The organism is Thiohalocapsa sp. ML1 (assembly GCF_001469165.1).
GTDB lineage: Bacteria > Pseudomonadota > Gammaproteobacteria > Chromatiales > Chromatiaceae > Thiohalocapsa.
The window spans coordinates 57,672-115,342 of sequence record NZ_JABX01000016.1 but is presented as its reverse complement, the minus strand read 5'-3'; the positions used below and the strand labels follow the sequence as shown (position 1 = coordinate 115,342).

Genomic DNA, 57,671 nt, shown 5'->3' with positions numbered 1-57,671 from the left:
CCGAACAGCCGGCCCAGAAAGCCCTTCTTCGCGTTCGGGTCCAGCGCGTCCACGTCGAAGCCCCGGAGCGTGCCCACCATCTGGCTCAGCGTCGCACCGGCGGCGCCGGTGTCCTTGCTGCGCACGCCCTCCAGCATTTGGTCGGACACCTCGGTCAGTTGCTGCTGGGCGCCGACGCCGAAGTGCATGATGGAGCTTGCGTCCGTCAGGTCCAGCTCCGCCAGCAGCGCCTTGATGTGCTGCTGCTCCGCCGGCGGCGCGTCGGCCAGCGCGACGATGTCCCGGCCGGGCTCGCTCGCGGCGGGCACGGCGAGATCAGCCGATGTCGAAGACCTGTCATTCATTGCTCGCATCCCCGGGGCAGCGTCGTGAAACCGCCGGCAATTGTCCCACAACGCCCGGCCCGAGGCGCCGCCGCAACCGCCGCCGTCGGCGCACGGAGCGATAGACCTCGGCGCGCTCCGGGCGGCTCGGCACCAGCCGCCGTAGCTGGCCGCGGCACGGGCACAAGCAGCGGGCGAAGACCATGAGCCGGACCTGAGCCGGGCCGGCCGCAGCACCGGACAGCCCCGTCGGGAAGCGCCGAGGTTCCCTGTCGCGCGGCGTAGTGCTAGGGTCGGATACCCCACAGACCACCGTCAGGTACGCAGATGCCGCACTCATCGAGCCAGGTTCTGCGCAGTGCCGCAACGGCTTCGCCCGCCGCCCGCCGCCGCACGCACGCCGCGCAGACAGCAGGGTTGTTGGTGTCTGGACTGCTCTCGGCGCTGCTGTCCTTGCTGCCCGCAACGATGGCCACCGCTGCCGGCGACGCAGACTTCGACGACGCCGCAATCGCGCAGATCGACTATCCGGACTGGTTCAAGGACAGCTTTCTCGACCTGCCGGACGACGCCGCGATGGCTGCCGAGGCCGGCAAGCAGGGCTTGTTTCTGTTCTTCAGCACCCAGGGCTGCTCCTACTGCCACCTCTTCATCCAGACGAGCCTGCAGGACCCGGCCATCGCCGCCCGGCTGCAGGCGCATTTCGACACCCTCGGGCTTGAGATCTTCTCGGATGCCGAGCTCGTGGACTTTTCCGGCGAGACCACGCGGGTCAAGACCTTCGCGCTGGCCGAAGGCGTTCAGTTTGCCCCGACCCTGTTGTTCTACGACACCGAAGGCCAAGCGCTGCTCAAGCTCACCGGCTACTACGAGCCGGCGCGCTTCGCCGCCGCGCTGGAGTATCTCATCGGCGGCCACCACGCCGAGATGTCGCTGCGGGACTACCTGGCGCAGCAGGACGCCGCCGAGGCCGGCACCGACACAGGCACTTGGACGCTACCCGCGGACGCGCTGTTCGAGCCGCCGCCGCACATGCTCGCCCGCGACCGGATGCCCGCCGAGCGCCCGCTGCTGGTGCTGTTCGAAGGCAAGGACTGCCCGCGCTGCCCGCGCTTCCATGCCGAGGTGCTCGGCGACGCCGAGCTCCGCGAGCAGCTCGACGGCTTCGATGTGGTGCGCCTCAATGCCGGCGACACCAAGACCCCGGTGCTCACCCCGGCGGGCGAGCGCACCAGCCCCGCGGACTGGTACGCCGCGCTCGGCTTCAGCGAGCTGCCGGCGCTGGTGTTCTTCAGCGAGGACGGCCGCCAGGTCCTCGCCACCGACGCGCTGGTGCTCGCAAGCCGCATGCAGAACAGCATCGGCTTCGTCACCGAGCGCGCCTACGAGCGCGGTTGGACCTACCAGCGCTATGCCCGCACCCAGGCCATCGAGCGCGGGCAGGCCGAGGTCCCCTAATCTCCGCCGCGTCCGACCTCCGCCGGCGCCCGCCACGGCAACCCGAAGGCCGCGGCGACGGCCGGATGCGTCAGCTCCCCGGCCAGCACGTTCGCCGCCGTGCCGAGCACGGGATGCGCCACCGCGGCGGCGATGCCGTCGCGCTCCACCAGCCCCGCCAGCAGCTCCACGTAGGGCTTGGTGGCGTTGGTGAGCGCGAACGTCGCCGTGCGCGGCACCGCGCCCGGCATGTTCGCGACGCAGTAGTGCACGACGCCGTCCACCACATAGGTCGGCTCCGCGTGCGTCGTCGGGCGGCTGGTCTCGAAGCAGCCGCCCTGGTCGATGGCCACGTCCACCAGCACCGGGCCGTCGTCGTGCATCAGGCCTAAGTCCGTACGGCGGAGCAGCGTCGGCGCGCGAGCGCCGTTCACGAGCACGGCGCCGATGACGAGATCCGCCGTCGGCAGCCGGTCGCGGATCGCGTGCGCGCTGCTCGCCAGCGTCGTGACATTCGCCGGCAGGATGTCCGCGAGGTGGCGCAGTCGCTCCAGGTCGATGTCGAGCACCACGACGTTCGCCCCGAGCCCGGCCGCCATACGCGCCGCCTCCGTGCCGACGCTGCCGCCGCCGAGCACCAGCACGTTGGCGGGTGCCACGCCCGGCACACCGCCGAGCAGCACGCCGCGCCCGCCCACCTGCGCGCCCAGGTGCCAGGCCCCCGCCTGCACCGCAAGGCGGCCCGCCACCTCGCTCATCGGCGCCAGCAGCGGCAGCCGGCCCTGCACCGTCAACGTCTCGTAGGCAAAGCAATGCGCGCCGCTCGCCAGCAGCGCATCGGTGAGACCCCGGCTCGCGGCGAGATGCAAATAAGTGAACAGCACCTGCCCCGGGCGCAGCAGCGGATACTCCGCCGGCAGCGGCTCCTTCACCTTCACGATCAGCCCCGCCGTGCCCCACACCGCCTCGGCAGCCTCGACCAGCTCCGCCCCCGCGTCCGCAAACCCCGCATCCGCGATGCCGGCGCCGAGCCCCGCCCCCGCCTGCACCAGCACCCGATGCCCCGCCGCGACCAGGTCATGCACCAGCGCCGGCACCGCGGCGACGCGCCGCTCCTGCGCCTTGATCTCAGTGGGGAAGCCGATGATCATCGTGGTCTCCTGCGAGCGGATTGGCGGGTCAGCGAGAATGCGGACGATACACCGCCGAGCGCGGCGCAACTGAACGGCTATGCCGAGGCCCTGCGGGCCTTGGCCGAGGCGGACTGAGCCCATGCACATGCCAACGCCGATCCAGCTTCCGGCCGAGTCCGCCGCTCTGCCGCGGGCCATTCCGCCGACCGCCGCGTGGGGCAAGGCGGTGCCTTTATCGCTGCATCGCGACGATTTCGCCAGGCTGCGGCGGCTGCTGGCCCGCCCCGGCCGGTTCGCGCTGGTCATCGCGCAATGCGGGGTCGCCGGCTATCGCGACGCCTTGATCGATGCCGCGTCTGCCGCCGCGTCCACGGAGCCGCCGGCGCGCTGGCAGCTCGCCGACCGGCCCGACCCGGACGCCGTGCCGGGGCAGCTCGCCGAGCATGCCGCCGGCGCCGGCGCCCTGCACCTGCTCGGCCTCGACCGCTGGCCCGGCGAAGATCTGCATCGGCTCTGGCGGAATCTCAACGTGCGGCGCGAGCGACTCGCCGCCGAGCTGCGGCTGCCGGTGGTGCTCTGGCTCGACGAGGCGCAGATTCGGCAGCTCGCGGACCAAGCGCCCGACCTTTGGACCTGGCGCGCGGCAGTGCTGGATTTCACCCCTCCGGGCACAACGGGCGGCGAGGCCATCTGGTCCGAGCCCGACGAGCCGACGCTGCTCGACCGGGAGCACGCCCGCGAGCGCCTGCGCCAGCTCGATGCCTACCTCGCCCGCCAGCCGGACGCCGAGGCCGAGCCGGACCTGCTGCTGGAGGCCGCGAACCGCCTAGCCGCGCTCGGCGAGGCGGCTGCCGCGCGCCGGCGCGCGGAGCAGGCCTTGCGCGGCTTCCGCGCCCGGGGCAACGGCGGCGGCGCCGCGCTGGCGCTGATGGAGCTGGCCCGGGCGCGTCGCACAAATGGCCGGGTGGACGAGGCCGCGGCGCTGCTGCGTGAGGCGCTGAGCGCCGCGGAGAGCGCTTTTGGCCATGACCATCCCACGACCGCGCAAGCATTGGCGGATCTTGCGCAAGCACTTGAAGAAACCGGATATCTCGCCGAGGCCGAGCCACTGCTGCGGCGCGCGCTGGCCATCGACGAGCGCGTTTTCGGTCCGCGGCATCCGCGCGTCGCTCGGCACCTTGATCAGCTTGCCCGGGTTCTGCACGTCGCCGGGCGGATTGCCGAATCACTGGCCGCCCTGGACCGGGCCGTAGCGATACTCGTCGCCGCAGCACGTGAATCGGACGACGTCAGTCTGAAACAGCAGATGGCGGGGATTTATTCCAACCGCGGCCTTGCCCACGCTGACATCGGCGCGCTGGACGTCGCCATCACCGACTACGACGCGGCCATCAAACTCGGCGAGACACTGTGCAGCGCCCTCGGCGCCCACTGGCCGCCGGCAATGCAGAACGCCCTGGCCACGGTCTACTCCAACCGCGGCAATGCCCACGCCGACCGCGGCGCGCTGGACGCCGCTACCGCCGACTACGACGCCGCCATCAGGCTCGGCGAGACGTTGCGCACCGCCCTCGGCGCCCAGTGGCCGCAGGAGATGCAGAACGACCTGGCAGGCATCTACACCAACCGCGGCGCTGCCCACGCCGACCGCGGGGCGCCGGACGCCGCCATCGCCGACTACGACGCCGCCATCACGCTCCGCGAGACGCTGCGCACCGCCCTCGGCGCGCAGTGGCCGCCGGCGATGCAAAACGACCTAGGCGCCGTCTACTCCAACCGCGGCCTTGCCTACGCCGACCGAGGCGCGCTAGACGCCGCCATCGCCGACTACGACGCCGCCATCGGGCTCGGCGAGGCGCTGCTCACCACCCTCGGCGCGCAGTGGCCGCCGGCGATGCAGCATCACTTGGCTGTGGCATACATGAACCGGGGCATCGCGCACGGCAACGCCGGCCGCCACGATGACGCGCTGGCGGACTTCGAGCACGCCGTCGCCATCTCACGCTCCCTGGTGGCCGCCCATCCGGACATACCCGCCTGGCGCGACACGCTGGCGCGGGCACAGCAGAACCTCGCCCAAGCGCGCCGGCTCGCCGCGGGCGACGCGGGCGAGTGAGCCGGGCGCAGCTCGCCACCGCGCCTATGGTGTCGGCATCCCGCCCCGGTCTCCCGCCCTTGCCCAATCGCCCCGGCATGCTTTAATCGCGCAACAGCGCCCCGCTCCGAGACCGCCATGCCCAGGCTTGCCGAGATCGCCCACGTCAGCGCCGACGACTACCTCGCCGGCGAGGACCGAGCCGGTGTGAAGCACGAGTATGTGGACGGATTGGTCTATGCGATGGCGGGCGCCGATGAGGCGCACGTGACCGTAGCCGGCAACGTCTTTGCGCTGCTGCGCGCCCACCTGCGCGGCGGCCCCTGCCGGGTCTACATCGCGGACATGAAACTCTGCGTGCAGCAAGCCAACGTCTATTTTTACCCCGATGTCTTCGTGACCTGCGACGCGGCGGATGCCGAACGGCGACAGGCCAAGGAGGCCGCTCGGGTGGTCATCGAGGTGCTGTCCGACAGCACGGAGGGCTTCGACCGCGGCGAGAAGTTCGAGCACTACCGGCTGCTGCCGACGCTCGCGGAGTACGTGCTCATCGACCCGCGGCGACGCTCGGTGGAGGTCTTCTCGCGCCAGGAGGACGGCTGGCTGCTGCGGCCGGCGCCGGCAGACGGCGCGCTGGTCATCGCATCGCTGGACTTCTCCTGCAGCATGGAGGCGGTCTACGAGGACGTGGTGCCGGAGTCCGAGCCGGCAACCGGGGCGGCGCGCTGAGCGCCCGCGGCGCTGGCGATCGACTTGGGCAGGACGCCTGCGCGGACAACGCAGAACCATCACTGCCGACAGCCGACCCAGCACAGACGCCCATGCCGCGCGGCCCGCTCCTCGTCCTCGCCTCCGGCATCTTCGCGCTGGTGCTCACCATGGGCGTGGCGCGCTTCGCCTACACGCCCATGCTGGCCTACATGCAGGCGCAGACCGGCATGGGCGACGCGCTCGCGGGCTGGCTCGCGGGCTGGAATTATCTGGGCTATCTCACCGGCGTGCTGCTGGTGACGCAGCTCAAGAACCTGCTGCTGAAGGACCGGCTGTATCGCATCGGCCTCGTGCTGGCGGTGCTGACCACGGGCATGATGGCGCTCGGCGAGTCGCCGCTCTTGTGGGGGGCGAGCCGCTATCTGGCCGGGCTCAGCTCCGCCGCCGGGCTCATGCTCGGCTCCGGGCTGATCCTGAACTGGCTCCTGCGCCACGGCCATCGCGCCGAGCTGGGGCTGCACTTCAGCGGGCTCGGGCTCGGCATCGTGCTCGGGGCGCTCTTGGTGGAGCTGGCCGCGCCGGTGCTGGACTGGCAGCAGCAATGGTGGCTGCTCACCGCCGCCGGCGCGCTGCTCATCCTGCCCGCCTGGCGCTGGCTGCCGCGGCCGGACGTCGGGCCGCCGCTCGCACCGCACCACGCCGACCCCGCCAACGAGCCCGCGCCGCTCTGGCTCTGGCTGCTGCAAGGGGCGTATCTGTGCGCCGGCTTCGGCTACGCCATCAACGCCACCTTCACGGTGCTGATTACCGAGCAGCAGCCCGCGCTCGCCGGGCAAGGCGGCCTGATGTGGCTCCTGGTCGGGCTCGCGGCGGCGCCGGCGCCCATCCTGTGGGATCGTATCGCGCGCCGCCTGGGCTACCCGCGGGCGCTGGCCATTGCCTACCTGATGCAGATCGTCGGCATCCTGCTGCCGGTGCTGAGCGGCTCGCTGACGGCCGCCATCGCCAGCTCGCTCTTGTTCGGCGTCACCTTTATCGGCATCGTGTCGCTGGTGCTGACCATGGTCGGGCTGCGCTGGCCGGCGCATCCGGCGCAGATCATGGCCCGGCTCACGCTCGGCTACGGCGTCGCGCAGATCATCGCGCCGGTGGTGGCCGGCGAGCTCGCCGAGCGCACCGGCACCTTCGACGCCGCGCTGGTCATGGTCGCCGCGATCATGGCGGTCGGCCTCCTCTGCCTGCTCGCGATGGGCGCGGTGCGTGCCGAGCGCGCGCGCGCCTGACCGCGCCCGCCCGACGGGGTACACTCAGCGCTGGATTTCGACGCAGCCGCGCGGCGGCCACAACGCCCATGGACAACACAGCACCCCCGCAGACCCCCTTCGTCGGCCGCCAGGCCGAGCTTGCAACCCTGCAACAGGCCTGGGACCGGGCCGCCGCCGGCGCGCCGCAATTCCTGGTCTGGACCGCCGACACCGGCTTGGGCAAGACCCGGCTGGTGCAGGCCTTCTATGCATGGCTGAGCACCCAGCGCGACGCCCGGGAGCCGGAGGGCTATTGGCCGGACCAGCTCACCCGCGAGGGTCGCACCCTGCTGGTGAACCCGGAGCTGGCCGGATTCGGGCGGCTCGCGGCGGACCCGCCGCCGAGGGCGCCCTGGCTGTGGTGGGGCATCGGGTTCGGCAATGCCGCCTACGACAAGGGCCGCCGCAGCAGCGAGTGCGGGCTGACCGCCCAACTCGGCGACCTGGAGCCGCATCTGCGCGCCCTCGAGCGCCGTCTGGCGCATCTGCGCGAGACCCGCGGCATGGGCCTGCCGCTGGCCGACAGCCTGCTCGGGCTCGGCGCCGCCGTCGGTGAGCTGCTGGCGCTGACTGTCGTGCCCGGCGGCGCCCTGCTCGCCAAGGCCCCGGCGCTGCTCGACCTCGGTCAGCGGGCGCTCAGCGCCAACCGCGTCGACACGCCCTTCCGCGGCTTTACCGAGGAACGCGCGGCACTTCAGGACGACGCCGTCGCACGGCTGCTGACGCTGTTCCGGCTGGTGCTGAGCCGCGGCATGCCCGCTGCCGACGGCACCCAGCACCCCATCCCCTGCGCGCTGATCCTCGACGACGCCCAATGGGCGGACCTGGACACGCTGCGCTTCGTCGAGGCCCTCTACCGCGACGCGCTCCGCCACGGCTGGCCGCTCTTGGTGCTCTGCACCCACTGGCAGCAGGAATGGAACACCCAGCTCGCCGAGGCCCGCACCCCCAACCCCGGCACCGAGCCGCGCTCCATCGCCGACGTCTGCGAGCGCCTCGCCGCCGGCCGCGGGTACGGCGGTGCCGGCTGCTGCCAGGTGCAGCGGCTCGCCCCGCTGCCGGACCCGGACCTGCGCCCGGTGATCGCCGCCGCGCTGCCCGGTGTCACCGATGCCCAGGCCGCGGCGCTGCTTGCGCGCGTCGGCGGCAACCCCGGCTTTCTGGTGGACCTGATCGGCTATGCGCTCACCGAGCCGGCCCTGTTCGCCACCGGCGACCCCAGCGGCCCGCTCACCGCCGACGGCTTTGCCGACCTGCAACAGACCGCCGAGCTGGACCACCAGGACCTGATCCGCAAGCGCTTCCGCGAGCTGACGCCCGAACTGAAACAGACGCTCGCGCTCGCGAGTTACCAGGGCGCGCGCTTTCTGGATGACCTGCTGCTCGCGGCCGCCGCGGGCATCGACCCTGCCCCCTGCAACCAGGAGACGCTGGACCGGGCCGAGCACCCCCACGCCATCATCGAGCGCACCCCGGCGTCTGCCGACCCCGCCGCCGCCTACATGGCCAGCGAGTTCCGCCAGCGCGCCTGGTACGAGGTCGCCCACCGGCAGCTCGACAAGCCCCAGCACCGCGGCCACCAGCGCGCCTTCGCCGACCGCTTGCGCCGGGTGCTCACCGACTGGCGCGCGGCCGGCCGGCTCGAAGCCCTGGCCCCGCGCGACCGCGCCCTGGCCCTGAACCTGCTCGCCGCCGAGCTGGAGCGAGTGCTCGCCGCCCCCCCCGACGACACCCCGGCGCGCGCCCTGCTCGGCGCCGTGCTCGCCGACCTGGTGCAACTGCACCAGGCCGCCGGCGAGCCGCGCCAGGCCGCCGCGGCCGCCGGGCAACTGGCGCGGTGGATGCCGCCCGACGGCTGGCCGGCGGACTGGGTGGACCTGAACGCACAGTTCTCGGCCGCCGTCGCAGCGGCGGAGTTCAGCGCCGCCCAGGACGCGCTGACCCTCTACGGCTCCGTCATCGCCGGCTTCGAGGCCGCCGGCTATCGCACCGGGCCACCGGCGCGGCAGAACGACCTGGCAACGGTCTACTCCAACCGCGGCATTGCCCACCGGGGCCGCGGCGCGCCGGACGCCGCCATCGCCGACTACGACGCGGCTATCGGGTTCATGGAGACGCTGCGCACCGCCCTCGGCGCCCAGTGGGCGCCGGCGATGCAGAACGACCTGGCAACGGTCTACTCCAACCGCGGCATTGCCCACGCCGACCACGGCGCGCCGGACGCCGCCATCGCCGACTTCGACGCCGCCATCGCGCTCCGCGAGGCGCTGCGCACCGCCCTCGGCGCCCAGTGGGCGCCGGCGATGCAGAACGACCTGGCAACGGTCTACTCCAACCGCGGCATTGCCCACGCCGACCACGGCGCGCCGGACGCCGCCATCGCCGACTTCGACGCGGCCATCGGGCTCCGCGAGGCGCTGCGCAACGCCCTCGGCGCCCAGTGGGCGCCGGCGATGCAGAACGACCTGGCAGCGGTCTACACCAACCGCGGCAATGCCCACGCCGGCCGCGGCGCGCCGGACGCCGCCATCGCCGACTACGACGCCGCCATCAAGCTCCGCGAGGCGCTGCGCACCGCCCTCGGCGCCCAGTGGCCGCCGGCAATGCAGAACGACCTGGCAACGGCCTACTCCAACCGCGGCATTGCCCACGCCGGCCGCGGCGCGTCGGACGCTGCCATCGCCGACTACGACGCCGCCATCGCGCTCCGCGAGACGCTGCGCACCGCCCTCGGCGCGCAGTGGCCGCCGGCGATGCAGAACGCCCTGGCAACGGTCTACTCCAACCGCGGCGCTGCCCACGCCGACCGCGGCGCGCCGGACGCCGCCATCGCCGACTACGACGCCGCCATCGGGTTCATGGAGACGCTGCGCACCGCCCTCGGCGCGCAGTGGCCGCCGGCGATGCAGAACGACTTAGGCCGCGTCTACACCAACCGCGGCAATGCCCACGCCGGCCGCGGCGCGCCGGACGCCGCCATCGCCGACTACGACGCCGCCATCGGATTCATGGAGACGCTGCGCACCGCCCTCGGCGCGCAGTGGCCGCCGGGGATGCAGAACGACCTGGCAACGGTCTACTCCAACCGCGGCGCTGCCCACGTCGACCGCGGCGCGCTGGACGCCGCCATCGCCGACTACGACGCGGCCATCGGGCTCGGCGAGGCGCTGCGCACCGCCCTCGGCGCGCAGTGGCCGCCGGCGATGCAGAACGACCTGGCGTCGGTTTGCTTCAACCGAGGTCTCGCGCACGGCAACGCCGGCCGGCACGATGCCGCGGCGGCTGACTTCGAGCGCGCCGTCGCCATCGCACGCCCCGTGGTGGCCGCCCATCCGGACATCCCGGCCTGGCGCGACACGCTGGCGCGGGCGGAGCAGAACCTCGCCCTCGCGCGCCGGCTCGCGGCGGGCGATGTGGGCGAGCCGGGTTCGGGTGGATGACTCGCGACACCGCGGGAGCGGTGTCACGAGCGCAACGCCGACCAAGCCGTCGTGGACCTGGATAAACCGCGGGGCGACTGCCTGAATCCGGCCCACCCTCGCGGGCGCCACAAGGCGCGCGTGTTCGCCGCCGCGGTCGGCGTCTCGGTCCCATCAGGGCACGGGAGGCGGCTTGGATGCGGACGGTATTCGAGGGGGCTGCGCGGGAGCAACCCGCGGTAGCCGGGCGCGCCGACGGGCACGGTCGGCGCTATCACTTAGACTTGGCACGTAGACTTGAACATCATCGGGCCGAGGGGCGCGGCGCAGGTCCGTACCCCCGTGGATCATGCGTACCGGCGAGACGGTGCCTCGGCTCACAAGGCCCGCAGCGGCGGGTTTCAAACGCGCCCCGGTTCGATCCCACCTCATCCCATCGTAGAGTACCGACATGAATGCAGCGACCATCACCAGTGCAGGTCAGGTCACAATTCCTCAGGAGATCCGCCAACAACTCGGGATACGGGCGGGCAGCCAGGTCGAGTTCATGGTTGTTGCGGACCATGTGGAAATGCGCGTCGTCGCCCCGCCTGCCAAGGTCGTCGGCAGTGGGTTCGGGCTGCTCAAGTCGTCGCGCACCGCGGTTCCGACGGACCTAGATGTCGCCTCCCTGTTCCGCGCTGGGCACGATGAATGATTGGCCTCGATACGAACATCCTCGCCCGCTATTACATCGACGACGACGCGGACGCCGAGGCCGGTAAACAAAGGGCCGTCGCGCAACAACTGATCGACAGCGGTGCCTTGCTCGCGGTATGCAAAACAGTATTGCTCGAGCTCGAATGGGTCATGCGCGGCTATTACGGTTTCGAACGCGCCGAAGTCGCGCTGGTCTATCGCCACCTGCTCGCTATGGAGACGGTCGAGATCGAGGATCGCGTCGCGGTCGAGCGGGCACTCGGGCACTACATCGCTGGTCTCGACTTCGCAGATGCGCTGCACCATGCGAGCTACCATGACTGCGAATCCATGGCGACCTAGGATCAAGCTCGACGAGAATCTACCCGCGGCGTTGCTGTCCGCCCTGTCGGCGCTCGGCCACGAGGCAGACACGGTGCAGCGGGAGGGACTGACAGGCCACCCTGACCCGGAGGTCTGGCTCGCGGCATAGCGCGAGGGACGGTTCTTCATCACCCAGGACCTCGACCTCTCCGACTTGCGCCGCTACCAGCCCGGCACCCACGCCGGCCTGATGCTCGTCCGGTTGAGCAAGCCCGGTCGTCTTGCCCTGACAGGTCGCATTGTGCAGGTGCTCGGCTCTGCGGATCCCAACGACTGGTCCGGCTGCTTCGTCGTGGTGACCGACGTCAAACTGCGCGTACATCGGGCCGCCAGGTCGTGACTCGCGACACCGCTCCGCGGTGTCGCGCATCTGGCGGCGCTCCGCGCCGCGGTGCCGGGGGGACCGGCGCGGCGGGTGCGACCCGGTGCGCGGGGCGCGGAGCGCCCTGCCATGCGTGACACCGCGGGAGCGGTGTCACGAGCGCAACAGGGTCACCGGTCGTCGTCCCCCGCCTGGTCCCAGGCATCGCGCTCGCGTTCCAGCGCGGCGTCGATGTCTGCCTTGGAGCGCGCGGGATGGGCGCCGCCCCCGGCGGGCCTGTCGAGCCAGTCCCAGGCGCTTGGACCGGATGGCGCCGAGCCGCCGGCGAGCCGCTCGTAGGCTTCGACGCTCATCACCACGTAGCGGACCCGGTTCTGCTTGACGACCTGCACGGGGCCGTCGCGCAGCAGCTCGTCCACCGCCGAGATGCCGCGGCGCTTGATCTCCTGGGCGGGTATCGAGTTCATCGTGATCGACCGTACAACGGTACTGAAAAAGATACCGCAAGCGTAGCACGGGCGCCGGTTAACCCAGCCCCCGCGGGCCCTGCGACATCCTGACGGAATCCTCCACGGTGCGCCGTTGACGGCGGTCTGGCGCGCACCCGTGCGCGTTGGACCGCACTGGCCCGCACCCGAAAAAGGCTGATTTCCAAGCTGCTCCCAGGGCCCGGCCCGGCGAGACCCACACCGACCCGACGGTACCGTGATGCGCGGCCATCAGGTGCAGGCCCAGCGCATCGGCCAGGACGACCTCTCGGAGCTCGCCTATCCACACAGGGTAGGCCCGCTTCGGTCTGCCCACACGCCGATGTTGCCCAGGCGAACGGCAACGGCGTCGCGCCAGAGAACACGATGAACGCAAAGACCCTGCTGATCGGCCGGGATGCCGCGGACTGGAAGGTGATCTCGCCGCTGATCGATGCCGGTGAGATGCCGAATCTCGCGGGCCTGGTCGAGCAAGGGGTCATGGGCAATCTGGCGACCCTGTATCCGATGCTCTCGCCGATGCTCTGGACCAGCATCGCCACGGCCAAGCGTGCCCATAAGCACGGCATTCATGGCTTCTCGGAGCCCGATCCGGCCTCCGGCGGGGCGCGGCCCATTACCAACCTGGGCCGCAAGACCAAGGCGATGTGACTCGCGACACCGCTCCGCGGTGTCGCGCATCCGGCGGCGCTCCGCGCCGCGGTGCCGGGGGGACCGGCGCGGCGGGTGCGGCCCGGTGCTCGGGGCGCGGAGCGCCCGGCCATGCGTGACACCGCGGGAGCGGTGTCACGAGCGCAAGCCATGGCGACCTTCGACGATCGCAGATTCGCGCGCCGGGCGGGCAAGCTGGGGCTGCAACCAACCGTTCGGCTTGCGCGATAACCGCAGTGCGTAGTCCAATGCTCGCCCCTGCTGCTACGCCGGCAAACGCCTGGAGTCAATTCGATGTCCGAGTCCACCGACCACCGACCACCGACCACCGACCCCTATGCCGGCGAACGCTACGACCCGACGCTGGCACATTGCACGACCCTGTCCCTGCATTTCAACGGCACAACGCTTGAGATGCGCGGCGGATCGGCGACTTTCACCTATTCGGCGGTATCGGGGCGTCCGGATGCACACGGGCACTTCGATTACAGCGCCGCACGACAGCGCTTGTCGGGCGCAGGTCCGATTCCGGAGGGCGGGTACTGGATTCGACCGGATGAGCTGTGGGAGAACGCGTGGTATAGGCGCGCATCGACCGCCGGCTGGGGAAACTACCGCATCACGATCCACCCATTTACCACCACCGCGACCTTCGGCCGTGGCGGCTTCTTCATTCACGGCGGGACTACCCGCGGCAGCGCCGGATGCATCGACTTGACCTCGGACATGGACCGTTTTGCCGCGGACCTGGTCCGCGAGGCCGGCACCCGTGCCTGCCAGATACACGTCACGGTTGACTATCCGTGAACAAGCGATTCTTGACACGGGCGCTGCTCGGGCTCGGCCTGGCCATCCTGGCCGCCGCGGCCTACGTCAACTACATCAATCTGGCAGAGGCCTTCGGAGCGGGGCCGCCGCATTACGGGCGGACGACAAACATGGACAAATGGGCCGATCCGATCCCGTTCCTGCTCGCAGTCGATGCCGCCGCCGTCGCCGTCCTGGTCGTGCTCGGCGCGCTGCTTCGGCGGCTCCGGCGGGGTTGAGGCAGGTTGCTGCGCGCCGCAAGGGCGCTGCCGATGGTTTGCGGCAGGCTGGAAGCCTGCCCCACGACTTGCCCCCGCTCGCCGCGTGCCCGTAGCATCCACGCTGCCGGCGCACCTGTGCCTGCGCCGTGATGACCAAAAGCCCAGCCCCGGAGCGCCACCATGGACGACCAAACCCCCGCCGACCTGCCCGCCGCGCCAGTCGCAACAGAGCCCGAGCCAGACGACTTCCGCGCGGACCCCGCCGCGGTGGCCGCGTTCATCGCCCGCTGGGGCGAGGCGAGCGGCAGCGAGCGCGCCAACTATCAGTTGTTCCTCACCGAGCTCTGCGCGCTGCTCGACCTGCCGCAGCCCGAGCCCGCCCGCGCCGACAACGCCGAGAACGCCTACTGCTTCGAGCGCCGCGTGGTGTTTCAGCACGGCGACGGCACCCAGAGCTTCGGCTACATCGACCTGTACCGGCGCGCCTGCTGCGTGCTGGAGGCCAAGCAATCCGGCCTCGGCCTCGACACCACCGGCTGGGACAAGGCCATGCTCCGCGCCCACGGCCAGGCCGTGCAGTATGTCCGCGCGCTGCCGCCGGAGGAGGGCCGCCCGCCGTTCGTGGTCGTGGTCGATGTGGGCCGCAGCATCGAGCTCTACAGCGAATGGAGCCGCACCGGCGGCGCCTACATCCCGTTTCCGGACCCGCGCTCCCACCGCATCAAGCTCGCCGACCTCGCCGACCCGGTCATCCAGCGCCGGCTGCGCGCGGTCTGGCTCGACCCGCTATCGCTCGACCCCACCCGCCGCGCCGCCCGCGTCACCCGCGACATCGCCGCCCGGCTCGCGCGGCTCGCCGTGTCGCTGGAGGCCGCCGGCCACCCGCCGGAGCTCGCCGCCGCCTTCCTGATCCGCTGCCTGTTCACGCTCTTTGCCGAGGACATCGGGCTCCTGCCGGAGGCCGCCTTCACGGACCTGCTGCGCTCCGTGCAGGACAACCCGGCGCAGTTCGTGCCGCTGGTCGAGCACCTGTGGCGCGACATGGACCGGGGCACCGCCTTCAACGTGCTGCTGCGCGCGCCCATCCCGCGCTTCAACGGCCGGCTGTTTGCCGACGCCGTCGCGCTGCCGCTGGACCGTGCCCAGCTTGCGCTGCTCATCGACGCCGGCGACGCCAACTGGCGCCACGTCGAGCCCGCCATCTTCGGCACCCTGCTGGAGCGCGCGCTCGACCCGCGCGAGCGCCACAAGCTCGGTGCCCACTACACGCCGCGCGCCTACGTGGAGCGCCTGGTGCTGCCCACCGTCATCGAGCCGCTGCGCGAGGACTGGACCGCCGTGCAGGGCGCCGCGCTGACGCTGCACGAGCAGGGCAAGGGCGGCGAGGCGCAGAAGCTCGTCGCCGGCTTTCAGGTGCGCCTCGCCGGCGTGCGCGTGCTCGACCCCGCCTGCGGCTCCGGCAACTTTCTGTACGTGACGCTGGAGCACCTGAAACGGCTCGAAGGCGAGGTCATCGACACGCTGGAGCAGCTCGGCCAGCGCCAACTGCTCATCGACATGGAAGGCGTCAGCGTGGACCCGCACCAATTGCTCGGCCTGGAATTGAACCCGCGCGCCGCGACCATTGCGGAGATGGTGCTCTGGATCGGCTACCTGCAATGGCACTTCCGCACCCGCGGACGGGTCAACCCGCCCGAGCCCATCATCCGGGACTTCCGCAACATCGAATGCCGCGACGCCGTGCTCGCCTACGACCGCATGGAATGGGTGACGGACGAGCACGGCCGCCCCATCACCCGCTGGGACGGCCGCACCACCAAGCCGCACCCCGTCACCGGCGAGCCCGTGCCCGACGAGACCGCGCAAGTGCCGCTGGAGCGCTACGTCAATCCGCGCCGCGCGGAATGGCCCGAGGCGGAGTTTGTGGTGGGGAATCCGCCGTTTATTGGCACGAAGCGGATGAAGCAAGCGCTCGGCGAGGGCTATGTCGACGCGCTGCGCGGCACATGGACCGAGGTCCCCGAGTCAGCCGATTACGTCATGTACTGGTGGGAGATGGCTGCCAATCTCGCCAGACAGGGCAAGATCGAACGCTTCGGCTTCATTACAACAAACAGCCTTCGGCAGACCTTCAATCGCCGGGTGTTGGAGCGGCATCTGACGGGTAAGCCCGCGCTGTCCATTATCTTCGCGATCCCAGATCACCCCTGGGTCGATTCTTCTGACGGCGCCGCGGTTCGAATCGCTATGACCGTAGCTGTCAAGGTCGCGCGCGAAGGATGCATTCAGCGAGTGGTAGAGGAGCGCCCAGCACAAGGCGAGGGGGTTGAGGTTGAGCTTTCGACAAGATATGGAACCATCAACGCTGACTTGAGCGCCGGCCCGAACGTGCATCAAGCATTGGCGTTACGGTCCAATCTTAGCCTTGCCGGTATGGGCGTGGCTTTGCATGGTGCTGGCTTTATCGTCACCGCAGAGCAAGCTTCCGAGCTAAGAACGCAAGGACCCGGAGTAATCCGCGGCTACCTCGGAGGGAGAGACTTGCTTCAGGCATGCCGGGAGCGATATCTCATCGACTTCAGCGGCCTCACTGAGACCCAGGCGCGAGAAGCCAATCCTGCTGCATTCCAGCGCGTATTGGACTACGTAAAGCCGGAACGGGACGCAAATCGACGGGAGTCCATTCGGCGACTTTGGTGGAGGTTTGGCTGGGAAAGGCCGGTGCTTCGGCAAGCTCTTGCTGGCTTGCCACGATATATAGCCACACCCGAGACGGCAAGGCACCGCGTGTTCCAGTTCGTGTCGATAGCAATACTTTGCGATCACAAGATTGTCTGCGTTGCGACAGATGACGCTTATTTCCTTGGCTTACTAAGCAGCAAGTGCCATGTCGCTTGGGCTATGTCTACTGGTGGTTGGCTTGGCGTCGGCAACGATTCCGTATACAACAAGACGAGATGCTTCGACTCTTTCCCCTTCCCCGACCCGCCCGAGCCATTGAAGGCCCGCATCCGGGAGTTGGGCGAAGCGCTGGACGCCCATCGCAAGGCCCGCCAGGCGCTGCACCCGGGGCTGACCATGACCGGCATGTACAACGTGCTGGAGAAGCTCCGCCGCGGCGAGCCGCTGACGGCCAAGGACCGCGTGATCCACGAGCAAGGCCTCGTCTCCGTGCTGCGCCAGCTCCACGACGACCTCGACGCCGCCGTGCTCGCGGCCTACGGCTGGTCCGACCTCGCTGGTCCTCGTGGGGCCGGCTTCCAGCCGGCCAGCAACAGCCCCGCCTGCGAAGCTGAGGCCGGCCCCGCAAGTGTCGCCGGGTCTCAGCCGACCGCCGGCAGCCCCGCCTCCCCGCCGCCCGCCGCCGAGCCCGGCCTCGCCGGCGCCGACGTGGCGGAAGAGCTGCTCCGCCGCCTGGTGGCGCTGAACGCCGAGCGCGCCGCCGAGGAGCGCCGCGGCCTGGTGCGCTGGCTGCGCCCGGAGTTTCAGAACCCCGGCGGCAGCGCCGTGCAGGCCACCGCCGAGCTCGCCGGCGCGAGCCCCGCCGCGGCCCCGAGCGGCCCGCGCCCGGACTGGCCCCGCACCCTGCCGGAGCAGATCGCCGCGCTGCGCGCCGCGCTCGCCGCGAGCCCCGGACCGGCCGGCACCGACGAGCTCGCCCGCGGCTTCAACCGCGCCCCCAAGGCCAAGGTCGCGGAGCTGCTCGCCGTCCTCGCCGGCTTGGGCCATGCCCGCGCCCTCGACGACGGCCGCTGGAGCGGGGGCTGACTGCGGGAGGCGAGGTCCCAGACCGACCGGGCCGCGGAGCGATTTCTGGCGCAATCACGTTGTCGCCGCGGTTGGACCGAGGGCCGAGGGCCAAGGGCCAAGGAGGGCTCCCTCGGCCCTCGGCCCTCGGCCCTTCTTTTCTCCCTCACCCATGCTCCAGCGGCAGCGAAGTCAACACCGGCGTGTCGGCGGCGGCGGGGTCGAAGGCGAGCGCCAGCATGCGCTCGGCAACGAAGGCGGTGGAGCTGAAGGCGTCGCTGGCCTTGAGGTCCAGGAACTTCTGCACCCGCGGGAATTGCTCCGGGGAGCACTGGCGGATCAGCGCCTGCATGTCCGTGTCGATGATGCCGGGGGCGACGGCATGCACGCGGAGCCCGGTGCCGGTCTCTTCCAGCGCAATGGACTCGCTCATCCGATCCACGGCCGCCTTGCCGGCGCAGTAGGCGGACCAGCCGGCGTAGGCGTTGCGCGCGGCACCGGAGCTGATGTTGAGCAGCACGCCGGCGCCGCCGCGCTCGCGCACATGGCGGATGAAGACCTGGCTGCCGTGGAAGACGCCGAGCACGTTCACCTCGATGTGCCGCGCAAACTCGGCCGGGTCGTTGTCCCGCAGCGGCCCGATGGGCGCGAGCAGGCCGGCGTTGTTGATCCACAGGTCCACACGCCCGAAGCGCTCCACGGCGGCGGCACAGAAGCGCGCCATGGCCCGCGCGTCGGTGACATCGGCGGACGCGTTCAGGACCTCCGCGGCATCGCCCGCCAGCGCCGGACGCTGCCGGGCGCAGGCCGCGACCTTGACGCCGCGCGCGAGAAAAGCCTCTGCAAGCCCGGCCCCCAGGCCGCGGCTCGCGCCGGTGATGACGGCGACTTTGCCGGTGACATTGAGCATCTTGATGACCTCCATAGAACTGACAGCAGAACTGACATCGTGGTGGATCGCCCGCGCGTGATCGCCGGGCCGGGCCACAACGGCCGGCGCCGGCCTTCTGCCGAACCGGACCACGCTGGCTCCCCTCGGCCTCCGGCCGGTGCTAACATCAAGCCCGTGCCCAGAGCGGAGGCCTTTCCGCCATGACCTATTCCGATCCAACAACGGCAGCACTCGCCCGGCGCGCAGCAGCATGCACGATCCCGAGCGCTTTCCAACCCGACAAGTATCAACCGCCCGGCGCCGCAACCGGCGCGGCCCGCTTGCCGCCGTCCTGCTCGTCGCACTCTCGGGCTGGGGCACCGCGGCCATGAGCTTGGGCCCGCCGCCAACGGACGCGACCCGCTTCGCCGCCGCCCGCGCGCGGCTGGTGGACAGCATCGAGCGCGACGTGGTGCTCACCAGCGGCTTCCTCGGTTTCGACCGCCTGGACCCCGCCGTGCTCCGCGCCATGCGCAGCGTGCCGCGGGAGGAGTTCGTGCCGCGCCAGCTCTGGCCCCAAGCTTACGCGGACAGCCCGCTGCCCATCGGCCAGGGCCAGACCATCTCGCAGCCCTATATCGTCGCGGTCATGAGTCAGCTCGCGGGCGTGCAGGCGGGCGATCGCGTCTACGAGCTCGGCACCGGCTCAGGCTATCAAGCCGCGGTGCTCGGTGCGATGGGGGTGGAGGTCTACAGCGTCGAGATCGTGCCGGAGCTCGCGGCCCGCGCCGCCGAGACCCTGGCCCGGCTCGGCTACGACAACGTACACGTACGTGCCGGCGACGGCTATCTGGGCTGGCCCGACGCCGCGCCCTTCGACGCGGTGGTGGTCACGGCCGCGCATCCGAAGATCCCGCAGCCGCTCATCGACCAGCTCGCAGCGGGCGGGCGGCTGGTCATGCCCGTGGGCGAGACTTACGCGGAGCAGCAGCTCACGGTGCTGACCAAGCAGCCGGACGGGACGCTCGCGCGCGCGGCGCTCTTGCCCGTGCGCTTTGTCCCCGTGACGGGCGACGGCGCCCGCGACGACGCGGGGCCGTAGCCGATGGCGGCGGCCAACGGCGGCAGCAACGCCGCACGGGACACCCGCCGCGCTGACCGGATTAGCGCCTACCTGCAGAGCCCGCGCCCCTTGGTGCTCACCTGCGGCGTGCAGCATTACGGCTGGGGCGACCATGCCTTTATTCCGGCACTGCTCGGCCAGCCGGCACCGGCGGACAGGCCGCATGCCGAGCTCTGGATCGGCGCCCACCATGAGCTGCCGGCGACGGCGGAGCTGGACGGTGTGCCGGTGCCGCTCGACCGGCTCATCGCCGCGGCCCCGGCGGCGCTGCTCGGCGCCGAGGCGGCGGCCCGCTTCGGCGGCGAGCTGCCGTTTCTGTTCAAGGTGCTGTCGGCGGCGACGCCGCTGTCGATCCAGGCGCATCCGAATCGCACCCAGGCGGAGCAGGGCTTCGCCGACGAAGACCGCCGCGGTATTGCACCGACGGACCCCCGGCGCAACTACCGCGACCGCAACCACAAGCCCGAGCTGCTGCTGGCGCTGACGGAGTTCCATGCGTTGCGCGGTTTCCGACCGCTGGCCGAGATCGCCGCGGAGCTGGCGCATTACCCCGCGCTGCGCGCCTTCGCGGACACCCTGGACGACACCCCCGCCGGGCTGCGCCGGGCCTACGGCGAGCTGATGCGCCTGCCGCAGCCGGACATCGACGCGCTGCTTGCGCCCGTGATCGCGACCAGCCGCAGGCGCGCCGACGACCCCGCGGACCCGGGCCAGGCGCGCTGCCGCTGGCTGCTCGACGCCGACCGGCGCTTCTCGGCCGACGGCCACCACGACCGCGGCCTGCTCGCGTTTCTGCTGCTGAATCTGCTGCATCTGCGCCCGGGGGAGGCGATCTTCTTGCCCGCCGGGGAGCTGCACAGCTACCTCGCCGGGGCCGGGCTGGAGCTGATGGCGAGCTCCAACAACGTGCTCCGCGGCGGACTCACGACGAAGCACATCGATGTGGATGCCCTGCTCGCCGTGCTGCAGGTGGACCCGCGGGCGCCGGCCGTCTGCGCGCCGAGCCCGGTGCCGGATGCGCCCGGGCTCACGGTCTACGCGCCGCCGGTCAGCGAGTTTGCGTTGCATCGGCTGCGCCTGGCGGCCGGCGGCGCGCAGGTACTGCGCCCGACGGCGATCGTGCTGGGGCTGGTGCTGCAGGGCGATGCGATGATCGCCGCCGGCGATGCGGAGCTGCGGCTCGGCAGAGGCAGCAGCTTCCTGTTGCCCGCGGGGCGAGCGGCCCGGCTCGGCGCGGATGGCGGAGCGGACCTGGCGCTCGCGACCGTTGCGGCCGCACCCGGCGGCGAGGGCAGGTGCGCGGCACGGCCGTGGCATCCCTGAGGTGACGGCGAGCACGGGAGCGCACCTGCATCTACGCGGCCGTGCCCGGCGGGAAACGCCGAATACTGCGGCGTTTCCTTAAAACAGCTCGTCCATCACGCGCGGAGCACTGCGTCGCGGGGCACTGCGAGCCGCGCTCCGGGGCGCGCTGCGGGAGCCGACGGCGCGCCGCGGGCCGCTGGCGGCCCGCGAGCCCCCGCCACCGGAGGCGGCCGCGAACTTGACCGGCTCCGGCCCCAGCGTCATCAGCTCGTACTCGCTGCGAATGTACTCCACCAGGCCGCCGCCGCCGCTGGCGACACCGGTGGCGGCGTTGATGCGCACGGCGACCATGCCCTCCGGGCGCTTGATCTGGGCGATGGGCTCGTCCTTCATGGCGTCGGCCATGAAGTCCACCCACATGCCGAGCGCCGCGGTGCCGCCCCACTCGCCGATGCCGAGCGGCCGGTTGTCGTCCATGCCCAGCCAGGCGATGGTCACGAGCGCGGGTGAGTAGCCGGCGAACCAGGAATCGCGGGACTCATTCGTCGTGCCGGTCTTGCCGGCGAGGTCGGAGCGGCCAAGCCGCCGCGCGCGCGTGGCGGTGCCGACCGTGATCACGTCTTTCAGCATCGAGTCCATGTTGTAGGCGATGCGCGGGTCCAGCACCTGCTGCGCAAGGGGGCCGTCCGCCTCATCCAAACCGAGGACCTCGGCCTCGCCCTTGCGGGGCTCCAGCCAACAACTGGCGCAGGCGCGCGGTGGTGCGGCCTCGAACAGCAGGTTGCCGGCGGCGTCCTCGATACGCTGCACCACGTAGGGCTCGATCTTGTAGCCGCCGTTGGCGAACACGGCATAGCCGGCGGCGAGCTGCAGGGGCGTCGAGCTGCCGCCGCCGAGCGCGAGGCCGTAGTTGCGCGGGTTATCTTCCATCGAATAGCCGAAGCGCTGCAGGAAGTCCCGCGTGTAATCGATGCCCATCCGATCGAGGAGATTGACGATGGCCAGGTTCCTGGACTTGGCCAGCGCCACGCGCATGCGAATGGTGCCCATGTACCTGCCGTCGGCGTTCTTGGGTTTCCAGCGGCCGAAACTCTTCTGCGTGTCGCTGACCAGGCTCGCCGGCGTGTAGCCCTTGGCCAGCGCCGCGGCGTAGACGAAGGGCTTGAACGTGGAGCCGGGCTGGCGGCGGGCGTCGGTGACGCGGTTGAATTTCGACCAGTCGAACTCGTAGCCGCCGGAGACGGACCGGATGGCACCGTCCATCGGCGCAATCGCCACCAACGCGCCGCCGACGGTGGGCACTTGGGTCAGGATCCAGGTGCCTCTGTCGTTCTTGCGCAGGCGAATCACATCGCCGGCCGGAATGACGCGGTCCACCCTGCCCTGCCGCGGCCCCTTGGCGTTCTCGTTGACGTAGCGGCGCATGTGGTTGACCTGCCACAGCTTGAGCTCCAAGGTCTCGCCGCCGCCCAGGTAGACCTTGGCGGAGGACGCGCCGGACTCGGTGACGACACCGACGGGCCGCTCCGGCACCTCCGGACGCCCCGCGAGGTACTCGTCCAGCGCTTCCGTCGTCATCTCGGCGACGCCCTCAAGCTGGTCCTCCGGGCCGTGGTAGCCGTGGCGGGCGTTGTAGGCATCCAGCGCGCGGCGCAGCGATCGGTCGGACTCGGTCTGCAGGTCATCGTCGATGGTGGTGGTGACCTTGAGGCCGAGCTTGTAGGCCTCCTGCTCGCCGAAGCGCTCGACGACGGCCTGCCGGGCCATCTCGGCGGCGTAGCCGGCTTCGAGCTCGATGGGTGCCGTGTAGGCCGTGGCCGTAACCGGCGAGACCCAGGCCATGCTGTGGTCCACCTCGTCGATGTAGCCGAGCTGGAGCATGCGGTCCAGGATCCAGTCGCGGCGCTCGCGGGCGCGCTCCGGGTCCGCCAGCGGGTTGTTTGCGGACGGCGCCTTCGGCAGGCCCGCCAGCATGGCCATCTCGGCCAGGGTGAGCTGATCCAGCGTCTTGCTGTAGTAGAACTCGGCGGCGGCGGAGATGCCGTAGGCGCGATTGCCGAAGAAGATCTTGTTGAGATACAGCTCCAGGATGTCGTCCTTCGCGAGCGTGGTCTCCATGCGCATGGCGAGCAGGATCTCGGTCAGCTTGCGCTTGACCGTCTTCTCGGGTGTCAGGAAGAAGTTGCGCGCCACCTGCATGGTGATGGTACTGCCGCCCTGCGTAGCCTCACCGGCCTGGGCCACGGCGTACGCGGCGCGGGCGAGGCCGATGGCGTCGATGCCGGCGTGATCGTAGAAGCGGCTGTCCTCGGCGGCGATGAAGGCCTTGACCAAGTCCGGCGGGATGTCCTCGAAAGCCACGGCGCGGCGACGCTGGACGCCGTACTCCGCCATCAACGAGCCGGCGGCGCTGTAAATGCGCAGCGGTTCTTCGTAGCTGAGCTCCTGCAGCGCATCCACCGAGGGCAGCTCCTCATGGATGCTGAGGAGCAGCACCGACGCACCGATGGCGCCGATCAGCGCCGCATCCAGCGGCAACGCCAGCGGCGCGGCGACGATACGCGAGAAGGTGTGCAGGATGCCGGAGAAGGCCCCCTCGCGGCGGCCCTTGCGCCCCTTGCGCGCGCGAGTGCGGCGCTTTGGCCTTGCCAGCCGGCCGCCGGACGGCGGCCTGCCACCGCGGCGCGGCTCGTCGGCAGCGCCTGCGGCCGCGGTATCGACAGTGGCCGGATCGGCGGCGGCGGCGGCTTGGTTGCCCGGGGCGTCCGGATGGCTCGGTGCGGCCGGAGGATTGTCTGGTGTTTGCAAGGCTTTTCACCGCTCTGCTGTGCCTGAGGTGCGGCATAACAGCGACTTGCCGCGCATTCGTCTGACAAATTCTACACCGCCCGGTGCGCTTCACCTATCGTCGGACACACCAGACGCGCAGCGGTCCGACAGGCGTCATCGATACAGTGCGGCGCGCCGCGCGCACGAGGCGCCGGCAAGGAATCCAGTCTACCTTCGGTTACACTCGCCACGCGGCAAGTGATGTTGGAGCAGCAAGACGTTGGCAGAGACGGCACAGGCTACCCCCGGCACGGGTGGTACCCGAGAACGGTTGCTGGAGGCGGCATTGGAGGTCTTTGCCGAGCACGGCTACGAGGCGGCGACGATCCGCGAGATCTGCAGTCGCGCCGGCGCCAACGTGGCCGCGGTGCACTACCACTTCGGCGACAAGCGCAAGCTCTACGAGGCGATCTACGGCACGCTGTTCGAGACGCTGCGCGAGCGCCGCACGGCCTTCCTGCCGGCGGACGCGCCGGCGGCAGAACGGCTTCGGGTCTACATCCGCGCGCTGTTCGAGGAGATCTTCTGCGGCGTCGGCGACGCCAGCCGCCAGGTGCAGCTCAGCACCATTTACCTCTCCGAAATGGCCCGCCCGAGCGAGGTGCTGGACCGCATCGTAACCGAGCACCTGGAGCCCGACGCCCGCGAGCTCTACAGCATCGTCGGCGAGCTCCTGGGCTGCCCGCCGCGCGATCCGCGCACCATCGACTGTGCCGCGAGCGTTGTCGGACAAATCCTGTACTACCACCACGCCGGGCCCATCGTCACGCGCCTGCACCCCGAGCGCCCGCCGGTGCCGGAGCGGCTCGACGCGCTGGTGGAGCATGTGTGGCTTTTTGCGCTCAGCGGAATACAGGGGCTAGGGGCTAGGGGCTAGGGTCGCGACACCAGTGCATCGCGCGCTGTCGCCGTGTTGACCTGGAGGTCAACACTCCAGTCCGCTCAGCCCGCCGCGACCGCTTCCGGCAGCTCGGACGGTGCCTCGCCGCGCTCGCGCAGGGCCTCGAATGGGTCCGACCCGTTGCGCTGGCGCCCGGCGTCGGCGAGACGGCTCAGATAGTCCTGCCACAGGGGCTGCCAGGCGCGCCCGAGCTTGTAGAGATAACCCCAGTCGTACAGGCCGGACTTGTGGCCGTCGTCAAAGACGATCTTCACCGCGTAGCTGCCCACCTGCTGCAGGTCGCGGATGTTCACAAACTCCTTGCCCACCTGCAGCTTGGCGTGCTCCGGCGAATGGCCGCGGACCTCGGCCGATGGCGAGTACACGCGCAGATATTCGCACGGCAGCCGAAAGCGCGCGCCGTCGTCGTAGGTGATCTCCAGCACGCGGGTCTTCTGGTGCAGGTTGAGCTCAATGGGCAGCGGGTGATTGGCCATGGGCGTGTAGCGGCGGTGCCGAGGGTGAGGCGGATCGTTGGGCGGAAGTTGCGGCCGGCGGTGGCGGCTTCCAATCGCGCAGTCCCGTGTCGCCCGGGACGTCGACACGCCGGCCGCTCACCAGTCCTCCGCCACCCCGCTCATCTCCGGCCAGCCGCAGGCGTGGCGCTCGACGAGGCCGAGCATCATCTCTAGGTGGCGCGGGTCGTCATTGAGGCAGGGGATGTAGTGATAGTCCTCGCCACCCGCCTCGGTGAAATACTCGCGGTTCTCGACGTCGATCTCTTCCAGCGTCTCCAGGCAATCGGCGGAGAAGCCCGGCGCGATCACATGCACGCGCTTCACGCCGTCGGCACCCCAGAGCTTTAGGGTCTCATCCGTGTAGGGCTGCAGCCATTCGTCGCGCCCCACGCGAGACTGGAAGGACACGAGCCAGCGGTCCTCCGCCAGCCCGAGCTGCTGCACCACCATGCGCGCGGTCTTGTGGCAGTGACAGTGGTAAGGGTCGCCGGCCATGAAGTAGCGCTTGGGGATGCCGTGGAACGAGAACAGCAGCCGCTCAGGCTCGCCGTGCTCGGCCCAGTAGGCCTGGATGCTGTGCGCAACGGCATCGATGTAGTTGGCATCGTCGTGGTACTGGTTGATAAAGCGCAGCTCCGGCAGCCAGCGCCAGGTGCTGAGCTCATCCGTGACCGCATCGAACACCGACGCCGTGGTGGTGCCGGAATACTGCGGATACAGCGGCAGCACCAGGAGCCGCCGGACGTTGGCCTCCTTGAGCTTGTTCAGCGCTTCCGGCACGGACGGGTTGCCGTAGCGCATGCCGAGCTCGACATGCACGCCCTTGCCGAAACGCGCTTCGAGCAGTGCCCGCAGCCCGGTGGCCTGGCGCTGGGCCACGTCGAGCAACGGCGAGCCGCGCTCGGTCCAGACGGACTGGTAGGCACGCGCGGAACGGCTCGGGCGCACGCGCAGGATGACGCCGTGCAGCACCAGCCACCACACGGGGCGCGGCAGCTCGACCACGCGCGGGTCGTTCAGGAACTCCGACAGGTAACGCCGCACCGCCGACGAGGTCGGGGCATCCGGCGTTCCAAGGTTCAGCATCAGCACGCCCAAGCGTTCCGGCGTGCCGTGCTCGAATCCGGGCACATTCTTGTATCGCATCGTAAAGCGGTCGCCAGGTTTATCCCTGCGTTCCGTAATGGTAATGGAGGGCTCGGCCATTTCCGGCCGGATGGCATGACGCCCGACAGGCGGCAAGTCGCGGGGGAATCACCCCGGTTGGTCGATAGGTCGGGGCGGAGTCGGCGCAGACAACGGCTCGACGGCACTGCGAAGCCGCGCTTAGTCACAGCCCGCCCAAACGGGCGGGCGCCGTCGTTGCGTTCCCGCAACGGTGCGTCGGATTGGCGGAGCGAATGTGCCGGGCTGCGCGGCAGCCGAATCAGCCCGGCGGCGCCGCGGTCACTCGCGGATCTCGGCCCGCAGTTGCGCGCAGAGCGCGCGGAAGCGCTCCGGGTCCGCCTGGCCAAACACCGGGTCCAATGCGGTCGGCGCCGCGGCGCCCAGGTCTTGCCACTCCGCGGCGCTCAGCAGCTCGGCGGCGAGGGGGAAGGCCTCTTGGTCTTCCAGGCGCATGTGCTCGCGCAGCGTCGCCACCAGCTCGCGGCCCTGCTGCTCCACCTCGTCGCGCGGCAGCACCTCTTCGTGCACGATGCCCTCGATCGATTCCCTGAAGCGGCGATTCAGCGCCGACAGCGCCTCGTGCTGGAGCATCAGCCGGCGCAGCACGTCATGGCCCTGCCCCGGCTGCGCCAGCAGACGCTCGAAGATCAGGTTCTCGCTCGGGTGATGGACCTGGTCGGCGTAGTCGATCATGTACTCCAGGAGCTCGCACATCAGCGCGTAGTCCGGCTCAGCGCCATCGCTGAAGTGGTCCAGCATGCCTTCCAGCAGCACCAGCAGTTGCGTGAGGCGACGATGGTCCTCGGCGAGTCGTTCCAGCAGGGCGTTCATCAGGCTGCCTCCCGGGATGCGGTCTCGATGGGGATGGGAAGTGCGGTTGCCGCAGCATATGCGCCACGGCAGCGGCGGGGATATCCCGACGATATGACAGCAACGGGGGCGAAGCAAACCGAGCAGGCGCCGACACCGGGTGCGGCGCCGGCCCGCGCCGCGATCAGCCGCAATCCTCGGGCGGCGGCGTCGGCGCCCGCGGCGCGGTCGGCGGCGTTGCTGCGCGCGCCGCCGCGCGCTCGCGGCGGCGGCGCAGCAGCCAGGCCCACACCAGGCCGCGGGGCGGGCTCTCGCCGTGCAGCACGTAGGTGAGCGCGTAGGCGTTCTGCAGCGTCCAGCGCATGCTGAACTGCGCCGACGGGCGCCCGCAGAACAGGAGCAGGTCGCCGTCGCGGAGCCGGTCGTTCGGGTCCGGCAGCAGCGTGCGGCTGTGCTCGCGCTTGCGCAGCAGCGCCATGGCCGGCAACCGGCAGCCGCGGTCGCGCGGATCCCGCAGCAGGTCGCCAAGCCGCGGCAGCGGCTCGTCGGGCCGCAGCCGAAACAGCGCATAGGCGTCGCGGGCGTCGATGCGCACCTGCCAGACCTCCGGCGCCTGGTCGTGCACCAGCGCGGCGAGGCGGTCGATGAGCTCGCAGGCCCAGGCGTCGTCCTCCAGGCGGGCAGCATTGAGAAACTCGGTCAGCAGCGGCGTCGCGAGCAGCATGCGGATGCGATCGGCGACGATCAGGCTCGGATGCATCAGGATGTCGGCGTTGACGACATCGAACAGCTCCCGGTTCATGAGCTGATTCTCGCGCACCACCATGAACAGCCCCGGGTTCAGCGTCTTGGCGGTCATGACGATGCTCAGATTGTTCGCATCGTTGTCGGTGCCGGCAATGAGCCCGACGGCGCGATGGATGTCGGCCTGCTCCAACGTATCCGCCTCCGTACCCGGCCCCTCCACCAGCGGGCAGTCCGGCCGTCCGGTGCGCTCGGGGCGCGACTCGATGACCACCAGCTCGATGTCCTGCTCCCGCAAGTGCCGGTACAACGCCTTGCCGAAGCGCCCGTAGCCGCACAGCACCCAGAGCCCGTGCGCCGGCGGATAGGTCGGCTCGCGCAACCGCGAGCCGCGCTGCTCGCCGAGCCACTCGGACAAGCGCGTCAAGCACGGCGACCGCAGCGCGGTGGCGAAGGAGAGGGCAAAGGTATCAAAGGGGTCGTAGATGTGATCGGTGCCAAAGGAGGCCATGTTGGCCTCCACCGCGTGCGAGTCCGCTCGGCAGATGACCGTCGCACTCGGCTGCAACAGCTTGGACGCAAGCGCCACCCTGAGGTTGACCTCGTTGTCGGACGTGAGCGCCAGCACGCCGCGGCAGTTGGGCCGGCGCAGCCCTGCCAGCAGCAGGCTGTCGGGCCGACGCACGTCCGCCCGCAGCGCCGGCACGTACTCGCGCAGATTCTCGAGCTTGAGCTGGTTGATGCGATCGGGGTTGTTGTCCAACACCACCGCGCGCTGGCCGCGGTCGGTCAAGGCGCGCACCAGGCCGCTGCCCGTCTGGCCATAGCCGCAGATGAGATAGAAGGGCTCGCGCACGGCGCCGACACGCCGGCTGAAACGGCTCTCTTCCATGGCCCGCTGCAGGGTCTTGTCCTGCAACAGCGCGATCAGCGAGCCGATGGAGTAGATCCAGACAATGACCGTCGCATAGATGCAGAAGGTCACCCAGATGCGCTGTGCGCCCGTCAGCGCATAGGGGATCTCGCCATAGCCGATGGTGGTGGCCGTGTAGCTGATGAAGTAGAAGGCATCGAAGAAGCTCAGATGAACCACGTTGCCCGCTTCATCCTGCCCCGGAATGACCACGAGCCCGATGGTCGCGATGCTGTAGGTCACGAGCAGCGCCAACAGCGGCGTGCGCATCCGCCGGAAGATCAGGAAGAAGGTGCTGTCCATCGCGGCCGGCGCGGGCGAGGGTCGCAGGGTTCTCGGGTCGGGGCCGGCGCCGCGTCAGCGCCGCAGCAGCACCGTCTCGATGACGAGCAGCACCACCGAGACGACGTTCGCCACCAGCGCACCGGCAGCCAGGGACACGACGCTCGACAGCGTGCCGGCGGTGAAGCCGGCTTGCGTGCCATGCGCAGCAATGGTCCAGAGCAGCGCACCACCGAGCAGTTGCAACATCGCCACCAGGCTCGTGGCCAGCAGCACGGCGCCCATCTGCGTACGGTCGCCGAGCTTCAGGATGGTCGCGATGCCGTTGACGACGACGACCGACGCGAACTCCCACACGTGGTGATGATCAGGGTTATCGATCTCGCCATAGACGAAGCCGACGTTCAGCGTCAGCGCCAGCAGGATGAAGAAGCCGAAGACGACCTTTTCCGGATTCACGGCGGCACTCCAGGACGACGGGACAGACGGTGAGCGGCGGGTCAGAGCCCGCCGACGCCTCGGCAGCAGCCGCAAATGTAAAGCTGCGTCACGCTGCGGCAGCCGGCGCCTGCCGGCCGGCGCATAATCCCCACTGCGGCCGGGCGATGCAACCGTCGGTGTCGGCGAGTCGCCGCGATTTCACTCAACCAGGGAGCGCTGTCCGAATGAGCCAACCGCACGAGTCCACCTATCCGCCGCTACCGCCGGCGCTCGACGCACCGCTCGCCGAGCTGCACACAGCCCGCGCCGGGCGCCTCGCCTACTACGCCGACGAGGACGGCGATGGCCGCCCGCTGCTCTTGGTGCACAGCGTCAACGCAGCACCGAGCAGCTTCGAGGTCAAGCCCATCTTCGAGCGCTGGCGCGGCGCGCGGCCGGTCTACAGCCTGGACCTGCCGGGCTTTGGCCAGTCCGAGCGCGGCGCGCGCGCCTACACGCCGGAGCTGTATGCGGACGCCATCGTCGCCATGCTGGAGCAGGTCATCGGCGCGCCGGCGGATGTGCTGGCGCTGTCGCTCGGTGCCGAGTTTGCCGCCCGCGCCGCGCTCGCCGCGCCGCGCAGCATCGCCTCGCTGGCGCTGATCTCGCCCACCGGCTTCAGCGCCCGCGGCACGCCGGGCCCGGGCTTCTCGCGGGTCGCGCGGCCGGTGCTAACCATGCCGCTGTGGTCGCAGGGGCTGTTCGGCCTGCTCACGTCGCGGCCGAGCATCCGCTACTACCTGAACAAGTCCTTCGTCGGCGCGGCGCCGCAGGAGCTGGTGGACTACGCCTACGCCACCGCCCACCAGCCGGGCGCCCGCCATGCGCCGCTCACCTTCCTCTCCATGCAGCTCTTCACGCGTGAGGCCGAAGAACGGCTCTACGGGCGGCTCACCGAGAGCCCCGTGCTCGCCATCGCCGACCGCGACCCTTACATCGGCTTCGAGCAGTTGCCCGAGTTCGCCGCGAGCCGGCCCAACTGGCGCTTCGAGACCCTCGCCCCCCACCGCGGCATGCCGCACTGGGAGCGCCCGGAGGCCACCTTCGCGCTGCTGGAGGGGTTTTGGAACGGCGACTGACCGCGCCCGCCGACGGATGGGTACGCCGACCTAAGTCGGCGCCCGGGTACGCCGACTTCAGTCGGCCGCAGGCGGCGCAGCAGAAGCGGCATGGCCAAGGTGTCTTTCTTTTCGTGCCCGGGCGAGACGATCTCGCAGACCCAGTCGGGGGGGCAAATCGATGATCCCTTGCGGCAGCCGCGGCAAGCGTTCACGGCGCCAGCCGGCGAGATCGTGTGGGGGGCACTCGTGTGCCTCGTAAGCGACGCTCACGTCGGTCGCTATCAACCAGCCGCCCGGCCCCGCGCCTCGCGTGTAGGCGTGCAGCTCGCCCCGCGTGTTGCCTTGCGCCACGGCGTGTGACAGCCGCGTCATCGGCCGCCGCACGATCTCCCCGCCGACCAGCTCGACATCCTCGTCCGGCGACGCCGCCAAGTCATACAGGGTTTTGAGCTTCGAGGCTTCTACCACGACCTGCGCGTATAGGCTTCGACGGCCCACATCATCCCGCAACCGCCGCGGCGGCCCAACACCCCGCCACGGCCCGCACCCGCTGTCTCGTCCGGTGGATCGGCCGACGAGCTGAAATAGCCGAGCATCCCGGCCGCCAACCTGATAATGTGCGCCGCGAGGATAAGCTGAAGCGGCACAAAAGCCGCCCGGCACATGGCATCTGCCCTTTTCGACGAGACCGCCCGGCCTGACGCGCTATCGCCTAGCGGCATAACGTGGTCCAGCGCCCCGCCCGCTCCCCCCGAGATTCGTAGCATCCTGTCTCCTCGCGCCGCCCCCGGTGCAACGTTGTCCGAACCGGACCGAGCATCACCTGCGGCCCCCCGCGCCTGCGTCGGCGCTGCCTTAAGGGCTTTGCCCGCAAGCGGCGCGCAGGTTCGGACACCCAAAGCACCACCCCTGACATCCGCGAGACATTTTCCATGAACATTTACGTTGGCAACCTTCCCTACACCGTCACCGACAACGACCTGCGCGACGCCTTCTCGCAGTACGGCAGCGTTGACGCGGTGAACCTGATCACCGACAAGTTCAGCGGCCAGTCCAAAGGCTTCGGCTTCGTCGAAATGGCCAACAACTCCGAGGCGGACGCCGCCATCAAGGGCTTGAACGGGAGCGACTTCAAGGGCCGCAACATCACCGTGAACCAGGCCAAGCCGAAGAGCGACCGCCCGGCGCGCGGCGCCGGCGGCCCGCGCCGCTGGTAAGCCAGCGCGGCTGACGCCGCGCACGGGTGCGGCGGCTTTCAGCCGGCCGCAGCCCGGTTACGCCGACCGAGGTCGGCCGCATCCGGCGCGGGCTCGACCCGCGCCGACTGCGTTGCAGCCTCCGTAATCCGCCTCCGCTTCTTGCCGCGACGATCAAGCCCATCTTGGGCAGGCTTGCGAGGACGCAAGCCCGCACCGGAACCCCGCCGTTGCCGAAACTGCCCATCCTCGACCCCTTTCGATTCTCCCTGCTCGTCTTCGCCTGGGCCTGTTGCCTCGCCGCCGCCGCAGCCAATGCCGCAGAGCTTGAGAGCATCCCGGGTGTGCGCCTCATCCCGACGGAGTGGGCCGATGGCGACAGCTTCGAGGTCCAATTCCCAAGCGGCGCAAAGCACACGATCCGGCTGTACGGCGCCGACGCCTTCGAGCTCAACGTCACCGACCGCGCCGACGCCCGCCGGCTGCAACAGCAGCGCCGCTACTTCGGCATTACGTACTACAGCGAGCAGGTGCCGGAATCCATCGCGCTCGCCAAGACTCTCGGTGCCGAGGCCAAGGCCGCCGTCGGCGAGCTGCTCGCCGAGCCCTTCACCGTGCACACCGCCTTCGCCGACGGCGGCGGCGACGGCCGCTACCGGCGCATCTACGGCTTTATCAGCCTCGCCGACGGCCGCGATCTCGCCACCGTGCTGGTGGAGCGCGGCCTCGCCCGCGCCTTCGGCGTGTATCGCGGCACGCCGGAGGGCTTGAACCGCGACGACTACCGCGAGCAGCTCAAAGACGCGGAGCTCCGCGCCGCCGCCCAGCGCAAAGGCGCCTGGGCCTACACGGACTGGGACGAGATCGGCGAGCAGCGCCGCCAGCAACGCCTGGAGGATCGCGAATTCGACCTCGCCACCGGCCGGTCCGCCCCCGCCGGCCCGCTCGACATCAACACTGCCGCCCGCGACGACCTCATGCGCATCCCCGGCATCGGCGAGCACTACGCCAACGCCATTATCGAGCACCGCCCCTACGCAAACGTCGAAGAGTTGCTGCGCGTGCCCGGCATCGGCGAGAAGCGGCTCGCGCGGCTGCGGGATTGGGTCAGTGTGGAGCGCTGAGGGCGCCGAGGCGGCGAGGCGGCGAGGCGGCGAGGCGGCGAGGCGCCGAGGCGGCGAGGCGGCATGCCGCAGCCGGCGCCAGGGTTCCTTGCTGTCTCCATCGAGCGTACCGGTCATTTCTGAACCGGCACTACACCGCCTCCGCCGCCTCCGCCGCACCGGCCTGCATCGTGTCGGCGACGAGGGTGTAGACCTCCACCCAGGCACCTTTCACCTCGGGCGTGAACTCATCGCCCAGCCCCTGCGCCAGGGTCCACAGCAACGCGTCGGCGACCTTGTCGTAATCGGCGCTGCCGACGCCGTAGCGCGCGTGGCGGGCGCCCATGTCCTTCACCGGCTGCACGATCACCTCCAGGTTGGTAAGCGCATTGACGGCGGTGTCTAGCATGGTCATCAGCTTGCGGCCCTGCTCCTGCATATCGCCTTTGAACAGCGGCTTCACCTCCGGATAGATCTCGAACAGCCGGCCGTAAAAGAGCTCGGCGGCCTGCTCGGCAATGGGCAGCACTTTGGCCCAGGAGCGCTGGACATGGGTTACGGTATCGGGGGACATGCACGCTTCCTCGGTTCTGGACGCGCCGGGCGTCGCCTGGGTCGGTGTCGTCTTGCGTTGAGCCGGCCGGCGCCAGGGCCCGACAAGGCCGGTCTGGCGCCGCACGACGGTCGGCCTGTAGTCTAAGGCGCGTCGAACCGCTTCGGCAGCGCGAGCGCCCCTGCTCGTCGTAGGTGAATGCACCGGGCCGAACAACGGAACAGGCGCGCAGGGGAATGCCGCTCGCCCCGGAACATGCCCAAGCGTCGGCCGCCGACGCTGCACGCCGCCCCGTCGGCACCACCGCCCTGCCCTCGCCGCTCCTGGAGCCCCAATGTCGATGCGCGTGATGCTCGTGGATCCCCGCCCCACCCGGCGCGCGGTGCTGGGGCCGACGCTCGCTGCCGAGGGCTTCGACATCGTCGCCTGCGTGGCACCAGACGACGACCTGCTCCAGGCCGTCGCGCGCTTCGCGCCGGACGTGGTGCTCATCGACATCGACTCGCCAAGCCGCGACACCTTCGAGAGCCTGCGCAGCGTGCAGGCCCGCCAGCCCCGGCCGATGGTCATGTTCACGCAGGACGACGCCGGCGAGAGCATCCGCCAGGCCATCGAGGCCGGTGTCACGGCCTATGTCGTCGATGGGCTCGAGAATCGGCGCGTGCGGCCCATCGTCGAGACGGCCATGGCCCGCTTCCGCCAATACCGGGCGCTGGAGCAGGAGCTTGCCGAGACGCGGACCAAGCTCGCCGAGCGCAAGCTCATCGAGCGCGCCAAGGGCCTCATCATGCAGCAGCAAGGCGTGAGCGAGGCCGAGGCCTACCAGGCCATGCGCAAGCTCGCGATGCGCCGCAACAAGAAGCTCGCGGAGATCGCGGACAGCGTCATCGCCGCGGCCGAGCTGATGCAGGGCTGATGCGCGCTGGGCGGGACAGGATTCCCACACCAACAGCATTTTATTGAGCACTGATGGTGCAGCCAGGGGCCGGCTGCACGGGTTTTGCGCAGACACGCCGCGCGTGCCCGGCGTCCCTGGCAGCCGGCCGGTGTCGCTACATCGGCTGTGACGTCATTTAGCAACAATCACTTGGCATGCCCAGGGCAGCACGGCGCGGCCGCCGGCGCTCAAGCTGGCACGTGCCCTGCAACGACAATGCTCAAAGACCGGCGCACCAAGGCCCAATGGCGGGCAGACCCAAAGGCGGGTTCGAGCGCAGGTCACGGGGAGTCGCTCCCCGGCGAGCGTCAATCGAGCAGCAACAGCATCGGCACGGCCATGGCGGCCGGCCAACGGACAAAGGCGTCCATCGAGCCCCGCGCGAGCGGGGTCGCGGTGGACGCCTTTTTTGTTGGTCGCGCCAGCCGACAACCGAGCCATCCCTACCCAAACGCAAGGCAGTCCCGATCCATGTCCCAGCCATCGACACCCAGCCATCCGAGCCGCCGCGGCTTCCTCAAGCGCGCGCTCCTCGCCGTCGCCGTCGCTGCCGGGCCGCTCTCGGCGCCCGCCGCCTTCGCCGAGGCGCTCGGCGAGCCCGAAAAGGAAGACCTCAAGCTCGGCTTCATCAAGCTTACGGACATGGCGCCGCTCGCCATCGCCTACGAGAAGGGCTACTTCGAGGACGAGGGCCTGTACGTGACGCTGGAGGCGCAGGCGAACTGGAAGGTGTTGCTCGATCGCGTCATCGACGGCCAGCTCGACGGCGCGCACATGCTCGCGGGCCAGCCGCTCGCCGCCACCATCGGCTTCGGCACCAAGGCGCACGTGATCACGCCCTTGTCCATGGACCTGAACGGCAACGGCGTTACCGTCTCGAACGCCGTGTGGGAGCAGATGAAGCCGCACATCCCAACGCGCGACGACGGACGCCCCGAGCACCCCATCAGCGCCGAGCACCTGCAACCCGTCGTCGAGGCCTACAAGGCCGAGGGCAAGCCATTCAGGATGGGCATGGTCTTCCCGGTGTCCACGCACAACTACGAGCTCCGCTACTGGCTCGCCGCGGGCGGCCTGCACCCCGGCTACTACGCCCCGCACAAGGGCGACATCGACGGGCAGATCGACGCCGAGGTGTTTCTGTCCGTGACGCCGCCGCCGCAGATGCCGGCGACGCTGGAGGCCGGGACCATCGACGGCTACTGCGTCGGCGAGCCCTGGAATCAGCAGGCGGTGTTCAAGGGCATCGGCGTGCCCGTCATCACCGACTACGAGATCTGGCAGAACAACCCTGAGAAGGTCTTCGGCATCACGGCCGAATTCGCAGAAGCCAACCCGAACACGACGGTGCGCATTGTCAAGGCCATGATCCGCGCGGCCAAGTGGCTGGATGAGAACGACAACGCCAACCGCAAGGAGGCCGTCGAGATCCTGAGCCGGCCGAATTACGTCGGCGCCGATGCCGAGGTCATCGCCAACTCCATGACCGGCACCTTCGAATACGAGAAGGGCGATAAGCGCGAGGTGCCGGACTTCAACGTCTTCTTTCGCTACCACGCGACCTATCCGTATTACTCCGACGCCATCTGGTATCTGACCCAGATGCGCCGCTGGGGCCAGATCGCCGAGCCGAAGCCCGACGACTGGTACATGGACACGGCGCAGCAGGTGTACCGCCCGGACATCTACCAAAAGGCCGCTGCGGCGCTCATCGCCGATGGCGTGATGCAGGCCTCGGACTTCCCGGACTTCGCCACCGAGACCGGCTTCAAGGGCAAGCAGTCCGGCTTCATCGACGGCGTCGCCTACGACGGCGCCAAGCCGAATGCCTACCTGGAGCAGTTCGAGATCGGGCTCAAGGGCGATAAGGTGCTTTGACGCCTCCTGGGTACGCCGACTTCAGTCGGCCTCCCCCTGGGTACGCCGACTTCAGTCGGCCTCCCCCTGGGTACGCCGACTTCAGTCGGCCTCCCCCTGGGTACGCCGACTTCAGTCGGCCTCCCCCTGGGTACGCCGACTTCAGTCGGCCTCCCCAGGGGTACGCCGACTTCAGTCGGCCTCCCCCTGGGTACGCCGACTTCAGTCGGCCCTTGGAGACTGAGCACTTCAGCCCGCAGTCGCCGCAGGGAGGGCACGGCACAGCGTACCCACCCGCAGCCAATCATTACGCAATCGATACCCGACCATGGCCGCCACCAACCTCACCACAAAGACCTTCGCGCTGCCCTGGCTCGCCCGGGCGCTCGATTGGCTGTCCGGCAGCGGTATCGATCGCATCGCCGGCGGCCTGGCCCATGCGCTGCTGCTGCCATTGCTCGGCATCGGCATCTTCCTGCTGCTCTGGTCCGCCGGCGCCGCACAGGTGCAGACGAGCCTCGGCCAGCTCCCCGGACCGGCGCAGGTCTGGGAGCAGGGTCAGCGCCTGTGGGCGGAGCATCGGGCCGAGCGCGGGCGCGAGGCCGCCTTCTCCGAGCGCCTCGACGAGCGCTACGAGAAGGCCGTCGCCGCCGGCCGCAGCGCGGAAGATCTGGCCAAGATCCGTGCCCGTCGCTACACGGGCAACCCGACCTTTGTGGATCAGATCTGGACCAGCCTGATCACCGTGGCGACAGGCTTTTTGCTCGCCTCCATCATTGCCATTCCGATCGGCATTGTCTGCGGTATGAATGCCGCGTTCTATGCCGCCATGAACCCGCTCATTCAGATCTTCAAGCCGGTGTCGCCACTGGCTTGGCTGCCGCTCGTGACCCTCATCGTCAGCGCCCTGTACGTGACCGACGACCCGCTCGTGTCCAAGTCCTTCCTCACCTCGGCCATCACCGTGACGCTGTGCTGCCTGTGGCCCACCATCATCAATACCACGGTCGGCGTCGCAACGGTGGACAAGGACCTGATGAACGTGAGCCGGGTGCTGCGCCTGGGCTGGTTTAAGCAGACGGTCAAGATCATCCTGCCGTCGGCGATGCCGATGATCTTCACCGGGATGCGCTTAAGCTTAGGCATCGGCTGGATGGTGCTCATTGCCGCCGAGATGCTGGCGCAGAACCCAGGACTCGGCAAGTTCGTCTGGGACGAGTTCCAGAACGGCAGCTCCAATTCGCTGGCGCGAATCATGGTCGCCGTGCTCGTCATCGGCTTCATCGGCTTCCTGCTCGACCGCGGTATGCTGATGCTCCAGCGCCGGTTCTCGTGGGACAAAGACGCTATCTTGCGGTGAAGAAGGGGCTAAGAGCTAGGGGCTAGGAGCTAGGGGCTAGGAGTCAGGGTCATCGGATGGGCAAGCGGAACTTGAGCGCGCCGTGCCGATTATGTGCCATCTCATTATTCGTTATTCATTATTCGTTATTCGCTGCTCGTGACTCGATATGCAAAGCTTTCTCAAGATCGACCACGTCGGAATCACCTTCGACACCCCCAAGGGCAAGCTTGAGATCCTGAAAGACATCAAGCTCGACATCGCCCAGGGCGAGGTCGTGTCGCTCATCGGTCATTCCGGCTGCGGCAAGTCCACGGTGCTGAACATCGTCGCGGGGCTGCTGCGGGCGAGCGAGGGCGGCGTGCTGCTGGAGGAGCGCGAGGTGACCGAGCCAGGTCCGGACCGGGCGGTGGTCTTCCAGCAGCACTCGCTGCTGCCCTGGCTCACCGTCTACGACAACGTGCGCCTCGCCGTGGATCAGGTGTTCGGCCGGACCAAGACGCGCAAGGAGCGCGACGAGTGGACCCGGCACAACCTGGCCCTGGTGCACATGGAGCACGCGCTGGAGCGCCGCCCGCACGAGATCTCGGGCGGCATGAAGCAGCGCGTCGGCATCGCCCGGGCGTTGGCCATGGAGCCCAAGGTGCTGTTGATGGACGAGCCCTTCGGCGCGCTCGACTCGCTGACCCGCACGCACATGCAGGACTCGCTGATGGAGATCCAGGCGCGGCTGAACAACACCGTCGTCCTGATCACGCACGACGTGGACGAGGCCGTGCTGCTGTCCGACCGCATCGTGATGATGACCAACGGCCCGTCCGCCACCATCGGCCAGGTGCTGGACGTGGACCTGCTGCGCCCCCGCGACCGCCTCGCGCTGGCCGAGGAGCCGACCTATCACCACTACCGGGCCGAGGTCGTGAAGTTTCTGCACGAGCGCCACGACAAGCCCCGCCTCGTCAGCAGCAATCCGCCGCAGCAGGAGCCCCGCGCCCTCCCGCTCGCCGCCAACGGCTAGCCCGCCGCTTCAAGCCCCAGATTCCAAGCTTCAAACTTCACTCTTCACTCTTCACTCTTCACTCTTCACTCTTCACTCTTCACTCTTCACTCTTCACTCTTCAAATTTCAAACTTCAAACTTCAAACTTCAAACGTTTCATGAACCTCATCCCCAATTGGCTCCGCCGCAGCGCCCACGCCAGCGGCAGCGACGGCCTGGAGAAGACCAAGCTCACGCTCGGCTTCATCCCGCTCACGGACTGCGCGCCGCTGGTGGTGGCGAAGGAGCGCGGCTACTTCGCGCAGGCCGGGCTGGATGTGGAATTGTCCAAGGAGACCTCCTGGGCCAACGTCCGGGACAAGGTCAGCATCGGCATCCTGGACGGCGCGCACATGCTCGCCCCCATGCCGCTGGCGGCGAGCTTGGGCCTGGGCCCCAACGGCAAGCCGACGGTGACGGCCTTGTCGCTGGACCTGAACGGCAACGCCATCACCGTCTCGCAGCCGCTCTACGAGCGCATGCACGAGCTCGACGCCGGTGCGCTGACCCACCGCCCCTTCTCGGCGCAGGCGCTCGGCCGGGTCATCGCCGAGCGCCGCGAGCAGCGCGGCAAGCCGCTCACCTTCGCGGTGGTCTATCCGCTGTCCACGCATGCCTATGAGCTTCGCTACTGGCTCGGCGCCGCCGGCATCGACCCGGATCGCGACCTGAGCCTGGTGGTGGTGCCGCCGCCGCAGATGGTCACGCAACTGCGCGCCGGCAACATCGACGGCTTCTGCGTCGGCGAGCCCTGGAGCTCCGTCGCCGTCGCCGAAGGCCTCGGGCGCGTGCTCATCACCAGTCACGAGCTCTGGAACAACAGCCCCGAGAAGGTCTTCGGCGTCAACCTGGAATGGGCCGAGCAGTACCCGAGAACCCATCGCGCGCTACTGACGGCGCTATTGGAAGCCGCCCGCTGGACCGACGCGCACGAGAACCGCCCCGCCGTCGCCGAGCTCATCGCACAGGCCCGCTACGTGAACGCGCCGGTGGAGATCGTGCGCCAGTCCATGACCGGCACCTTCCGATACGCGCCCGACGAGCCGCCGGTGGCGATGCCGGACTTCAACGTCTTCTTCCGCTTCGCGGCGAGCTTCCCGTGGCGCTCCCATGCGTTGTGGTTCCTGACCCAGATGCTTCGTTGGGGCCAGATTGACCGGCCCATCGACCTCGCCGCGACGGCCGCGGCCTGCTACCGGCCGGACATCTACCGCGACGCCGCGGAAGGGCTCGGGCTCGCGGTGCCGAGCATCGACGACAAGCCCGAGGGCCGCCACGCCCGCGGCTGGATGCTGAGCGAGGCCACCAGCCCCATCGCCATGGGACCGGATCGCTTCTTCGACGGCCGGCTGTTCGACCCGACGGACCCGGTGGGTTACCTCGCCGGCTTCGACGTGCACCAGCGCAGCGTGGCGCTGGACGCGCTGGCGGCGGCCAACCGCGGGCCGACAGGCAGCCCCGCATGCACCACCGCCACCTGAGCAGCGCAACCGCGACGCCGACGCGACGCTCGACCAACGCAACACACCGACCCGACACGAGGCCGTTAGGACAATGCAGAAAGAGAAGCTGGTGCTAATCGGCAACGGCATGGCCGGCATGCGCACCATCGAGGAGCTGCTGAGGCTGGAGCCGGCGCTCTACGACATCACCGTGTTCGGCGCCGAGCCGCATCCGAACTACAACCGCATCCTGCTCTCGCCCGTGCTCTCGGGCGAGAAGACCATCGACGAGATCATGCTCAACACCCGCGCGTGGTACGACGAGCACGGCATCACGCTGCACACGGGCGACCCGGTGACGGACATCGACCGCAAGCGCCGCATCGTCAAGAGCCGGAGCGGGCGCGAGCTGCCCTACGACCGGCTGTTGCTCGCCACCGGCTCCTATCCCTTCATGGTGCCGGTGCCGGGGGTGGACCTACCGGGCGTGATGGGCTATCGCGACATCGCCGACGTGGACGCCATGATCGCCGCCGCCCGCGCGCACCAGCAGGCGGTAGTCATCGGCGGCGGTCTGCTCGGGCTGGAGGCCGCCTACGGGCTGCAGCAGCAGGGCATGGACGTGACCGTCGTGCACCTGCTGGACACGTTAATGGAGCGCCAGCTCGACAAGCCCGCCGCGGCGCTGCTGCAGGCATCCCTGGAAAGCCGCGGGCTCCGGTTCCTGATGCAGGCGCAGACCGCCGCCATCGAAGGCACCGACCGCGTCGAGCGCGTGCGCTTCAAGGACGGCTCCGCAGTCCCGGCGGACCTGGTCGTCATGGCCGTCGGCATCCGCCCGAACATCGCGCTCGCACAGGCCGCCGGGCTCTACTGCGAGCGCGGCATCGTCGTCGACGACACCATGCTCACCTATGATCCGCGCATCTACGCCATCGGCGAGTGCGTGCAGCACCGCGGGCAGTGTTACGGGCTCGTGGCCCCATTGTTCGAGCAGGCCAAGGTCTGCGCCAATCACTTGGCCCGGCTCGGCTACGGTCGCTACCAGGGCTCGGTCACCAGCACCAAGCTCAAGGTCACCGGCATCGACCTGTTCTCTGCCGGCAACTACCAGGGCGGCGAGGGCTGCGAGGAGATCCTGTTTCAGGACCCGGGCGCCGGCGTCTACAAGAAGCTCGTGATCCGCGACAACAAGCTCGACGGCGCCGTGCTCTACGGCGACACCATCGATGGGGCCTGGTTCTTCCAGCTCATGCGCCAGGGCACGGACATCTCGGGCCTGCGCGAGAACCTGCTGTTCGGCCAGGCGCACTTAGGCGACGCCGGCCACGGCGGCCAGACCCAGGCCGCGGCCATGAGCGACGACATGCAGGTCTGCGACTGCAACGGCGTCTGCAAGGGCGAGATCGTGCGCGCCATCACATCCAAGGGGCTCTTTACGCTGGACGACGTGAAGCTGCACACCAAGGCGGCGGCCTCCTGCGGCTCCTGCACCGGGCTGGTGGAGCAGCTCCTCGCCAGCACGCTCGGCAGCGACTATTCCGCCCCGGAGGCCAAGCCGCTCTGCAAGTGCACCGACTACACGCACGATCAGGTGCGCGCGGCCATCCGCGAGCAGCATCTCACCAGCATCGGTGCCGTGCTCCAGGCGCTCGACTGGCGCGAGCCCGACGGCTGCCACGTCTGCCGTCCCGCGCTCAACTATTACCTGCTCTCCGCCTGGCCCAACGAGACCCGGGACGACGGCCAGAGCCGCTTCATCAACGAGCGCGCGCACGCCAACATCCAGAAGGACGGCACCTACTCGGTGATCCCGCGCATCTTCGGCGGCGAGACCTCGCCGCAGCAACTGCGCGCCATCGCCGACGCCGCCGACAAGTACCAGGTGCGCACCGTGAAGATCACCGGCGGACAGCGCATCGACCTGTTGGGCCTGACCAAGGAGCAGTTGCCGCACATCTGGAAGGATCTCACCGACGCCGGCTTCGTCTCCGGCCACGCCTACGGCAAGGCGCTGCGCACCGTGAAGACCTGCGTCGGCTCCGAGTGGTGCCGCTTCGGCGTGCAGAACTCGACCAAGATGGGCATTGAGCTCGAAGAGCTGACCTGGGGCTCCTGGACCCCGCACAAGTTCAAGATGGCCGTGTCCGGCTGCCCGCGCAACTGCGCCGAGGCCACCATCAAGGACTTCGGCGTTGTCGCCATCGAGTCCGGCTGGGAGCTGCACGTCGGCGGCAACGGCGGCGTCAAGGTGCGCGCGACCGACGTGCTCTGCCGTGTCGAGACGCCGGAGCAGGTCAAGGAGTACTGCGGCGCCTTCATGCAGGTCTACCGCGAGGAGGCGCGCTATCTGGAGCGCACCGCGCCCTGGGTGGAGCGGGTCGGCATCGCCTACGTGAAAAAACGCGTGGTCGAGGACGAGGTCGGCCGCAAGGCGCTCTACAAGCGCTTCCTGGAGTCGCAGAAGCTCGCGCAGGTGGACCCCTGGAAGGAGCGCGCCACCGGCGCCGAGGCGCACGAGTTCACATCGCTGAGGCAAGTGAATGCCTAGCGCCGCGCCAGCAACGGACCAACCACAATGAGTCACACGACATGAGCGCCGTCATGCCCGAACCAACCTGGGTCGCGCTTGGCCCCATCGATTCCATCCCGCGCCTGGGCGCCCGGGTGCTGAGGCGCGACGGCGGCGATATCGCCATATTCCGCACCACCGACGATCAGGTCTTTGCGCTGTTGAACCGCTGCCCGCACAAGGGCGGGCCGTTGTCTGAGGGTATCGTCTACGGTCGCACCGTCGCCTGCCCGCTGCACAACTGGTGCCTGGACCTCGCCACCGGCCAGGCCAAGGCGCCGGACGAGGGCTGTGCCCCGAGCTTCCCGGTGCGCGTCGAGGACGGCCACGTGCTGGTGTCGCTGACGCCGGGGGCCGACTGACCCGGTGGGCTGGGTTGCGGCAAGGAACGCAGCGAGGCCGCGCCTCAGACGGACCAGAGCGTACAAAGGGCCGAGGGCCAAGGGCCGAGGCGGGCTCCTTCGCCCTTGGTCCTGGCTCGTTGGTCCTTGGCTCTTGGCCCTTGGCCCTTCGCCACAAACTCTGAATATGCCTAAGCCAACCAAAACAACCTGCCCCTACTGCGGCGTCGGCTGTGGTCTGCTGGTGACGCCGGGCGCCGACGGCGAGGCCGCCGCGGTGGCCGGCGACCCGGAGCACCCCGCCAACCTCGGCCGGCTCTGCTCGAAGGGTGCGGCGCTCGGCGAGACGCTCGCCACCGACGGCCGCCTGCTCCATCCGCACATCGCCGGCGAGCGCGTGAGCTGGGACACGGCGCTCGACCACGTCGCCGGCGGCTTCGCGCGCGTCATCGCGGAGCACGGCCCCGACGCCGTCGCCTTCTACGTCTCGGGCCAACTCCTCACCGAGGACTACTACGTCGCCAACAAGCTGATGAAGGGCTTCATCGGCAGCGCCAACATCGACACCAACTCGCGCCTGTGCATGGCCTCCAGCGTCGCCGGCTACAAGCGCGCCTTCGGCACCGACACCGTCCCTTGTGACTACGCGGACCTGGAGCAGGCGGAGCTGATCCTGCTGGTCGGCTCCAACACCGCCTGGTGCCACCCGGTGCTCTACCAGCGCATCAAGCAGGCGAAGCTCGCACATCCCAAGCGCAAGGTGATTGTCATCGACCCCCGGCGCACCGCCACCTGCGAGATCGCGGACCTGCACCTGGCGCTCGCCCCCGGCACGGACACGCTGCTGTTCAACGGCCTGCTCCATTGGCTGAGGCGCGAGGACGCGGTGGACTGGGGCTTTCTGGAGCAGCACACGGAGGGCTTCGCCGCCGCCTTCAACGCCGCGCGGGCGTCCGCGGGCTCGGTGCCCATCGTCGCCGCCGGCTGCGGGCTGCCGGAGGATCAGGTCGCCGAGCTGTTCCGGCTGTTCGCCAAGACCGAGCGCGTCGTGACCCTTTACAGCCAGGGCGTCAACCAGTGGTCCTTCGGCACCGACAAGGTCAACGCCATCATCAATTGCCACCTCGCCACCGGGCGCCTCGGCCGGCCCGGCATGGGGCCGTTCTCCATCACCGGCCAGCCCAACGCCATGGGCGGTCGCGAGGTCGGCGGACTCGCAAACCAGCTCGCGGCGCACATGGACTTTGTGCCGGCAGACATCGATCGGGTCGGACGCTTCTGGCGTGCCGCGCGCATGGCCACAGCGCCCGGCCTCAAGGCCGTAGACATGCTGCGAGCCGTCGAGGACGGCCGCATCAAGGCCATCTGGATCATGGCGACGAACCCGGCCGTCAGCATGCCGGACGCGGACCGGGTGCGCGCGGCATTGCGGGGCTGCGATCTCGTCGTCTGCTCTGACCTGTTCGCCGACACGGACACGGCACGCTGTGCCGACGTGCTGCTGCCCGCCGCCGGCTGGGGCGAGCAGGACGGCACCGTGACCAACTCCGAGCGGTGCATCTCGCGCCAGCGCGCCTTTCTGCCCGCGCCCGGCGAGGCACGCCCGGACTGGTGGGTCATCACCGAGGTCGCGCGGCGCTTAGGTCTCGCCGACGCCTTTCCGTACCAGAGCGCCGCGGATGTGTTCCGCGAGCACGCGGCGCTGTCCGCCTTCGAGAACGCAGGCAGCCGGGACTTCGACATCGGCGCACTGGCCGCGCTCGGCGATGCCGACTACGACCGGCTCGCGCCGACGCAGTGGCCCTGCCCCGCACCCGGCGCCGGCCCGGAGCGACCCGCGCGCCTGTTCGCCGACGCCCGCTTCTACACGCCGAGCGGCAAGGCGCGACTGCTGCCCATCGAGCCGCGCCCGCCGGCGAGCGCACCGGATGCTGCCTATCCGCTCGCGCTCAACACCGGGCGCATCCGCGACCAATGGCACACCATGACCCGCACCGGGCTCACGCCGCGGCTCGCGGGTCACATCGCCGAGCCCTTCGTGCAGGTGCATCCGGTGGACGCGGCCACGCACGGTCTCGGCGCCGGTGCGATCGCCGAGCTCCAGAGCCGTTGGGGCCGGATGCTGGCGCGCGTGCACGTGGACGCGGACCAGCGCCCCGGCGCTGTGTTCGTGCCGATGCACTGGAGCGACATGCTGGCCCGGGATGCCCGCGTCGGCGCGCTGGTGAACCCCGCGCTGGACCCGATATCCGGCCAGCCCGAATTCAAGCACACGCCGGTGCGGGTGCGGCCTTGGCGCGCCGCCTGGCACGGCTTCGTGCTGAGCCGGCGGCGGCTGGACCTGCCGGAGCCGGACTACTGCGTCGCCATCCGCGGCGACGGCCATTGGCGGCAGGAGATCGCCGGTGCCGGCCGGATCGACGATTGGGCCGCCTGGGCGCGCTGGTTCCTGGGCGCGGACGGCGACTGGCTCGACTTCGCCGACCCCGCCCACGGGCGCTATCGCGGCGCCCGGCTCAGCGACGGCCGGCTCGATGCCTGTCTCTTCGTGTCGCCGACGCCGGACCTGCCCCGCAGCAGTTGGCTGGCCACGCTGTTCCAGGCGGACGCGCTCGACGCCGCCGACCGCATCAGCCTCCTCGCCGGGCGCCCGCCGCGCGGCCAGCCCGACGCCGGCGAGACCGTCTGCGCCTGCTTCAACGTCGGCGAGCAGCGCATCATCGAAGCCATCCGGAGCGCCGGGGTCACCAGCGTGGAGGCGATCGGCGCCCTGCTCCAGGCCGGCACCAATTGCGGCTCCTGTATCCCCGAGCTGGGCCGGCTGCTGGCGGCGAACCGGCGCGGGGACTGAGCTGCGAGAGGCAACTCGGGCACCGCAATCGGCCCGAGCAATCGCTCGGTACCGTGCCCTTCCGCTCCGTCGAAACTGCACCACCCGCGCCAGCGGGAGCGCATCTCGATCGCGCCGGGCAACGGCCAAGGCGCATGCACGCGTCGCCGCGATCGGTGGCGATGGTCGGTGGCGATGCTCCGCCCGCGCTGCCGGCGGCGAATGCCCCACTGCCGGTGCAAAGACACCAGCCGTGGCATCGCCGGCGCCATCGCAGCGGCCCTGCGGACCGCGTCGGCGGCCCGGCCCAATCGGGCTGACCGTCATCGGCCTGGCCTGCCTGGGTCCCGCGCCGTTGCTCGCGCAGGACGTCTACGACGACGATGCGGTCGAGGAGCGGGCGGAAGAGCTGGAGGACGCGCGCGAGGTCCTCGCCGAGGCGGCCCAGGTCGTCCGACAAATGAACGCCGAAGCCGAGATGCGGCGGTTGCTGGACCGCGCGCGCGGTGTTCATCGTGCCCGACTACGCCCGCGCCTCGCTGATCGCCGGCGCTGCGGGCGGTGAGGGCGTGCTCGTCGCGCGCACGGCCGACGGCTGGTCCGGGCCTGGGCCGGGGGAATCGCGCGCCGCCGGTGGGGATGACCACCGGTCTTGGTGGCCGACCTCGGTCAGGCGAGCGCCGCCTGGCGGCCCGCGGCCGGGGCGCCGCGGGGCCGCTTCGGTCGGAGCCGTTTGTGCAGTTCATTGACGATGATGGCAGTGGCGGCGACGGCCGCGGCCCAGAGCCAAGTGTTCAGGTCCAGTCCGGTGAGGCCAAGCAATTGCTGCATCCAGGGCAGGTAGATGGCCGTGACATGCACCCCCAGGGAGGCCAGCACGCCCAGGAACAGCACCTTGTTCGAGAACAGGCTCTTGCGGAACACCGATACGTCTTCGCTGCGGCAATTGAAGACGTGCACCATCTGGAACAGCACCATGGTGGTCAGCGCGGCGGTGCGGGCTAGGGCCAGGTTGTCGTCGCTGCCGGGGGTGAAGGTGCGGAAGTCGAACCCCCATTGCCACAGAAACACCCCTAGAGAGCCGGCCGCGAGCCAGATGCCCACCAGCACCAGACGCTCGATCAGGGTCCGGTCGAGCACGCCTTCGTTCGGCGGGCGCGGCGGGCGCCGAAACAGGGCCTTCTCGCCGGGCTCGAACGCGAGGGCGACATCGGCGATGCCGTTGGTCACCACGTTGAGCCACAGGATCTGGGCCGGGAGCAGCGGCAGCGGCCAGTCGAGACCGAGCGCGGTCAGGATCATGATCACGATGGCCGCGCCGGTGGAAAGCAAAAAGAAGGTGGCCATGCGCACGTTGCGAAACGCCGTCCGGCCCTCTTCCACGGCGTGATACACGCTCGCGAAGTTGTTGTCGGTGACGACCATGTCGCTGGCCTCCTTGGCGACATCCGTGCCGGCACCCATGGCGGCGCCGATGTGTGCGGCCTTGAGCGCCGGGGCATCGTTCACGCCGTCGCCGGTGACCGCGACGATCTCGTTGTTGGCCTTCAGCCGCTCGACGAGCCGGGTCTTCTGGATGGGCTCCACACGAGCAAACACGTTGACACGCCCGAGCGCCTCGTCCAGCTCTTCGTCGGACCAATCCTCGATGTCCGCGCCGGTATGGACCTCCGGTAGGCGGCCGTTCGCCTGCTCCTGCGCCTGCTCCGATGACGAACGCTCCGCGCCGGACCGGCCCGCTCGGCCGTCGGCGCCCGCCATCTCCAGGACGACGCGCACCTCCCGCTCCTTGGGCATGCGGGTCTGGACGCTGATCAGCTCCCCGGGGGCGGGCGTCCAGCCGTTCGGGAACGCGCCCACGTCGAGCCGCACCCGAATCTCGGCACTGCCGCGCCGGCGGTCCCGGTCGCGGTCCCGGGCCGGCTCCTGCTCGACAGTGTGCGCGCTGTCGCGCTCGACAGGCCGATCGATGTGCACCTGGCGCGCGATGGCCGCGGCCGTGCGGGCGTGGTCGCCGGTCACCATGATCGCCCTGATGCCGGCCCGGTGGCAGTCGTCCACCGCTTGTGCGGCGGAGGCGCGGGGCGGATCGAGCATGCCCTGGAAGCCCGCAAAGACGAATCGGCGCGCCGGCTGGTCGCGCTTGACGGCGTCCACCGCGTCGTCGCCTTCGCCCATGGCCATCGCCAGCACCCGTAGACCCCGGCCGGCCAGCGCCTCATTCGCCGCGCGCAGCTTGTCGCGATCGAGCGGCGCCTCCTCGCCGTCGGCGCCCCGCAGCGCATGGCACATGTCCAGCACCGCCTCGGGCGCGCCCTTGATGGCCACCAGCGGGGCGCCGAGCACGTCGTCCCGCCGCGGCCGGCCGTCGCGAGGCTCGTGGATGGTCGCCGCGTGGATGGTCGCCATGAATCGCCGCTCGGTCTGGAACGGGATCTCGTCCGTGCGCCGCCAGCGCGCGCGCAGCGCGCTGGGGTCCAGCCCCGCCTTGTAGGCGGCGTACAGAAGTGCGACCTCCATAGGGTCGCCCTGGCTCGCCTCCCGGTCCCGATCGCCGTCGTTGCCCGCGTCCCCGGACCGCTGCCGCTTGCCGCGCTCGCTTGGCTCGCCTAATTGCGCATCGTTGCAGAGCACGCCGACCAGCAGGGTCTCGAACAGCGCGCGCTGCGCCTGTACGTCGACGGCGCTGCCGTCCAGCTCGACCTTGCCTTCCCGCGCCCGCACCTTGCCGCGCAGGGCGTAGTCGTTGCCGCCCGCATAGAGGCTCCGCACGGTCATGCGGTTCTCGGTCAGGGTGCCGGTCTTGTCCGAGATGATGGTGGTGCACGCGCCCAGCGTGTCCACGGCTGGCAGGCGGCGGATGACCGCATGCCGCTGCGCCATGCGCCGCACGCCGATGGCCAGCGCGACGGTGACGACGATCGGCAGCCCCTCCGGCACGGCCGCCACGGCCAGCGCGATCCCGAGCAACAGCATGCTCGTCCAGTCGTGCCCCATCAGCAGGCCAACACCAAAGGCGATGGCGGCGACGACGAGGATGCCCCAGGTGATCCAGATGGAGAGCTGGCGGATGCGCCGCTCCAGCGGGGTCTGCGTCTGCTCGGTCGCTTCGATCTGCTCGGCTATTCGGCCAATGGCGGTGTCCTGACCGGTCGCGACCACCAGCCCGGTGGCGCGGCCCGAGGTGACCGCCGTGCCCATGAAGGCCATGTTCTGCTGCTCGGCCAGGCCCAGGTCCGCGCCCGCCTCGCGCAGCGGCCGTGCGCTCTTGTGCACCGGGACCGATTCCCCGGTCAGGGCGGCCTCGTTGGCCTGCAGACCCTGCACGTCGATGAGGCGCAGATCCGCCGGCACCACCCCACCCTGGCCGATACGCACGACGTCCCCGGGTACCAGCGTCGTGGCGTCGATCTCGCGCGGCCGGCCATCGCGAATCACCGTGGCCTTCGGGGCCACCATCTTCATCAGCTCCTCAACGGCGTGCTCGGCGTGATACTCCTGGAAGAAGCCGATGGTCGCATTGATAACCAGGACGGCCCCGATGACGATCGCGTCCGCCCAGCGTTGCTCGCCCGTGATCAGACCGATGGCGAGGGTGGCCGCCAACGCCGCCAGCAGAACGTAGATCAGCGGGCTCGTGAACTGGTGCAGCAACACCGCCCAAGCGCTCACCTCGCGACGCTCGCCGACCTGGTTGTCCCCGAATGCTTCCAGCCGCCGGCGGGCGGAGGCATCGGAGATGCCGTCGCGGCCGCTGTGCAGGGCGCACAGTGCGTCCTCGGCCGCGAGCTCGTGCCAGGCATCGTCCTCCCGGGGCTCCCCGCTGGAGGCCTCGCCGTAATCGTCCGCGCGATGATCGTTAGGGCGAGTCTGAGCGGTCTCTTTCATGCATCGATCCTATTGCGTCAGGGTGAACCGGCCTGCTGCGTGGCGCCGAGCACCGTCGACAGCGCGCCGACGTTGCGCGGCCGCGCGAACACGTAGTCGCGCTCCTGCACCTGGGTATGGCAGTCGAAGCAGTCCCGGGCCGGATCGATGTCGAACGCCTCGCCATCGTCGTTCTCTCCCCGAGGTGGCGGCTCGCCGGCCACGACGCCGCATCGAGTCGGTGTGAGGCACCAGGCGCGGGCGCCCTCAGTGCGGCATGGATACCGGACCGGATTCAGGAGGCGTGCCAGATGGGCGGCGCTGCGCGACGCCAGCGGTTTGCACTGCCGTGCGTGGGGCAGGGCTGAGGGCAGGGCCGAGGGCCGAGGAGAACAGGCTCATGTGAGGCCCGCTTCAAACTTCAAACTTCAAACTTCAAACTTCAAACTTCAAACTTCCAGTTGGGGCGTTTGCCCAACCCGAGCGGTGCACTTCCACCGCGCAGGGGCTGCTGCCGGCGCGGCGCCCGCGCGGATCGGAAGCCCGCACCCCGGACCGGGGTTGACAATGCCCGCGTTTTGGTTAGGATTCCTATCTATGAACTTCGATCAGATGTCAGAACCGCTGGATCGCCGGTTGGCCGACGGGCTCACCCGACTGGCCGCCGTCGCCCGGCAGCTCGATTGGCAGGCGGCGGCGGCCGCTGGTCTGTCACCGACTCAAGCTGACATCCTGCGGTTCATCGCCAATCGCCCAGACGGCGCCCGGCTCACCGCTGCGGCAGCCCATGTCGGTGTGCGCAAGGCCACGGCCAGCGATGCGGTGGCGGCCCTAGAGCGGAAGACACTGGTGTGCAAGTACGCCGATGCCGCGGACGCTCGCGCAGTTGCCCTGAAGGCGACGCCCGACGGAAATCGAGCAGCGCAGGCGTGGCCCAGCAGTTTCGCGCCGATCGTCGCCGGCCTCTCGCCGGCCGAGCAGGAGTCGCTGCTCCGAATGGTGATCAAGATGATCCGGCACCTGCAGCAGCGCCACCTGATCGCGCCGCAACGCACCTGCGTGACCTGTCGGCATTTCCGCGAGAACGTCGCCCCGGGCACGAGCACTCCGCATTTCTGCGCGTTCGTCGGCGCGCCCATGGCCGAGCGACACCTGCGAGTCGACTGCGCGGAGCACGCATCGGCCGCCTAATGGCGGCTTGAACCGCCCCATTCCTTGTGATCGGGGCTTCTTTTGTCCTACATAGTTAGGAGTCCTTACGTGAAATCGTCTGCCACTGACCATGCCGGTTGCCAGATCTGCGTTGCGGCCGAACAGCCGCCCGCCAACGCCATCGATCCGGCACCCGTCCACCGCGAGGTCGTACACCCGGCCGCGTCAGCCTCCGCCATAGATTGCTTGGGGGCGCAGAATCTCTGCAGATGAGTCAAGTTTCGCGGCGACACGGCGCGCTTGCGGGCAAAAGGGCCGAGGGCCAAGGGAGCCCCCCCGCGGCCCTCGGCCCTTGGCCCTTGGTTCACCTGCGGCGACGACCGGGGCGCACAAGCAAGCGCTTCGTGCCGCGGTCGGTCTGAGGCTTTGCCTCCTCTGTTAACGGCACATCGCCGTTCCACCTCAACATCGGCGCTGCGATCGCCGATCTGAAATCGGAGAGCAACTGATGAACGCGAAGATCCTGACCCTAATCGGTGTCACCTTGCCCACCGTTGCGCTCGCCGCGGAGCCCGAGGTCCCTTATCCGGCAGACTACCGGGACTGGCATCATGTGAAGAGCATGGTGATCGAGGAAGGGCACCCACTGTATGGCGATTTCGGCGGCATTCATCACATCTATGCCAACGACAAGGCGTTGGCGGGCTATCGCGGCACGCAATTCCCGGACGGCGCCGTCATCATCTTTGATCTGCTCGCAGCCGAGCATGACGAGAACGCCGTCACGGAAGGCGCGCGCAAGGTGGTGGGCGTGATGCATAAAGACAGCACGAAGTTCGCCGCAACCGGTGGTTGGGGTTTCGAAGGCTTTGGCGGCGGCGATCCGAACAAGCGGGTCGTGGGTGACAATGCTGCGTCAGCCTGTTTTGCCTGCCATCAGCCGCAACGAGAACAGGACTACGTCTTCAGCCAACTGCGTGACTAAGGCACGCACCATTACGGTCAACCGCATGACGGTCAACCGCATGACGGGCAACCGGACGAGGGCGCCCAGGCCGGCGCCGCTGCACTGGTCGCCGTGGGCCCCGATGGATCGTCGCGACCCTCCTAGGCAATGAACGGCATCAGCGGACGCAGCCTTGCCGGGCGGGCCGCCGACGCGGCGGACCGGGATCGCCGGCTTTCCAGCCGGCTCGCCGCCGACGCGGCTCGATGCCGCGTCGGCGGCGTTCGGGCCGATCAGAGAGCACATGCGCGCTCGTCCGGCCGGCCGCGCGGCATGGGCAACCGCCCGGCTCCCGCGCCGCAGATCGCGCGCCGGGGGCATCGAGCCCCCGGCACGCGAAGCCGGCTGAAAGCCGGCGCTCCCAGTCGGCGCCGGCGCGGTGTCGAGCCCGCTTGTCGGGCATAGATCAGTTTGAGAATTTGCAGATGAGTCAAGTGTACGACGACACCTGGGGGAAGGGCCGTGCGGGCCGCGGGCCGAGGGCCGAGAGAGCCATCCTCGGCCCTCGGCCCTACAGCCGCCGCGCTCCGTAGCAGCCCCCGCGCGCTGGTTGGAGTGATGATCAAGGCCGCCCGCGTCCGTCATCAGGATGTCATCGGATGAGGCTAGTCTTACGCCGCTTGAGCGCGCCTGCTCAAGCGCGGTTTGCAACTCCTCTGCAAGGGTCAAACACCATGCGCGCGTCATTCACCTCGACGGCTATGCTAGCCCTCGGCCTCGCCCTGTTGCTCCCGGTCAGCACGCCCATTGATGCACGGGAGCTTCGCATTACCGGCGCCGGGGCCAGCTTTCCGTTCCCGATCTACTCCGCCTGGTTCCGGCACTACAACCGTGCCACACGCGGCGTGCGTATCGACTATCAGTCGGTCGGCAGCGGCGCCGGGGTGCGCAACCTGATCAACCGGACCGTGGACTTCGCGGCCAGCGACGCCGCCACCACCGATGAGGAGGTCGCGCAGGTCAACGGCGGCGTGGTCGTGCTGCCGATGACCGCGGGCGAGATCGTACTGGCCTACAACCTGAGTGGCGTCGATGCGCTGCGCCTGCCGCGGGACGTGTATCCGGCGATCTTCTCCGGCGACATCACCCGCTGGAATGATCCGCGCATCGCGGCCGCGAATCCGGGCGTCGAGTTGCCGGACCGGCAGATCACCGTCGTGCGCCGCTCCGACAGCTCCGGCACGACCTTCGTCTTCACCCAGCACCTGTCCGCCATCAACGAGGCCTTCCGGGAGCGCATCGGCACCGGCACCAGCGTGAGCTGGCCCGCGCTGGCCAATTTCGTCGGCGCGCCGCGCAACGACGGCGTCACCGCGCAGGTGAGCAGCACCCCGGGCGCCATCGGCTACATGGAGTATTTCTTCGCCAGCCGGACCAACACGCCGGTGGCCCTGCTGGAGAACGCCGCCGGCAACTTCGTCAAGCCGGATGAGAAGTCCGGCCAGGCCGCGCTGGCAAGCGCCGACTTCTCCGGCGAGGACCTGCGCATCTGGGTGACCGACCCGTCCGACCCCGCCGCTTATCCCATCACCACGCTGACCTGGATGCTGTTCTTCCGCGAGCACGGCAACGCCGACATCGCCGCCGCGCTGCGCGACTTCGTGACCTGGGCGATCGGCGAGGAAGCCCAGGCCATGGCGACGGAGCTCAACTTCGTGCCGCTGCCCGAGGTCGTCGTCAAGCGCGTGCTGGAGCAGATACCGGCCATTCAATAGCCGGCTCGCCGCCGGCGCGGCGGACCGGGATCGCCGGCTTTCCAGCCGGCTCGCCGCCAGCGCGGCTCGATGCCGCGTCGGCGGCGTTCGGGCCGATCAGAGAGCACATGCGCGCTCGTCCGGCCGGCCGCGCGGCATGGGCAACCGCCCGGCTCCCGCGCCGCAGATCGCGCGCCGGGGGCATCGAGCCCCCGGCACGCGAAGCCGGCTGAAAGCCGGCGCTCCCAGTCGGCGCCGGCGCGGTCTCGAGCCCGCTTGTCGGGCATACCTCAGTTTGAGAGTTTGCAGATGAGTCAAGAGTCGGAAAACAGGGACAGACCACATTTCTCTGCTAAGCTTTCCGCCACCTCCGGAAAACAGGGACAGACCACATTTCTCTGCTAAGCTTTCCGCCACCTCAGCGCTTGCTCTCGCCCTGCCCTGGTGCCCAGACGCGCCCGCATTGTCGGCGCCGGCTATCCCATGCATGTGATCCGGAAAACAGGGACAGACCACATTTCTCTGCTAGTCGGAAAACAGGGACACGGAAAACAGACACGGAAAACAGCACGGAAAACAGGGACAGACCACATTTCTCTGCTAAGCTTTCCGCCACCTCAGCGCTTGCTCTCGCCCTGCCCTGGTGCCCAGACGCGCCCGCATTGTCGGCGCCGGCTATCCCATGCATGTGATCCTGCGCGGGATCGATCGCACTGCGGTGTTCTTCGAAGATGATGATCGGCGGTTCGCCTTGGCCGACACCCAACGTGGCGCCTGATTATTAACATGCCTCAGCCACGACCAGCAGCCGGTGTGGCATGGGTGGCGTACGGACGGCGGCCCCGGCGAGACGCGGGAGCATGGCGGCGAGGTCGAAACGGCGGTTGAAGCGGTAGCAGAACTCGCCGAGGCAGCGTGGCAGGTGCTGGCCGCCGGCGTGATGATAGGTGCCGCGCATGGCGTTCTTGACGTTGCCGAGCACGGTGTTGAGCCAGTGGAGCTCCGGCAACGCCATGCTGCGGTGTCCGCCGCCGATCACCACCGGCTGGTGCTCGAAGCCGGCGCTGGCGAAGCCGCGAAAGCAGGCGAGCCCGTCGCCGAGGACGATCGCATCGGGGTCGAAGTGGGGCTTGGCGAAGCGCTCGGCCTCCGCCTTGCGGAAACCGGCTACTTTGCCCAGGCGCAGCGCGATCGGGTGGCCCTCGTCGTTGCAGGCCAAGGCGGCGATGAAGGGCACTTTGTTCGGCGAGCCGCGCCCCGGCGTGTCGTCGTGGCGCTCGCCGCCCCAGTAGGCATCGTCGACCTCGATCACACCGCACAGTTGCCGGCTGTCGTCCCGCTCCTTCATGACTTGCAGCAGCTTGTGCTTGACTCGCCACGCAGTGAGAGACGACACGCCGAGATGGCGCTTGAGCTCAAGCGCGGCGATGCCGTTCTTCTGCTGGGCGAGGAAGAGCATGGCCAGAAACCAGGTCGTCGGTGCCGAAACGGCTGCGCTGGCCCGTTTGAGATCAGGGGGAGCGCGAGCCGCAGGCCCTCAGCGCCGTCCTGCGAATCCTCCTGCGCGTCATCAAGACCCATCTGCGCCGCAGCAGTCGCGCCAGCGCACATGCCCGCTTCGGGGCGGTGAGCTTCATCCACCGCTTCGGTGCGTCCCTCAACCGCCATGTGCATGACCACTGCTGTGTCATCGACGGGGGCTTCGACGTGCTTGACTGTAGTGAGCCGGTTGGGCCTGGTCAACGCGGTGAAGGCCGGCGTGCGACGCGGTGCGGGACCGTTGAAAACTCCGGGTTGCCCTCCGCGGACAGTGCCTTGTAAAGACCCCTCGCGGGTCAGCCCGGTAGCGCGCGCGAGTTGGCTCATGCCACGCGCGCGGGCGCTCACGCCCAGCGCATCGCGGACCAGGGGCGGGGCGCCCACTTCGAGTACCGCATCAAGATACGCAGGGATGTCCGCTCCGATCTCTGAGAATTTGGTTGGTGAGTGCCGACGGGTTTGTGCCTCCGGCAGGCAACAATCCGTGTCGCGCCATGGCGAGCGGCACGGGGACTCCCCGGTATCCAAGGCCGTATCGAGCCTGACCGTGTGGATACTGAGATCGAGAACGCGCGGCAACCAGGGAGATCCGAGTACCGGTCCGCGGGAAGCGGGCACCCGCGAACAAGTGTAAGAGCGAGGACACGGGCGGCGGGGCTTGGAAGTCGGAGCCATCCCGCACTGAGCATCAGCGCCGTCAGCAGCGCGCCGAGCAGCGGGTCGCGCCGGGCGAGAGCACGTCCGGCAGCACTGCGGCCGGGCCGCTTGGCTATCGATTCGTCATGCAAGGTTGCTAGACTCGGGCCGGCTAGCGGCCGTCGGCCGCGAGCATGTCTCCCCACCGAGCCCGCAGCGAAACCCATGCCTCAGCCAATACCGGAAGCCTGTCAAGACCCCGCGACCGCACCGGACCCGGCGGGCGCATCACAACCCGACGACCGCCTCGCGGTGGACATCGCGCTGCAAGGCGGCGGCGCCCACGGCGCCTTTGCCTGGGGCGTGCTGGAGCGGCTACTGGAGGAGCAGCACCTGCGCATCGACGGCATCTCCGGCACCTCCGCCGGGGCCATGAACGCGGCGGTGTTCGCGAGCGGCATGGCCGTGGGCGGCGCCGACGGGGCGCGGCAGGCGCTCACGGACTTCTGGCGGCGGGTGTCGGACGGCGCCATGCTGAGCCCGCTCAAGCGCACGCCGCTCGACATGCTGCTCGGGCGCTGGACGCTCGACTACTCGCCCGCCTTCTTCGCGCTGGACATGGCCTCCAGGGTGTTCTCGCCCTACGACCTGAACCCGAGCGGCTGGAATCCGCTGCGTGAGATCCTCGCCGCATCCATCGACTTCGAGCGGCTCGCGACCTCGCCCGTCAAGGTCTTCATCACGGCCACGTCCGTGAGCACCGGCCGCCCGCGGATATTCCGCAACGCGGACGTGACCCCGGATGCGCTTTTGGCGTCCGCCTGCCTGCCGCAGATGTTCCAGGCCATCGAGATCGACGGCGAGGCCTATTGGGACGGCGGCTATTCGGGCAACCCGACCATTTCGCCCTTGGTGCGCGAGTGCAGCGCCCACGACACCATCCTGGTGCAGATCAATCCGGTGGAGCGCCCCGGCGTGCCCCGGTCGGCGGGGGATATCTTGAGCCGCGTCAACGAGATCTCCTTCAACGCGCCGCTGCTGAAAGAGCTGCGCATGATCGCGCTGCTGCGCCAGGTGGCCGACCCCGGCCATTGCGAGGGCGCGCTCTGGGCCGACATGCGCATGCACCGGATCAACTCCGAACGCATGGTGGAGCTCGGCTATTCCTCCAAGCTCAATGCGGAATGGGCCTTCCTGACCATGCTGCGGGACGAAGGACAGCGCTCCACGAGCGAGTTTTTGGATCAACACGGCGACGACCTCGGCCAGCGCGCGACGCTGGACCTGGACTACCTGCTGGAGGGCGTGTGATGGATTCGGTGCTGGGACTGCTCGGCATCCTGGTCGGCCTTGGGCTCTTAATCTGGCTCGCCTACCGCGGCTGGAGCGTGCTGCTCTTGACGCCGCTCGCGGCGATGCTGGCGGCGGCCTTTGCCTTCGAGCCGCTGCTGGCCAATTGGACGCAGACCTTCATGGCCGGCGCCGCCGGCTTCATTGCGCAGTTCTTCCCGATCTTTCTGCTCGGTGCCCTGTTCGGCAAGCTGATGGAGGACTCGGGCTCGGTGCAGACCGTCGCGGGCTTCATCGGCGACAAGCTCGGGCCGCGCCGCGGCATCCTGGCGGTAGTCATTGCCGGCGCCCTGGTCACCTATGGCGGCGTCAGCCTGTTCGTCGCGTTCTTCGTGCTGGTGCCCATGGCGACCGCGCTGTTCCGCGACGCCGGCATCCCGCGCCGGCTGATGCCAGCGGCCATCGCGCTCGGCACGTCCACGTTCACGATGTCCATGCTGCCGGGGTCGCCAGCAGTACAGAACGCGATCCCGATGCCCTTCTTCGGCACGACGCCGTTCGCGGCGCCCGGGCTCG

49 protein-coding genes and 1 pseudogene (2 of these 50 cut by a window edge) are annotated in these 57,671 nt (G+C 69.5%); 34 read left to right on the top strand and 16 right to left on the bottom strand.

Going from position 1 to position 57,671, the window contains the following annotated elements; genetic code table 11:
* Positions 1-344, bottom strand: the start of a protein-coding gene (locus ML01_RS12275; RefSeq protein WP_058555690.1) for a toxic anion resistance protein. 802 nt of this gene lie to the left of the window's left edge; the window shows 344 of its 1,146 coding nt (coding positions 1-344); its start codon is at positions 342-344; the stop codon falls past the left edge of the window.
* A 402-nt stretch (positions 345-746) separates the two neighbouring features.
* On the opposite strand from ML01_RS12275, the gene ML01_RS12270 reads away from it, so the two are divergent.
* Entirely contained in the window at positions 747-1,781 is a 1,035-nt protein-coding gene (locus tag ML01_RS12270; protein ID WP_162268013.1) for a thioredoxin fold domain-containing protein, read from the top strand.
* Here ML01_RS12270 and ald read toward each other — a convergent pair.
* Positions 1,778-2,911: an alanine dehydrogenase gene (ald, locus tag ML01_RS12265; protein ID WP_058555688.1), complete on the bottom strand. Its 1,134-nt coding sequence runs from the start codon at positions 2,909-2,911 to the stop codon at positions 1,778-1,780. The genes ML01_RS12270 and ald overlap by 4 nt on opposite strands.
* A 121-nt stretch (positions 2,912-3,032) precedes the next feature.
* Here ald and ML01_RS12260 point away from each other — a divergent pair, with 121 nt between their 5' ends.
* From ML01_RS12260 to ML01_RS29960, 8 genes are all read left to right on the top strand, one after another.
* On the top strand, positions 3,033-5,009 hold the full coding sequence (locus ML01_RS12260; RefSeq protein WP_058555687.1) for a tetratricopeptide repeat protein: 1,977 nt from the start codon (positions 3,033-3,035) through the stop codon (positions 5,007-5,009).
* Positions 5,010-5,126: 117 nt separating this feature from the next.
* The gene (locus ML01_RS12255; RefSeq protein WP_058555686.1) at positions 5,127-5,717 is read left to right on the top strand and encodes a Uma2 family endonuclease; all 591 of its coding nucleotides are present in this window, start codon (positions 5,127-5,129) and stop codon (positions 5,715-5,717) included.
* Positions 5,718-5,809: 92 nt separating this feature from the next.
* Positions 5,810-6,982 (top strand): YbfB/YjiJ family MFS transporter, encoded by a 1,173-nt coding sequence (locus ML01_RS12250; protein ID WP_058555685.1) that lies wholly within the window; start codon positions 5,810-5,812, stop codon positions 6,980-6,982.
* Between the two features lie 68 nt (positions 6,983-7,050).
* Positions 7,051-10,443: an AAA family ATPase gene (locus ML01_RS12245; RefSeq protein ID WP_058555684.1), complete on the top strand. Its 3,393-nt coding sequence runs from the start codon at positions 7,051-7,053 to the stop codon at positions 10,441-10,443.
* A 430-nt stretch (positions 10,444-10,873) separates the two neighbouring features.
* Entirely contained in the window at positions 10,874-11,119 is a 246-nt protein-coding gene (locus ML01_RS12240; protein WP_058555683.1) for an AbrB/MazE/SpoVT family DNA-binding domain-containing protein, read from the top strand.
* Entirely contained in the window at positions 11,116-11,463 is a 348-nt protein-coding gene (locus tag ML01_RS12235; protein ID WP_058555682.1) for a type II toxin-antitoxin system VapC family toxin, read from the top strand. The genes ML01_RS12240 and ML01_RS12235 overlap by 4 nt, the downstream gene beginning before the upstream one ends.
* The gene (locus ML01_RS29965; protein WP_173865170.1) at positions 11,438-11,593 is read left to right on the top strand and encodes a DUF5615 family PIN-like protein; all 156 of its coding nucleotides are present in this window, start codon (positions 11,438-11,440) and stop codon (positions 11,591-11,593) included. The genes ML01_RS12235 and ML01_RS29965 overlap by 26 nt, the downstream gene beginning before the upstream one ends.
* Before the next feature lie 45 nt (positions 11,594-11,638).
* Complete coding sequence (locus ML01_RS29960; RefSeq protein ID WP_173865169.1) at positions 11,639-11,824, top strand: hypothetical protein; 186 nt, start codon at positions 11,639-11,641, stop codon at positions 11,822-11,824.
* A 152-nt stretch (positions 11,825-11,976) separates the two neighbouring features.
* Here ML01_RS29960 and ML01_RS12225 read toward each other — a convergent pair whose 3' ends face one another.
* Entirely contained in the window at positions 11,977-12,273 is a 297-nt protein-coding gene (locus tag ML01_RS12225) for a type II toxin-antitoxin system Phd/YefM family antitoxin (RefSeq protein ID WP_058555680.1), read from the bottom strand.
* Positions 12,274-12,660: 387 nt separating this feature from the next.
* Between ML01_RS12225 and ML01_RS12220 the strand changes: the two genes are divergently transcribed.
* From ML01_RS12220 to ML01_RS12205, 4 genes are all read left to right on the top strand, one after another.
* Positions 12,661-12,945 (top strand): alkaline phosphatase family protein, encoded by a 285-nt coding sequence (locus ML01_RS12220; protein WP_058555679.1) that lies wholly within the window; start codon positions 12,661-12,663, stop codon positions 12,943-12,945.
* Between the two features lie 294 nt (positions 12,946-13,239).
* Positions 13,240-13,752: a tlde1 domain-containing protein gene (locus ML01_RS27245; protein WP_216819167.1), complete on the top strand. Its 513-nt coding sequence runs from the start codon at positions 13,240-13,242 to the stop codon at positions 13,750-13,752.
* Positions 13,749-13,991: a hypothetical protein gene (locus ML01_RS12210; protein ID WP_058555678.1), complete on the top strand. Its 243-nt coding sequence runs from the start codon at positions 13,749-13,751 to the stop codon at positions 13,989-13,991. The genes ML01_RS27245 and ML01_RS12210 overlap by 4 nt, the downstream gene beginning before the upstream one ends.
* Before the next feature lie 162 nt (positions 13,992-14,153).
* A complete protein-coding gene (locus ML01_RS12205; protein ID WP_216819166.1) occupies positions 14,154-17,741 on the top strand; it encodes a DNA methyltransferase in 3,588 nt (1,195 codons plus the stop codon).
* A gap of 145 nt (positions 17,742-17,886) precedes the next feature.
* On the opposite strand, the gene ML01_RS29610 is transcribed toward ML01_RS12205, so the two are convergent.
* Positions 17,887-18,630, bottom strand: coding sequence for an SDR family oxidoreductase (locus ML01_RS29610; RefSeq protein WP_216819165.1), 744 nt, complete (start codon positions 18,628-18,630; stop codon positions 17,887-17,889).
* Positions 18,631-18,862: 232 nt separating this feature from the next.
* Between ML01_RS29610 and ML01_RS12195 the strand changes: the two genes are divergently transcribed.
* Together ML01_RS12195 and manA are read left to right on the top strand one after the other, a co-directional pair.
* The gene (locus ML01_RS12195; protein ID WP_371258212.1) at positions 18,863-19,693 is read left to right on the top strand and encodes a protein-L-isoaspartate(D-aspartate) O-methyltransferase; all 831 of its coding nucleotides are present in this window, start codon (positions 18,863-18,865) and stop codon (positions 19,691-19,693) included.
* A gap of 3 nt (positions 19,694-19,696) precedes the next feature.
* Positions 19,697-21,037 carry a mannose-6-phosphate isomerase, class I gene (manA, locus tag ML01_RS12190; protein ID WP_058555676.1) on the top strand — a complete coding sequence of 447 codons (1,341 nt, stop codon included), beginning with the start codon at positions 19,697-19,699 and terminating at the stop codon, positions 21,035-21,037.
* A gap of 78 nt (positions 21,038-21,115) precedes the next feature.
* On the opposite strand, the gene ML01_RS12185 is transcribed toward manA, so the two are convergent.
* Positions 21,116-23,827 carry a penicillin-binding protein 1A gene (locus tag ML01_RS12185; protein WP_254045233.1) on the bottom strand — a complete coding sequence of 904 codons (2,712 nt, stop codon included), beginning with the start codon at positions 23,825-23,827 and terminating at the stop codon, positions 21,116-21,118.
* 241 nt (positions 23,828-24,068) lie between these two features.
* Here ML01_RS12185 and ML01_RS12180 point away from each other — a divergent pair, with 241 nt between their 5' ends.
* Entirely contained in the window at positions 24,069-24,725 is a 657-nt protein-coding gene (locus ML01_RS12180) for a TetR/AcrR family transcriptional regulator (RefSeq protein ID WP_082674212.1), read from the top strand.
* A gap of 65 nt (positions 24,726-24,790) precedes the next feature.
* Here ML01_RS12180 and ML01_RS12175 read toward each other — a convergent pair whose 3' ends face one another.
* From ML01_RS12175 to ML01_RS12155, 5 genes are all read right to left on the bottom strand, one after another.
* Entirely contained in the window at positions 24,791-25,225 is a 435-nt protein-coding gene (locus ML01_RS12175) for a gamma-butyrobetaine hydroxylase-like domain-containing protein (RefSeq protein ID WP_058555674.1), read from the bottom strand.
* A 117-nt stretch (positions 25,226-25,342) separates the two neighbouring features.
* Positions 25,343-26,392, bottom strand: coding sequence for a ferrochelatase (gene hemH / locus ML01_RS12170; protein ID WP_058555673.1), 1,050 nt, complete (start codon positions 26,390-26,392; stop codon positions 25,343-25,345).
* Positions 26,393-26,692: 300 nt separating this feature from the next.
* The gene (locus tag ML01_RS12165; RefSeq protein ID WP_058555672.1) at positions 26,693-27,244 is read right to left on the bottom strand and encodes a hemerythrin domain-containing protein; all 552 of its coding nucleotides are present in this window, start codon (positions 27,242-27,244) and stop codon (positions 26,693-26,695) included.
* A gap of 163 nt (positions 27,245-27,407) precedes the next feature.
* Entirely contained in the window at positions 27,408-29,183 is a 1,776-nt protein-coding gene (locus ML01_RS12160; protein WP_082674211.1) for a TrkA family potassium uptake protein, read from the bottom strand.
* Positions 29,184-29,237: 54 nt separating this feature from the next.
* Entirely contained in the window at positions 29,238-29,621 is a 384-nt protein-coding gene (locus ML01_RS12155; protein ID WP_058555671.1) for a DUF6394 family protein, read from the bottom strand.
* A 206-nt stretch (positions 29,622-29,827) separates the two neighbouring features.
* On the opposite strand from ML01_RS12155, the gene ML01_RS12150 reads away from it, so the two are divergent.
* Positions 29,828-30,721 (top strand): alpha/beta fold hydrolase, encoded by an 894-nt coding sequence (locus ML01_RS12150; RefSeq protein WP_058555670.1) that lies wholly within the window; start codon positions 29,828-29,830, stop codon positions 30,719-30,721.
* Positions 30,722-30,778: 57 nt separating this feature from the next.
* On the opposite strand, the gene ML01_RS27240 is transcribed toward ML01_RS12150, so the two are convergent.
* Entirely contained in the window at positions 30,779-31,171 is a 393-nt protein-coding gene (locus tag ML01_RS27240; protein WP_216819164.1) for a Uma2 family endonuclease, read from the bottom strand.
* Between the two features lie 464 nt (positions 31,172-31,635).
* Between ML01_RS27240 and ML01_RS12135 the strand changes: the two genes are divergently transcribed.
* Complete coding sequence (locus tag ML01_RS12135) at positions 31,636-31,920, top strand: RNA-binding protein (RefSeq protein WP_058555667.1); 285 nt, start codon at positions 31,636-31,638, stop codon at positions 31,918-31,920.
* 209 nt (positions 31,921-32,129) lie between these two features.
* Positions 32,130-33,023, top strand: coding sequence for a helix-hairpin-helix domain-containing protein (locus ML01_RS27235; RefSeq protein WP_162268011.1), 894 nt, complete (start codon positions 32,130-32,132; stop codon positions 33,021-33,023).
* 130 nt (positions 33,024-33,153) lie between these two features.
* Here ML01_RS27235 and ML01_RS12125 read toward each other — a convergent pair whose 3' ends face one another.
* Entirely contained in the window at positions 33,154-33,576 is a 423-nt protein-coding gene (locus ML01_RS12125) for a globin family protein (RefSeq protein ID WP_058555666.1), read from the bottom strand.
* A gap of 319 nt (positions 33,577-33,895) precedes the next feature.
* On the opposite strand from ML01_RS12125, the gene ML01_RS12120 reads away from it, so the two are divergent.
* The 9 genes from ML01_RS12120 (at position 33,896) to ML01_RS12080 (ending at position 46,476) form a co-directional block, all read left to right on the top strand.
* A complete protein-coding gene (locus ML01_RS12120; protein ID WP_254045232.1) occupies positions 33,896-34,471 on the top strand; it encodes an ANTAR domain-containing response regulator in 576 nt (191 codons plus the stop codon).
* 492 nt (positions 34,472-34,963) lie between these two features.
* Positions 34,964-36,370 (top strand): CmpA/NrtA family ABC transporter substrate-binding protein, encoded by a 1,407-nt coding sequence (locus tag ML01_RS12115; protein ID WP_058555664.1) that lies wholly within the window; start codon positions 34,964-34,966, stop codon positions 36,368-36,370.
* Between the two features lie 307 nt (positions 36,371-36,677).
* Positions 36,678-37,709, top strand: coding sequence for an ABC transporter permease (locus ML01_RS12110; protein WP_058555663.1), 1,032 nt, complete (start codon positions 36,678-36,680; stop codon positions 37,707-37,709).
* Positions 37,710-37,857: 148 nt separating this feature from the next.
* Complete coding sequence (locus ML01_RS12105; protein ID WP_058555662.1) at positions 37,858-38,706, top strand: ABC transporter ATP-binding protein; 849 nt, start codon at positions 37,858-37,860, stop codon at positions 38,704-38,706.
* A gap of 139 nt (positions 38,707-38,845) precedes the next feature.
* Complete coding sequence (locus tag ML01_RS12100; protein ID WP_058555661.1) at positions 38,846-40,207, top strand: CmpA/NrtA family ABC transporter substrate-binding protein; 1,362 nt, start codon at positions 38,846-38,848, stop codon at positions 40,205-40,207.
* Between the two features lie 73 nt (positions 40,208-40,280).
* A complete protein-coding gene (gene nirB / locus ML01_RS12095) occupies positions 40,281-42,719 on the top strand; it encodes a nitrite reductase large subunit NirB (RefSeq protein WP_058555660.1) in 2,439 nt (812 codons plus the stop codon).
* A gap of 53 nt (positions 42,720-42,772) precedes the next feature.
* Positions 42,773-43,102 carry a nitrite reductase small subunit NirD gene (gene nirD / locus ML01_RS12090; protein ID WP_082674218.1) on the top strand — a complete coding sequence of 110 codons (330 nt, stop codon included), beginning with the start codon at positions 42,773-42,775 and terminating at the stop codon, positions 43,100-43,102.
* A 166-nt stretch (positions 43,103-43,268) separates the two neighbouring features.
* Positions 43,269-45,932, top strand: coding sequence for a nitrate reductase (locus ML01_RS12085; RefSeq protein ID WP_058555658.1), 2,664 nt, complete (start codon positions 43,269-43,271; stop codon positions 45,930-45,932).
* A 334-nt stretch (positions 45,933-46,266) separates the two neighbouring features.
* Positions 46,267-46,476 (top strand): hypothetical protein, encoded by a 210-nt coding sequence (locus ML01_RS12080; RefSeq protein ID WP_156427684.1) that lies wholly within the window; start codon positions 46,267-46,269, stop codon positions 46,474-46,476.
* Between the two features lie 104 nt (positions 46,477-46,580).
* Here ML01_RS12080 and ML01_RS12075 read toward each other — a convergent pair whose 3' ends face one another.
* Both ML01_RS12075 and ML01_RS29605 read right to left on the bottom strand, forming a co-directional pair.
* Positions 46,581-49,799, bottom strand: a complete 3,219-nt coding sequence (locus ML01_RS12075) for an HAD-IC family P-type ATPase (protein ID WP_058555656.1) — start codon at positions 49,797-49,799, stop codon at positions 46,581-46,583.
* Between the two features lie 17 nt (positions 49,800-49,816).
* Positions 49,817-50,002 (bottom strand): hypothetical protein, encoded by a 186-nt coding sequence (locus tag ML01_RS29605; protein ID WP_058555655.1) that lies wholly within the window; start codon positions 50,000-50,002, stop codon positions 49,817-49,819.
* Positions 50,003-50,375: 373 nt separating this feature from the next.
* Between ML01_RS29605 and ML01_RS29600 the strand changes: the two genes are divergently transcribed.
* From ML01_RS29600 to pstS, 3 genes are all read left to right on the top strand, one after another.
* Complete coding sequence (locus ML01_RS29600) at positions 50,376-50,969, top strand: MarR family winged helix-turn-helix transcriptional regulator (protein WP_058555654.1); 594 nt, start codon at positions 50,376-50,378, stop codon at positions 50,967-50,969.
* Positions 50,970-51,438: 469 nt separating this feature from the next.
* Complete coding sequence (locus ML01_RS12060; RefSeq protein WP_058555653.1) at positions 51,439-51,915, top strand: cytochrome P460 family protein; 477 nt, start codon at positions 51,439-51,441, stop codon at positions 51,913-51,915.
* A gap of 695 nt (positions 51,916-52,610) precedes the next feature.
* Entirely contained in the window at positions 52,611-53,651 is a 1,041-nt protein-coding gene (gene pstS, locus ML01_RS12055) for a phosphate ABC transporter substrate-binding protein PstS (RefSeq protein ID WP_058555652.1), read from the top strand.
* 760 nt (positions 53,652-54,411) lie between these two features.
* Here the strand turns inward: pstS and ML01_RS12050 are convergent.
* A complete protein-coding gene (locus ML01_RS12050; protein ID WP_254045231.1) occupies positions 54,412-55,089 on the bottom strand; it encodes an IS1595 family transposase in 678 nt (225 codons plus the stop codon).
* Positions 55,090-55,256: 167 nt separating this feature from the next.
* Here ML01_RS12050 and ML01_RS31350 point away from each other — a divergent pair, with 167 nt between their 5' ends.
* Entirely contained in the window at positions 55,257-55,451 is a 195-nt protein-coding gene (locus ML01_RS31350) for a transposase (RefSeq protein ID WP_162268010.1), read from the top strand.
* A 51-nt stretch (positions 55,452-55,502) separates the two neighbouring features.
* Here the strand turns inward: ML01_RS31350 and ML01_RS31345 are convergent.
* Positions 55,503-55,844, bottom strand: a pseudogene (locus ML01_RS31345) (hypothetical protein); the annotation flags it as partial.
* Between the two features lie 186 nt (positions 55,845-56,030).
* On the opposite strand from ML01_RS31345, the gene ML01_RS12045 reads away from it, so the two are divergent.
* Positions 56,031-57,116 (top strand): patatin-like phospholipase family protein, encoded by a 1,086-nt coding sequence (locus ML01_RS12045; protein WP_082674207.1) that lies wholly within the window; start codon positions 56,031-56,033, stop codon positions 57,114-57,116.
* Positions 57,116-57,671, top strand: partial view of a GntP family permease gene (locus ML01_RS12040; protein WP_216819163.1) — the start only. It continues 917 nt past the right edge of the window; only the first 556 of its 1,473 coding nucleotides appear in the window; the start codon lies at positions 57,116-57,118; its stop codon lies beyond the right edge, outside the window. The genes ML01_RS12045 and ML01_RS12040 overlap by 1 nt, the downstream gene beginning before the upstream one ends.

What these genes read in the sequence shown, in the direction of transcription:
- ML01_RS12220 (WP_058555679.1), top strand. Translation starts at nt 12,661, where the DNA reads ATGAACGCAAAGACCCTGCTGATCGGCCGGGATGCCGCGGACTGGAAG.
- ML01_RS29610 (WP_216819165.1), bottom strand. Translation starts at nt 18,630, where the DNA reads ATGCTCAATGTCACCGGCAAAGTCGCCGTCATCACCGGCGCGAGCCGC.
- ML01_RS12195 (WP_371258212.1), top strand. Translation starts at nt 18,863, where the DNA reads ATGCACGATCCCGAGCGCTTTCCAACCCGACAAGTATCAACCGCCCGG.
- ML01_RS12105 (WP_058555662.1), top strand. Translation starts at nt 37,858, where the DNA reads ATGCAAAGCTTTCTCAAGATCGACCACGTCGGAATCACCTTCGACACC.
- ML01_RS12135 (WP_058555667.1), top strand. Translation starts at nt 31,636, where the DNA reads ATGAACATTTACGTTGGCAACCTTCCCTACACCGTCACCGACAACGAC.
- ML01_RS12125 (WP_058555666.1), bottom strand. Translation starts at nt 33,576, where the DNA reads ATGTCCCCCGATACCGTAACCCATGTCCAGCGCTCCTGGGCCAAAGTG.
- ML01_RS27245 (WP_216819167.1), top strand. Translation starts at nt 13,240, where the DNA reads ATGTCCGAGTCCACCGACCACCGACCACCGACCACCGACCCCTATGCC.
- ML01_RS12235 (WP_058555682.1), top strand. Translation starts at nt 11,116, where the DNA reads ATGATTGGCCTCGATACGAACATCCTCGCCCGCTATTACATCGACGAC.
- pstS (WP_058555652.1), top strand. Translation starts at nt 52,611, where the DNA reads ATGCGCGCGTCATTCACCTCGACGGCTATGCTAGCCCTCGGCCTCGCC.
- ML01_RS12245 (WP_058555684.1), top strand. Translation starts at nt 7,051, where the DNA reads ATGGACAACACAGCACCCCCGCAGACCCCCTTCGTCGGCCGCCAGGCC.
- ML01_RS12205 (WP_216819166.1), top strand. Translation starts at nt 14,154, where the DNA reads ATGGACGACCAAACCCCCGCCGACCTGCCCGCCGCGCCAGTCGCAACA.
- ML01_RS12060 (WP_058555653.1), top strand. Translation starts at nt 51,439, where the DNA reads ATGAACGCGAAGATCCTGACCCTAATCGGTGTCACCTTGCCCACCGTT.
- ML01_RS29600 (WP_058555654.1), top strand. Translation starts at nt 50,376, where the DNA reads ATGAACTTCGATCAGATGTCAGAACCGCTGGATCGCCGGTTGGCCGAC.
- ML01_RS12165 (WP_058555672.1), bottom strand. Translation starts at nt 27,244, where the DNA reads ATGAACGCCCTGCTGGAACGACTCGCCGAGGACCATCGTCGCCTCACG.
- ML01_RS12240 (WP_058555683.1), top strand. Translation starts at nt 10,874, where the DNA reads ATGAATGCAGCGACCATCACCAGTGCAGGTCAGGTCACAATTCCTCAG.
- ML01_RS12050 (WP_254045231.1), bottom strand. Translation starts at nt 55,089, where the DNA reads ATGCTCTTCCTCGCCCAGCAGAAGAACGGCATCGCCGCGCTTGAGCTC.
- ML01_RS12115 (WP_058555664.1), top strand. Translation starts at nt 34,964, where the DNA reads ATGTCCCAGCCATCGACACCCAGCCATCCGAGCCGCCGCGGCTTCCTC.
- ML01_RS12255 (WP_058555686.1), top strand. Translation starts at nt 5,127, where the DNA reads ATGCCCAGGCTTGCCGAGATCGCCCACGTCAGCGCCGACGACTACCTC.
- ald (WP_058555688.1), bottom strand. Translation starts at nt 2,911, where the DNA reads ATGATCATCGGCTTCCCCACTGAGATCAAGGCGCAGGAGCGGCGCGTC.
- ML01_RS12045 (WP_082674207.1), top strand. Translation starts at nt 56,031, where the DNA reads ATGCCTCAGCCAATACCGGAAGCCTGTCAAGACCCCGCGACCGCACCG.
- ML01_RS12085 (WP_058555658.1), top strand. Translation starts at nt 43,269, where the DNA reads ATGCCTAAGCCAACCAAAACAACCTGCCCCTACTGCGGCGTCGGCTGT.
- ML01_RS12100 (WP_058555661.1), top strand. Translation starts at nt 38,846, where the DNA reads ATGAACCTCATCCCCAATTGGCTCCGCCGCAGCGCCCACGCCAGCGGC.
- ML01_RS29965 (WP_173865170.1), top strand. Translation starts at nt 11,438, where the DNA reads ATGACTGCGAATCCATGGCGACCTAGGATCAAGCTCGACGAGAATCTA.
- hemH (WP_058555673.1), bottom strand. Translation starts at nt 26,392, where the DNA reads ATGCGATACAAGAATGTGCCCGGATTCGAGCACGGCACGCCGGAACGC.
- ML01_RS12175 (WP_058555674.1), bottom strand. Translation starts at nt 25,225, where the DNA reads ATGGCCAATCACCCGCTGCCCATTGAGCTCAACCTGCACCAGAAGACC.
- ML01_RS12075 (WP_058555656.1), bottom strand. Translation starts at nt 49,799, where the DNA reads ATGAAAGAGACCGCTCAGACTCGCCCTAACGATCATCGCGCGGACGAT.
- nirB (WP_058555660.1), top strand. Translation starts at nt 40,281, where the DNA reads ATGCAGAAAGAGAAGCTGGTGCTAATCGGCAACGGCATGGCCGGCATG.
- ML01_RS12110 (WP_058555663.1), top strand. Translation starts at nt 36,678, where the DNA reads ATGGCCGCCACCAACCTCACCACAAAGACCTTCGCGCTGCCCTGGCTC.
- ML01_RS12250 (WP_058555685.1), top strand. Translation starts at nt 5,810, where the DNA reads ATGCCGCGCGGCCCGCTCCTCGTCCTCGCCTCCGGCATCTTCGCGCTG.
- ML01_RS12225 (WP_058555680.1), bottom strand. Translation starts at nt 12,273, where the DNA reads ATGAACTCGATACCCGCCCAGGAGATCAAGCGCCGCGGCATCTCGGCG.
- ML01_RS12150 (WP_058555670.1), top strand. Translation starts at nt 29,828, where the DNA reads ATGAGCCAACCGCACGAGTCCACCTATCCGCCGCTACCGCCGGCGCTC.
- nirD (WP_082674218.1), top strand. Translation starts at nt 42,773, where the DNA reads ATGCCCGAACCAACCTGGGTCGCGCTTGGCCCCATCGATTCCATCCCG.
- manA (WP_058555676.1), top strand. Translation starts at nt 19,697, where the DNA reads ATGGCGGCGGCCAACGGCGGCAGCAACGCCGCACGGGACACCCGCCGC.
- ML01_RS12260 (WP_058555687.1), top strand. Translation starts at nt 3,033, where the DNA reads ATGCACATGCCAACGCCGATCCAGCTTCCGGCCGAGTCCGCCGCTCTG.
- ML01_RS12120 (WP_254045232.1), top strand. Translation starts at nt 33,896, where the DNA reads ATGCGCGTGATGCTCGTGGATCCCCGCCCCACCCGGCGCGCGGTGCTG.
- ML01_RS12160 (WP_082674211.1), bottom strand. Translation starts at nt 29,183, where the DNA reads ATGGACAGCACCTTCTTCCTGATCTTCCGGCGGATGCGCACGCCGCTG.